Genomic DNA, 57,671 nt, shown 5'->3' with positions numbered 1-57,671 from the left:
GCCACCGTCACGGCGACCGTAGTCGAAGTATTCAAAGACCGATACCGCCACGTTGTCGCCTGATTTGTCGAAGATAATGCTTTCAGGAGCAATGCCTTCAATTTCATAATCGGCCACTTTGGTTGCTTTGCCATCTTTTGCCAAAGACAAAAGTGAGACACCCGCTTTGCCTACGCTACCTTCCCAAGGTTGGGCGGAATTGGCTTTGTTAGCCGTTACGATCAACGCACCGTCTGGGCTAATGGCAAAACTTTCAACGCCAGCCGCTACGGGGGTTTGAGCCACTACTTTATGTTCGGCTGTTTTAGGATCAGCGGCGGTGGTATTAAACTGGATAGCTACGAGTTCACCCGCTGCACCGTCTTTTAAGTCAGAAACGATAAACAAACTACCATCAGGGGTAAACGAACCAGGGCCAGGTTTGCCCGTCAATTTTGCGGGAGTTCCGAAAGCTTCAAACGTAGCGATTTTTCCTTGTGGGTTGCGTTTTGCTTTGTAGAGCCAAATTTCTTTGGTTTCTTCCACCGTAATGGCGATAAATTCGCCTTCTGGATGCCAAGTGACGTCAGTAGCACGGGCATTTTGAAGATTGAGGGCGATAGGTACGTTACGCGTTGGCAATCCGCCAGCACCAATCTCGAACATGCGCAACTCTTTGGCGGCTTCTTCCGAGGTAATGAGCATATTGCTTCCCAACATATCGACGGCCAAAGGATTTTTACCCACGGTAACTTTACGCGTCGAAGGCTTGGCCATGTTTGAAATGTCAACAATGTACATGGTACTTCCCGCAGGGAAATCAGTGGCTACATTTTTAACCGTTTTCACACTGTCGGTAGTTTGACCACGCGTTTCAATGACGTAAGCGTAACGTCCGTCAGACATCACAGCGGCACTGCGCGACCAGCCAATGGCAGAGTTCGGAAGGGGGGCACTTCCAATTTCTTGTCCCAATTTCAAAGGAAGCGGATAGACGCTCAAAGCATCCTTTACCCCAACTTCTTTCATCAATTTTCCGTCAACTACCGCCGAAGCCGCCATGTCGCCGTCTGAAAGGGCCAAGATTCCGCGGGCATTAAATTCAATGGTGGGTTTTTGGGCAATGGCTGCGCTCGCACTTAACAACGCCATTCCCAATGTCAAACGCATTCTTTTCATGAGTTTTTTGTAATGGTTAACAGGTTATACAATCTATTACTACTAAGTATGAAAGCGCATAATACGAAAAAAACCTTTAAAGCACGGAGCTTTAAAGGTTTTTCTTTGCAAAAAAGTAAAATTTATGCAGTCGCTACCGCAAGACGATTAACGTGTTTCGCCAATTTAGACTTGAGGTTACTAGCTTTGTTTTTGTGAATGACATTCTTTTTTGCCAATCTGTCAAGCATAGAAGATACAGTTTTGTACAATTCTGATGCAACAATTTGGTCTTTGGTGTCACGCAACTTACGTACCATTGTACGCGTAGTTTTGTGTTGGTAGCGATTTCTAAGGCGTTTTGTTTCGTTGGCCCGGATTCTTTTTAATGCTGACTTATGATTTGCCATTGGTTTTATAAAAAAATAATGTATTTCTGTTCTATAAAAGGAGTGCAAAAATAGTCCTTATTTACTAGAGATGCAATTTTTTTGAAGGAAAATTATAGCAAATATTTGACAACGTTAGAAACGACCCTAATTCGTGTTTTGTAAGAAGGAAGAACAATTTATGGGCAATGAACCAAGGAATTTATACGTTTTAAAGTTTGTTTTTCGTTCTTTCGCAAAAATAAATCTTGTACGGAAATTTTATCGTACTTTTCGATTTTTACATCCTTATTTACCACATGTTTCTCAAACGCAGCCTTCTATCCCTGTCCCTTTGTGCCCTTTCGTGGGAGGCGATTCACGCCCAAAACACCCTCGGTTATACTGAGGCCGATGTTCACTACCGAAATGGGGTCGAACTTTTTGAAAAATCGAACTATTCGGCGGCCAAACAGGAGTTTCGTTATTATTTGGAAAAACGCCCAGCGTTGCTCAATACCAACGATTACACCGCCGTAAATGCCGAGTACTACACCACCCTGTGTGCGTTGTATGCCGATGCGCCCGAAGCAGAGTTGGCCGTCGATCGGTTTGTTCGCAATCACCCCGAACACCCCAAAGCAGCGCTTATCTACAGCGATTTGGGAAAGTATTATTTTGATCGGGGAGATTATGCCAACGCCATTACGTACCTTACCAAAGCATTGGACCGCAGTTCAAACTACTACGCTGCCACCGAAACCCGCTACAAATTAGGGTTGTCGTATTACAGCACGAAGCAGTTTGCGCCCGCACTCCGTTATTTTGCGGAAGTACAACAAGACGCCACCAGCGATTATTTTGCGCCAGCGGCATATTATGCGGGGGTCATCAGTTATCAAAACGGCAAATACGACGATGCTTACCGTAATTTCAAAAACATCGAAGCGCATCCACAGTATAAAATGGACGCCCCCAACTGGATTGTGTCTTCTTTGTACCAAGCCGAGCGCTACGACGATTTGATTGCCTACGCCGAGCCGTTGTTGCGCCGTTCGCAAGGAGGAGGAGTTAAACTGAATGACGTTGCCTTGTACGCTGCCGAAGTATTTTATAATCGGGGTAACTACGCCGATGCGGCCAAATATTATGCCCAGTATGTTCAATTGAAGGGACGTGAAACCCCCATGCCAGCGCCCATTCAGTTTCGTTATGGACATTCCTTGTTCAAAACGGGCAATTATCCAGGAGCGGTCGATCAATTAAAAGGTGTGGCAACCCGCAAGGACACGACGGGGCAGTTTGGGTCGTATATTTTGGCCATCAGCCACCTTCAAACCAAGAACCCCCAAGCGGCCTTGACGGGCTTTGACAATGCGGCCAAGTTGAAATTTAACAAAGTGATTCAGGAAGAAGCGTCTTTTAATCACGCCAAAGTGCAGTTAGAGCTCAACAACCAATCGGCGGCTTTTACGGAATTTCAGGAGTTTATCAAAAACTTCCCGAACAGTGAATACGAAGAGGAAGCCACCAAGCTGTCAATCCTAGCGTTGACCAAATCCAACAACAGTGCAGCTGCCGTGGCCTACATCGAAAAATTGAAGAAAATTGACGAGGCAACCAAAGCGGCGTATCAGCGCCAAACGATGAATTTGGGAATTGCTGATTTTAACGCCGAACGCTACGCCCAAGCAATTGTAAATTTTGACAAGTCGCTCAAATATACCCCCGATTCTGAAATTGCGTTGGCGGCTACCTACCAAAAAGGAGAAGCGTTCTCGGCCTTAAACCGCTACGGAGAAGCCATCCCGATGTATCAGCAGTTGATTCGGAGCAACCCCACGTCACCTTACGGCATTCGTAGTTTGTATGCATTAGGCTACGCCTATTACAATACCAAAGACTACAAAGCGGCGGTGACGAATTTCCAACAGTATATCACAAAAGGAAAAGGGGTGGGAGAGCCGCAAACGATTGAGGATGCTACTATCCGCATCGCAGATTGTTATTTGACCGATAAAAACTACGCGCAGGCCACCGCCATGTACGACAAAGCCATCAATGATGGCCGTTTGGATCGTGACTATGCCTTGTATCAAAAAGGGTTGATTTTAACATACCAAGAAAAAGACACGGAGGCAAAAGCGCAGTTTGATAAGGTAATTGCACAATTCCCTACTTCACGCTATGCCGATGACGCCTTGTTCCAGTCGGCCAACATTGATTTAGAAAAAGGGAATTACCAAGCATCCATTCGTGCTTATACGCGTTTGGTCAAAGACAAACCACGCAGTTATTTGATTCCGCCTGCGTTGTTGAAGCGCGCCTTGGCTTATAACAACATTCAGGTATATGAAGAAGCCATTCGCGACTATAAACAGATTTTGTCGGAGTATTCGGATGCTCCAGCGGCCAAAGAAGCCCTGCTAGGGTTACAAGCGACGTTGGAAAACGCAGGCCGTACCGAAGAAATGTCGAACGTATTGGCTGATTATAAGAAGAAAAATCCACAAAGTACCGAAACCGAAAAATTGGAATTTGAAACGGCCAAAGGGTTGTACGGCGACGGCAAGTACCCACAAGCCATCAAGGCACTCCAAAGCTTTATCCGCGATTATCCCAACAGTAAGCTAGCGACGGAAGCACGTTATTTGGGGGGAGAAAGCTATTACCGCAACAACGATAACGCCAATGCGCTCAAACTCTTTAGCTTGGTTATTTCGGAAGGTGATCAGCGGTTTTCACCCAAAGCAGCCTTGCGGGCGGGAGACATTGAAGTGCAAAACCAAAACTACCCGCAAGCGGTTCGCAACTTTAACTTGCTCTATGCCCAATCAGATAGCAAAACCGACCGCGTGACGGGCTTGATGCGTTTGATGGATACGTATTTTTCGATGAAAAAATACGATTCAACCGCTTACTACGCGCGGGAAGTGATGAATGCAGGAGACGTTATCCCTGGTTCGACCAAAAAAGCACAGATGCAAATTGCCAAGGTGTATATCGAAAAAGCAGATTACAAAACGGCGGATGCAGAATTGAAAAAAATAGTGGCTGCCAACAAAGACGAATTTGGGGCTGAGGCAAAATACTGGGCGTCAGAGTCGTTGTTTCGTCAGGGCAAATTGAAAGAAGCACAGGCGTCGGTGATGGAACTCAACAAACAATACGCCGATTATGAGCGTTGGCGGGTTCGTGCCTTTATTTTATTGGCCGATGTGTATGTAGGGCTAAAAGACCCCGACCAAGCCAAAGCCACTTTACAATCGGTCATTGAAAACGCCGAGGACAAAGACGCCATTGAGTTGGCCAAATCAAAACTAGCCGCTTTACAATAACCTTAGCACTTAAAAAGAATGAAGAAAGTCCCATCGATAAAACCTCTCCGCTTGCTGGTGGTAGCAAGTTGTTTTTCGCTGCCTGCGTTGGCACAAAAACAATCGGGAGAAATTGACAGCCAAACCTTTGAGATTGAGAAAAAGAAAAAAATTGAGCTGCCCCCCGCCAACCGTCTTTACAACAAACTGCAACCTTTTACCAGTGAAGAAGACAACCGAAAGCTGAATTATGAGTTTCGTACGCCCAAATTAACGCTCGGAACGCCCAAAATCACGCCTACGGTATTGCCTGTCAACGGGGAAAATAAGGAAGACGAAGGCGGCAACCTCAATAATTACGTCAAAGTAGGGGGAGGTAATTACGGTAAAATTTACGGAGAAACATTTATTGGAAACAATACCGAAGATTTAGCCTACGACATTCATTTCAAACATTTGTCTAACCAAACAGGACCCGTTGACGGTCAAAACTCGGCCAACAGCGAAAACCGCCTAAAACTCAACGGACAGTACATTGGTAATTCGTTTAAATTGGGTGGAACGGCCTTTTACGACCGCGACAACTACTATTTTTACGCCAATCGCTCGGCACCCAACGCCGAAATTTTGAAAGGAAATATCCGCCAAACAATCAACACCTTTGGCCTTCAAGTGGGGCTGGATAACATTGATAACAACAAGTTTATCGATTATTCCATTAAGACCTCATTGTACCGACTCAGCGACCGTTACAGTGCATCAGAGACCGATTGGGGAACCAATTTCTCGGGTTCAGTTCCCATTACTGAAAACATTTTTGCGTTGTTGAATGCCGATGCTTACGTTTCCCAACGCACCGATGCCGAAACGTTCAAACGGAACTTGTTTAGTGTTAAACCTGCTTTTAAATTTTCGTACGATGCCTTTACGGTAACGGCAGCTTTCAAAGCCGTCAACGAAACCGACGATCGCCTCAAAATCAACCGTACGGTTGGCTTCCCACAAGTAGAAGTGGATGCCGTTCCATTGGCGGGAGTACACGTATTTGCAGGCTACGGTGGCGACCTCAACCGTAATACATTGCGCTCCTTATTGGGCGAAAATCGTTGGCTAGGCCCTAATGTTACCATCGCCAATACCGAGCGTAGCCGTGATATTTACGGAGGTTTTAAGGGCGAATTAGGGCCTAGTTTTCAGTTTGAAGGAAAAGTGTCGTACGCAACGTTCAAAAACTTCTACGGCTTCAACAACGATTGGTTGGATAGCACCAAATTTGCGGTTGTGTATGATGCCGACTACATCAAAGTCTTGACCGTGTCGGCCCAAGTGGGGTACCAATATCAAAACATTGTTCGCTCAACACTTCGGGGAGATTTTTATGATTACAACGTCAAACGCCTAGAAGCACCTTGGGGCCGTCCCCGTTCGACCGTGACTTGGAATAACTCTTTTGTCTTTAGTAAAAAAATGTTTGCAACCATCGATGCCTATTACATTGGTGGGTTAAAAAACAAAAACTTTCAAACAGGCACAACGCACAACCTCAAGTCCATCGTCGATTTAAACCTAAAAATAGATTATTTGTTGACGCGTAATTTTTCAGCATTCGCTTCCATCAATAACCTATTAGGTAAGAACTACGAACGTTACTTGTATTATCCGCAACAGGGCCTCAACTTCTTAGCGGGATTGTCGTTTCAGTTTTAGATTATTTTTTTGGACGCCATACCGTTCTAATCTAAGCAATTAAGGCACTTTATTCGACCTAATTCAAAGCAATAGCCCACGCGGCTATTGCTTTTTTTTTATCTTCTCTGTACCTTAGTACCCAAATCCCCATAAACAGGTTACATAACAAACATGATTTCTGTCCTAGATTACACCCGTAAACTATTGTATGAACATGACTGCGTCGTGCTCCCCGATTTGGGTGGTTTTTTGGCGTATTTTAGTCATGCGTTTTACAGCGAGCAAAACGCCCTTTACCATGCACCGCAGAAGCGAGTAGCGTTCAATGAGGCGTTGAAACTAGACGACGGATTGCTGACTCACTACATGACCATCAACGAACAAATTACGCGGGAGGAAGCCCAAACGCGCATTCGTCAGTTTGTGGAGGAGATCAAAAATACCATCAAAGAAAAAGGAAACTATACGTTGGAGGGTATCGGTATCCTTGATACCAACGACGAAGGTAAACTTCAATTTGAACCAACAGTTGATACTAATTTCTACGCCGAAGGCTTTGGCTTAAAGTCAGTATCACTGGCCCCTGCTGCTTCCATTGACGTCGCTGGAAAAGCCAATGAGGATTGGACTTCTGACGACCGTCCTGCGGAAGAACTAGAACTAGAAATCCCGCGCCGTCGCCGTACCCGAATTGTGATGTACATTGGTGGAGTGCTATTGATTGGTACGGTGCTTTTTGCCAGCATCACCCAGTTTCCATCCGAAAGTTTAAAGTCAAGCCTCAATCCTTTTGAATTGGTGACGACGGTAAAGGGCTGGTTAGCAACTGATAAAAAAACTAACACTGTTAAAAAAGAAGAGGTTGTAGCGACTGAAAATGTGGTTGCACCGAAGGAAGAGGTTGTTAGTGAGGTAGTTGCTCAAGATGAGCCCGTGGTAGCGGTTCAAAAAGAGGAGCAGCCAGCAGCCGTTACAAAAGAAACGGCGAAAGTGGAGGCAAAACAAGTTATCCCCGTTTCAAACGAAGCAACGGTGGTAGCCCCCGCGCCAAGTTCGGATGTAAATGGCGAGTTTTTGGTGATTGCAGGTGGATTTTCTAAAATTGAAAACGCCCGTAACCTGACCGCCAAACTCCAGAGCCATGGCTATAACGATGCCACGATTTTGAATCCAGAGCCAAACGATGGTAAGCTTATCATTGTATCGGCCATCGCCTGTGAATCATCGGCCAAAGCCAAATCACAAGTTGCGCAAATCAGTCGCTTGGCAGGCGCAAAAGCGTACGTGATTCATAAATAACTTAGGTAGTAAATAATTAAAAAAGGGGCAAAAGCCCCTTTTTTTTGTGCTCGTATATATTTTACCCTTATTTTGCGTTAATTCAAAAATTACACACATTCACCCATGTCGATACTTGTCAATACGAAAGAAGACAGAGAGCACCAAATGATAGGATTAGCGGGTGCGACTATCATTACCTCTGCGCTTATTACGATTACACTTTTTGTGAAAATTTATCATGCGCTTCCCAAAACAGAAGCTATTGAGTACGTGGAAGTGAATTTCGGAACGGATGATGCGGGTTACGGAAAAATCCAGACCTATAACAAAGCGAGTGATTCACCTCGGGCTGAAAACGTAAAAAAATCGGATGATACGCCCAAGGTTAAAGCTACGCCCACCCCCAAAGTAACGCCGCCACCCACGCCCAAAGTTGAAACGCCTAAACCAGTAAAAACGGCGCCCGTAAAACCGCCAATTACGAGTAAATTGGAAAGTCCCGTCGAGACAAAGGCAGAAACCAAACCTACCAAAACGGAGTCAAAAGCAACGACCCCCGCGCCACCTGCTCCTACAAAACCTGCCCCTGAGCCCAAAAAAGTGGATGAAGATGCTTTGTTTAAAAAATCATCGGGTAGCTCAAAAGGAAGCAATGGAACCAACGGAACAGCCTCGGGAACGGGCGGTAATAACAATGGAGACAAACCTGGAACGGTAGGAGACCAAGGAAACCCCAAAGGAAGTATCGACGCTGGAAGTCTCTATGGTAAGCCAGGAGGGGCTAAAACAGGCCTGGCCCTCAACGTATCTGGGTGGGGAATGGGAGCTCGTCCGCAAGTGAATGACGACTCTGACGAATCGGGGCGGATTGTTTTTGAAATTACGGTGGACGATACGGGTGACATCATCGGCGTACGGGTGAAAGAATCAACCGTTAGCCAGTCGGTGGTAGAAGTCTATAAACGTGCAGTTAGCCGAATGAAATTGGTGCCAAAGTCAGAAAATGTGCCGTCCACGTCCAAAGGAACCATTACTTTTAACATCAAGAGTAGATAATTCTTTCCATAAAAAAATCCCTGAAAAGGGAATAAGGGGGCTAAATTGCCCCTTTATTTTTGTTATCCCATGAACTACGAACAAACCATCTCCTATTTGTACAGCCGCTTGCCCGCTTTTCATCGCGTAGGAGCAGCGGCGATGAAAGCAGGATTGACCAACATTACGGCCTTGTGTGAAGCTTTGGGAAACCCACATACTCAGTTTAAAAGCATTCACGTGGCAGGCACAAATGGCAAGGGGAGTACTTCACATTTGCTTTCGGCGGTGTTACAATCTGCGGGCTATACTGTCGGATTACACACCTCACCGCATTTAAAGTCGTTTACCGAACGCTTCAAAATCAATGGACAGCCGTGCCCGACGCAAACGATTGTGGACTTTGTCGCCAACCACCAAGGCCTTATTGAGCGCATACAACCTTCATTTTTTGAAATAAGTGTGGCGTTGGCGTTTGATTACTTTGCCCACCAACGGGTGGACATTGCCATCATAGAAGTGGGTTTGGGCGGACGGCTGGACTCTACAAACATCATTACGCCCCTTTTGTCGGTCATCACCAACATCAGTTTCGACCATACTGATTTATTGGGAGATACCTTAGAAAAAATTGCGGGAGAGAAGGCGGGAATTATTAAACCCCATGTGCCCGTTGTGATTTCAGAAACTCAGCCTGAGACGGAACCCGTTTTTCGGGCCAAAGCTCAGGAATGTCATGCGTCCATTGTCTTTGCTGATCAACGCTTCCAAATCATGGATACTTCGCTATCTGCTGGGTATCGAGAAATTACTATTAAGTCTATTACTTCGGTAATTAAAACCTACAAACTAGACTTACTTGGTAGTTATCAGGCTAAAAATGTCTTGGGTGTTTTGCAGGCGGTAGAAGAATTAAGAATGCAAGGGTGGGAGATAAGCGAGGCACAGCTAGAAGCAGGTTTATCCCAGGCTACGCAACTCAGCCAATTGAAAGGTCGTTGGCAAGTTTTACAACAAATACCAATGGTGGTGGCTGATGTCGCTCACAATGAGGGAGGACTCAAAGAAACCCTGAACCAACTCCATTACTACGATTACACGGGATTACGTTTTGTACTTGGTTTTGTCAAAGACAAAGACGTAGCTGGCGTTCTGGGGTTATTTCCAAAAGAGGCCACTTACTATTTTTGCGCGGCTGATTTACCAAGGTCTTTGCCTGCAATCGAACTACAAACCGTTGCGGCCACTTTAGGTTTATTGGGGGAGACGTATCCCTCGGTAACGGAAGCTTTCAACGCAGCTCTTAGTGAAACCTTACCTACCGATATTATTTATATTGGTGGTAGTACATTCGTAGTTGCTGAGGTGTAATAGTAGTCTATAAAACCTATTCATATTACTATATATGTCATATAAATAGGTTTAAATGTTTTTATTCAAAATGTGGTTTTTTGTACTTTTACAATTCGTTGAGAATTGATTATACAGTACCAGATTACAGTTAACTTTTAAATATTAAAATCTTGAGCCGTCAGAAACTTATACGTTTTGCTGCAAATGCGCTGGCTACCAATGTATTAGAGGTAGGGAAGCCCTTGTTTGAAACCATTAAAGGAAAATGGAACGAAACCTACTTTTTGAACAATAATCCCATTGTGCTTGAATTGGCGTGTGGAAAAGGTGAATATACGGTCGGATTGGCCCAAGTTTTTCTAGATAAGAATTTTATTGGCATTGATGTCAAAGGAGACCGCTTGGCGATAGGCAGTCAGCAGGCTATGGAACTTGGTTTAAAAAACGTGGCCTTTTTAAGAACGAATGTTGAGTTTCTCCAAAACTTTTTTGAAGCAGGGGAGGTTGCCGAAATTTGGATAACTTTTCCTGACCCGTTCAATATTAAAAAGAGCCTGAGGCGTCGATTAACGCATCCTCACTTCCTGGAGAAATACGTGGCTGTTATTAAAAAAGATGGGCTTTTGCATTTAAAAACAGATAATAGAGAGCTTTTTGACTTTACATTAGAGGAGCTTGGGCAGTTTGGGTTTTATGATTTGGTCGCCACTTTTGACCTTTATCAGTCAGAATTACACGCCGAGCACTTCGGAATTAAGACCCGTTTTGAGAAAATTTTTACAGAAAAAGGCTTTCCTGTTCACTATTTGAGGGGACGTTTTTTGAGAAATTAAATGGATCTAAAGGTGCTTCTTCATTGAATGCACCTTTTTTCTTTCTCCATAAATGAATAAATATTCAAATATGAATAAATTTTCATTATAAAAATAAGTATCTTATTATCAACTAGTTAACTGAATGTGTTTTGAGGAAAGGAATAGGAGAGGGCCATAAAAAAAGGGCTTTCTCAATCATGAGAAAGCCCTTTTAAATGAGGGAACCCTTATTACAATAGAAATCAAAAGCTGATTTTTCTCAATGTAATGAGAGGATTTTTCGAATTATTGAGAAATCAATTGTGCAAAAAACTTAACTGTACGAACAAGCTGGCTTACGTAGCTCATTTCGTTATCGTACCAGCTTACTGTTTTCACCAATTGTTTGTCACCAACTGTAACAACTTTTGTTTGCGTTGCATCAAACAAGCTACCGAATGAAGTACCGATGATGTCGCTGCTTACGATTTCGTCCTCGTTGTATCCGAAACTTTCGTTGCTAGCGGCTTTCATTGCAGCATTTACTTCTTCAAGCGTTACTTTCTTATTCAAAATAACAGTCAATTCTGTTAAGCTACCAGTGATTGTTGGTACACGTTGCGCACCGCCGTCCAATTTTCCTTTTAGTTCAGGCAATACTAAGCCTATTGCTTTAGCGGCACCTGTGCTATTAGGAACAATGTTAGAGGCAGCAGCTCTAGCACGTCTCAAATCGCCTTTAGGGTGAGGAGCATCAAGGGTATTTTGGTCGTTTGTATAAGCGTGAACAGTGGTCATGCTACCAATTTCGATGCCAAAGTTGTCGTTTAATGCTTTTGCCATCGGAGCAAGGCAGTTGGTTGTACAGCTTGCGCAGCTAATAATTGTTTCAGAACCATCCAAGATAGAGTGGTTAACGTTGAAAACAATCGTTTTAAGGTCACCAGTAGCAGGGGCGCTGATAACAACGCGTTTTGCACCAGCAGTAATGTGTGCTTCTGCTTTGGCTTTATCAGTAAAGAAACCAGTACATTCTAATACTACATCCACGTCGTGTGCTCCCCAAGGAATTTCTGCGGGGTTTCTTTGAGCATAGATAGTAACTTCTTCACCATTAACGATAATACTATTATCTGTAGATGTAACAGTTTCGTTGAATTTACCTTGAGCTGTGTCGTATTTTAGCAAATGGGCTAGTACAGAAGGGCTAGTAAGGTCATTAATAGCTACTACGTCAATGCCTGGCATGTTGTAAATCTGACGGTATGCTAATCTTCCAATACGTCCAAAGCCGTTGATTGCTACTTTTACTTTTGTCATTTTGCTTTTTGGTGGTTTAATGGGACATCTTTATTTACTTTCATGGGCAAAGATACTTATTTCTTTTTTATTTGTTAAAGGATTATTTTTTAGCAATATGATGATAAAACAGCTTACCTCACTTTAGTAGATATTAGTATTTTTTACTAACAAATAGACGTATTTTTAGTATTTATGCAGTATTATTGCTAAATACTTAGCATAACGCTTAGTATACTGCTAATAATCCTACTAATTAGTCGATAATGGTGCTAAATTAAATACTAAACCTACAATTTGGCTAAAAAGGATTATAACAAGCATTAGTAAATATAAACCAAAACGAATGGATACAAATAGACAATAGAGTAGGAGAGTAAAACAGACGTAAAGTTGGAAAAGAGTGTATTTATTAGTAAATTACAGTATAAACCCAAAAGAAGGTAAAAGCATTGAAACATACGTATCACAGAAACTACAGTGCAAGAAACGCTGAACAAGGACATAAAAGCCACAAGACACATTTACAAGCAACGAAATAATATAATCCTATAGAAAAGTACATTTTTGCATATTAAAGAAATTAAGAGTGTTATAACCTTAAATAAACCTATATCAGAAGGTTAGATTAATTTAATTGAAGTACAACTTTAATCAAGAATGAAAGAAAAAGTACAAATTGAAGCTGCTTGGGAGAACAGAGAACTCACCAAAGACCCAGAAATCATCAAGGCAGTAGAAACAGTTATCACCGCCTTAAACGATGGAAACATCAGAGTTGCAGAACCAACAGCAGAAGGATGGCAAGTAAACGACTGGATTAAGAAAGCAATCCTCCTTTATTTCCCCATCCGTCAAATGGAGCTAAAGGAAGTTGGTATATTCGAATACCACGACAAGATGAAACTAAAAACTGGCTACGACGCTTTAGCCGTACGGGTCGTACCACCAGCTGTAGCACGCTTTGGAGCGTATTTAGCAAAGGGGGTTATTCTCATGCCTTCTTATGTTAATATCGGCGCCTACGTTGACGAAGGCACGATGGTCGATACTTGGGCAACTGTTGGTAGTTGTGCCCAAATTGGAAAGCACGTGCACCTTAGTGGAGGCGTAGGAATAGGTGGCGTATTGGAACCACCACAAGCAGCGCCTGTCATTATAGAAGATGGTGCTTTTATTGGATCACGCTGTATCGTAGTAGAAGGTGCTCACATTGGAAAGCGTGCAGTTCTAGGAGCGGGAGTAACCATTACTGGTAGCTCAAAAATTTTGGATGTGACTGGTGATACCGTCATCGAATACAAAGGATACGTTCCTGACGATTGCGTGGTTATTCCAGGAAGTTATCCAAAAACCTTTCCAGCGGGCACTTATCACGTGCCATGTGCTTTAATTATAGGCAAAAGAAAGGCCAGTACCGACTTAAAAACATCGCTTAATGATGCTCTCAGAGAAAATAACGTTGCTGTTTAAGCAGGCGAGGAGAGAGGGACTATTATGCATTATAAAAAAAGAGACACTATAAGTGTCTCTTTTTTTGTGCTATTACCCCATAAAAATTACTGTCGTGTCAGCAAACTCTTCCAATAGTGAGAATTACCTCTGCTATCTTCAGCAATTGTTGATGCAAACATAAATCCAAATTACAATGTTTACAAGTAAATTATGGTAAATTTTTTTCAATTGCTCGAAAAGGCCATTTTACGGCAATTACACAAGGTATTGCCGTAAACAAAAATCAACTGCCTATAAATGAGATAGTTGCATTCATTTACAAGTGTTTACAAAAATGCGCAAAATCAAATATGTAAACATCCTGTAACCACAAATCAATTAACTTTAGTAAACATTATATTACTCATGTAAACATATATTTGTTTATTGTTTACATATTATTACATTTGTGTAAATAATAACTATTTACAATTCTATGGCAATCTATTCCGATTTTACCGACACTCGCTTTCTAAAAAATAATAAAATACGGGTAATCCTTGATGAAAACCATTTGAACGCTTCCCAGTTTGCGGACGCTATCGATGTGCAACGTTCTACCATTTCTCACATCTTAGCCTACCGAAATCGCCCAAGTCAGGACATTTTGGAGAAAATAGTGGCTTGGAACCCAAAATACAGCTTCGATTGGTTTAAAACCCAGACCCCTGAAGAGGACAAAATAATAGCTAAACTCATTGAAAATCAGGGCTATGGAGGTGCAAAACTTCAAGCACAAACGGCGTCAGAATTGCGTGAAAAAGAGAAGTCGAACAAGATTACAGCTACAGTGGATTCTCGTTCTTCACAAATCAAGCAAGAACCTGTCGCAACTTCGTTTTCCAGTGAAGTTTCAAAACCTCGCAAGGCGGTGCTTATAACCATTGTTTATGACGATGGAAGTTCCCAAGTAATTCCCGTCGATCCTAACTCTAAGATAAATCAATTACTTGGTCAGTAGTTTCCGCTTCAATTTACCCTGTTTATCACGCAAGCGCTTTTGATTTTAACTTTAAAAGTATCTACCAAAAGCGCTTGCGAATCTTGATTTGGAATCAGTTTTATTTAACTTTTTAAGCCCATAAAACGGTTAAAAATATCAAGATATAAAAATGGATTCCTTTTATGATTAAATCGCTTAGGTGGCTCTTTATTGATTATTTGAAAGTTATCAAACCGCATTGCTTTGCTAAAAAATGTGTTTGCTTTTATCCTCAATGGGGGAGCATTCTATCATCAAATTATTAAAAAATATTAATATGCAGACTAAATAGACTTTATGTTCATGAAACAGTACAAATACTTCATAATACACTAGCTATCAGACTATTACAAATAATAGTTTCACACATGTTTCACAAATGTTCCACGTGAATACATAACTATCTCATTATCAATAGCTTATTTTTTTCACTTCAAAAGGGTAGAAGAGTGGGGTTTAGGGCCAGGTAACACGCCCTTGAGAACGCAACTGCCGCGCTTGTAAAATTTTTAAGAGATGCGGGTATTTAAAGTTCAATTTATAAAAACCTTGCGAATCAAGTTTGATGTGCTCGGGTAACAATCCAAAAGTATCGGCAGGCAGCAAAACCTCCATTCGAGCAATAGGAACATTATGCCCATCAATGGTCGAACAAATGGTATAAAGGCACTCAATGTCATCGTAGCTAAACCGACCTACGTAGGCCAGTAGCTGGGCGCAGAAAGATTCCGCGTCATTAATCGATACCAAATTGATGGAGAGCGTCGCATTCATAAAATACGTTCCCGTTCCTTTATAAATCCCGTTCAACGACCGTACAATCACTTTACCGTCGGAGCCTATACTTACCAAATCCTTGATAATTAATTTTCGCTCTTCATCTAAGTAATACCGTTCGTACTTTCCATGAAGATGTCGAATGCTCTGGTTTTGCTCAACGGGAAAATGTTCTTGGGCTTTTTCATAAGCGCTCGCTGAGTCGCTATTAAAAAAATAATCCTGAATATCCGTTGGCATCGGCATTTGCTGACGACGCTTCTTGACATTCTTGGTCGTTTTTTTCAAATAAGTTTTTACACCATTATCTCTATTCTATTGTACCTATATATTGTTATTTTATCCTATAGTTACCTGTAAAGAGAAAGAAATAAATGTATTATAATTTACATTATGTTAAATAAAACATTTACTATTCTAACCTCTGCCTTAAATGCACTGTATTTACAACCTTTTTATACAAAAACACGTCTTTCTCTTACTTTGTATAAACTAATTTTGAACCATTACATATTCCCATGAAAACCATCATAATCACCTTATTTTTAGGCATTTTGATAACGGCTTGTCAGTCTGATGTAAATCCTAACCATGTTTTGACAAAAGCAAAACTTGTCAATGCACTCGCAGTTGATGGCTGTGGCTGGCACTTTGAAGTAAATTTGACCGATGAAATTGGCTCCTATGTTGCCAACGATGCTTCTAATGAGAAAGTAAACGCCTTAATCTCGCAAGCAAAAGATCAATATGGTATTTACGTTCTGGAAGTCGAAATGAGCTTTGAACTCACTGGGAAGAAGAAAAAAGTCACGTGTGGCTGGGGTAAAACTCCCGAATTTGACGAGATTAATATCCAAGAAATCAAGGTTTTACATTAGCCCCCTCCCCTCCCACGCACAAAAAAAGCAGCATCGTTCAGATGCTGCTTTTTAATTTTAATGAAGTTAATTTTGGTTATTTTGCTTCTTCACAAACAACTTTTTTCTCTTCAAATTGCTTCAAAATAGTATCCAATTGCTTCATAATCTCTACCACTTGCTCTTCTTCTTTGATGGCTTTTGCCTTCACGAAGTAAGGTTGTGCTTGCTTAAATTTACCACACACTTTGGCTTCTACTTCTTTACCTTTCGTGTTGTAGTCTTTCATGTCCATCGCATCAACCACAGCTTTCATTTCAACTGCTTCGTTGAAATAAAATACGCCTAAATTGAAAAGTGCGTCATAATTGTTGCCATCAATGCTCAATGCTTTGTCGTAGGCTTCTTTAGCTGCCGCACGTGATACATTTTGCTTGGCTGTCAAATCCGCTAATTTTGCACTTACATCCCCCAAAGCAGCCGCTTCTTCTTTTGCTTTTGCTAACTCTGCTTTAGCGGCTTCCCACTCTACTTTGTTTTCCTTCTGCTTGGTTTCAGCTTCAGTTTTTTGGCGCTTTAAATCCGCATTTTTAGGTTGTTTTGCAATTAAACCAGCAATACGCTTAATTTCATCCGCAAAAACCTTATCAGTCTCTTCTGCATCTTTGATTTTACGTTCTACACTAGTCGTCTTTTTTGCGCCATCTTTCAATTTACGAATTTCAGCGGCAATGACTGCGCCTTCGTTGTCATTGATGATACCCAAGTTCAACGGATATTGGGCATTTTTAGGATCAAGCTCAATCAATTCTTTCAAACCAGCCTTAGCTTCTGTCATTTTATTCATATCCAAGTACACATTTACTTGCTCTGACTTAAAAGCAGCCTTACTTGCTGGAAGCGCTGTCATTCCTCTTTCAAGGATTTTGAGCGCCTTATCGTTTTGCTTTTCTACCCGGTATAACTGAGCCAATAACGAATAGTTGCTGGCATCTTTACCTCCTTTGTCGATATAGCTTTCCATCATTGTAGCCGCCACATCATTTTTTTGGCTTTGCATGGCGCTATAAGCTCCGTATAATGGTGCTAAGGTATCTTTTGGATTAACTTCTTGGGCTACCGTAAAAAATTTAATAGCACCTGCATAATTCTTCACTTGAAACTTCTCAGCTCCTTGTTTAACAAGCGCTTGCCCCAAGTTCACACCAGAGTCATCTGTACCACCTGTTAAAAACTTTTGGGCTTCTTTGGTTACTTTTCCTGGCTTTGTCGCATCCACCTCTACTGCTTTTTTGAAAGAATCATAGGCCACCATTGCAGCACTTGAGTCCATTTCTGTGTATAAGCGAGCGATTTCATCATAGAGCTTACCGCGATCTAACCAGGTTGAAGATTTTGCAGCCGCTTTTGGATCTGCAATTGCTTTATCACTTTTCTCTTTGTCTTTTTTCTTTTGCTCTAACAAAAGTTTGTCCACCTGAGCCGAGGCAGAAACGGTAAACAATCCGAAAGCAGACATTAAAAACAGCTTCTTCATTTTTGGATTCGTTGTGTTAAGTGTTAAGTTGAAAATTTGTGCAAAAAACGGATACTCGTTAGGTTTATTGTTATTCAGTCGTTTCGGTTGATTCAGGTGCTTCAGTGGTGTTGTCCGCTATCAACCCTTCTTCTTCCTCCAATTCATCTTTTTCAATCCGAGTAACCGACGAAATTTCGTCACTGTCGCTGAGTTTGATAAGGCGAACCCCTTGGGTATTGCGACCTGCCACCCGAATTTCTTGAACCGACATCCGAATGGCAATGCCAGAACGGTTGATAATCATCAAATCATCGGTTTCGCTCACTTCTTTGATGGCAACAAGGTTTCCAACTTTATCAGTGATGTTGAGGGTAGTTACCCCTTTTGCTCCACGGTTGGTAACCCGATAATCTTCGATTGGCGAACGTTTTCCGTACCCATTTTCTGAAACTACCAAAAGTTGCTTATCAGTACCACTCACGCAAAGCATACCAATCGCTTTGTTGTTTCCTTCTTCACCCAATTCTATCCCTTTTACTCCAGCTGCGGTACGACCCATCGGACGAACGCGGCTTTCGTGGAATCGAACGGCTTTACCTTCTTTTGAGGCAATGACAATTTCGTTATCACCATTGGTTAGGGCTACATCCAACAAGCGATCTCCCTCATTGATTGAGATGGCGATGATTCCATTAACCCGTGGACGTGAATAGGCCTCTAGGAGGGTTTTCTTGATGGTACCCGATTCGGTACACATAATCAAGTAATTGTTATTGATGTAATCTGCATCACTTAACGTACGCACGTTGATTACGGCACGTACTTTATCACCCGATTCAATGTTGATAAGATTTTGAATAGGTCGGCCTTTTGATACTTTTGAACCTTCGGGGATTTCATACACTTTTAGCCAATATAAACGACCAAACTCAGTAAAAATCAAAAGGTAGTTCAACATAGTTGCCGAAAACAAATGTTCGGTAAAGTCATCGTCTTTGGTAGTAACTCCACGAGACCCCACTCCTCCCCTGCCCTGGGTACGGTACTCACTCAAAGGGGTACGCTTAACGTAACCTTGGTGCGAAATGGTAATCAACATTTCTTCGTCCGCAATCATGTCCTCATCGGCAAACTCTTCGGCAGCGTACTCAATTTTTGAGCGTCTTTCGTCGCCGTATCGTGCCCGAAGCTCGGCAAGCTCGTCCTTGATAACTTGGAATTTACGAGGTTCATTTGCCAAAATATCCAGTAAATCAGCAATTAACTTCATCAACTCATCGTACTCAAGAATGATTTTATCACGCTCCATACCCGTCAAACGTTGAAGACGCATATCGAGAATGGCTCTAGCTTGGGCTTCGCTTAAACTGAATTGCTCAATCAAACCATTACGGGCGGTTTCTGGGTCACGGGCACTACGGATAAGGCTGATGACCGCATCTAAATTGTCTAAGGCAATCAACAAACCTTGTAAAATGTGTGCCCGTTTCTCTGCCTCTTTGAGTTCAAATTGCGTACGACGCGTCACAACCTCTAAACGGTGTTCAACGTAGTATTTGATTAGGTCTTTGAGATTGAGCAGTGCAGGACGTCCTTTTACAAGCGCAACGTTATTGATGCTAAACGAAGACTGCAATGGGGTGTATTTGTACAAGTGGTTTAAAACAATATTTGGGATACTGTCTTTTTTCAACTCAAATACGATACGAACACCTTCGCGGTCAGATTCATCGCGAATGGCTGAAATTCCCTCTAATTTTTTCTCATTGACCAAATCAGCGATACGTTTAATCATATCTGCTTTATTGACCATGTACGGAATTTCAGTCACTACGATTTGCTCGCGTCCCGTTTTGGTTTGTTCAAAAGTTGCCACTGCACGCATCACTACGCGCCCACGCCCTGTTTCGTAAGCAGAACGAACCCCCTGGTATCCGTAAATAATCGCACCTGTTGGGAAATCTGGCGCTTTGACGTACTGGATTAATTCAGAAACGGTAATATCGTTGTTATCAATGTAGGCGATGGTACCATCAAGAACCTCGGTGAGGTTGTGAGGTGCCATGTTAGTCGCCATACCTACCGCAATCCCTGATGAACCATTGAGGAGCAAGTTGGGAAGTTTGGCAGGAAGAACACTTGGCTCTTCGTCCGAATCGTCGTAGTTTGGTTGAAAATTGACGGTATCTTTGTTGATATCCACCAGCATTTCTTCTGCAATGCGCTTGAGACGTGACTCGGTATAACGCATCGCTGCGGGCGAATCTCCATCTAACGAACCAAAGTTTCCTTGACCATCAATCAATGGATAGCGTAACGACCAAGGTTGCGCCATACGAACCATGGTATCGTAAATGGACGAATCCCCGTGTGGGTGATACTTCGCCATTACGTCCCCGACCGTACGTGCCGATTTTTTGTAGGGGCGATTGTGCAGGAAGCCCGATTCAAACATAGCATAAAGCACCCGTCGGTGGACGGGCTTGAGTCCGTCGCGGGCATCGGGAAGGGCACGCGAGATAATTACCGACATTGAATAGTCAATGTAGGCCGTCCGCATCTCCTCCTCGATGTTAATTGGGATAATGTTGCTGGTGTTTTCTGACATAAATTAAATTTAAATGCTTATATGTACAAAAATACACCAAATACTTTAGATAGGCAAAATTAGCGACGTTTACCCCGTTTTTCGGAGGCTTGGCTGCGCTTTTCAGCTTTTGTTCTTGGCATTCCAAACAGGTAAGGTTTGGGTAATGTGCCTCTACCGCGCACCACCCGCTTTCCATGACTGTGATTGTATTTCACTTTGCATCCTTTGATAGGGCACTGACGGTACCAACACCCTTCAAATGTGAGTGCTACAGCAAACATTAAGATAACTAAAGCGACACGTTTCATGGAATCTTTTTCATCAAGAAGACCAAGATAGTGAGGAGATGTACAAAAAACAAAAAGTTCAGTTGCTCTAACAGTTGAGCTATAGAGGCGTTTATTTCATCAAATCAATTTTAAAACAAAAAAGGCTACGAATTTTGTAGCCTTTGCGAGCCCCCAGCCGGGATCAAATCGCAGGGGCGACCCCGCAGCGACCTACTGATTACAAGCGGCAGGCGTTCCTGACAGTTGCTCTATCAGTTGAGCTTGGAGGCATTTATTTCTTCAAATCAATTTTAAAACAAAAAAGGCTACGAAGTTCGTAGCCTTTGCGAGCCCCCAGCCAGGATCAAATCGCAGGGGCGACTCCGCAGCGACCTACTGATTACAAGCGGCAGGCGTTCCTGGCAGTTACTCTATCAGTTGAGCTTGGAGGCGTTTATTTCATCAAATCAATTTTAAAACAAAAAAGGCTACGAAGTTCGTAGCCTTTGCGAGCCCCCAGCCAGGATCAAATCGCAGGGGCGGCTCCGCAGCGACCTACTGATTACAAGCGGCAGGCGTTCCTGGCAGTTGCTCTATCAGCTGAGCTGTGGAGGCGTTTATTTCATCAAATCAATTTTAAAACAAAAAAGGCTACGAAATTCGTAGCCTTTACGAGCCCCCAGCCGGGATCAAATCGCAGGGGCGACCCCGCAGCGACCTACTGATTACAAGCGGCAGGCGTTCCTGGCAGTTGCTCTATCAGTTGAGCTATGAGGCGTTTATTTCATCGAATCAATTTTAAAAAGAAAAAGGCTACGAAATTCGTAGCCTTTGCGAGCCCCCAGCCGGGATCAAACCAGCGACCTACTGATTACAAGTCAGTTGCTCTATCAGCTGAGCTATGGAGGCATTACCTTAAAAATTGAAAAAAGATAGTCTCGTCGAAAATCTTTAAAGAGCCCCCAGCCGGGATCAAACCAGCGACCTACTGATTACAAGTCAGTTGCTCTATCAGCTGAGCTATGGAGGCATTGTATTAAAAATTTGGTATTACCCAAGAGAGATTATCTCGTTGATATTCTCTTTAGAGCCCCCAGCCGGGATCAAACCAGCGACCTACTGATTACAAGTCAGTTGCTCTATCAGCTGAGCTATGGAGGCGTTCCATTTTTTTCGTGGTGCAAAAGTAGCGTTTTTAATAATACAACGCTACTTTTTTCTAAAATATTTTAGAGTGCTTCACGAACAATTTTTAGTTGTTGCTTTAAATCAGCGAGTTGCTTTTGGGCAACAATGATTTTTTTCTCAAATTCTGCACGAACTTTTTCACCGTTTTTAGAGCGGCCGAAGAATTCGATGTTATTTTGCCAGATGGTCAAATCGTTTTCAATTTGGGTCATGCGGCGACGAATATCTGATTCTTTGCGCTGAAGGCTACGCGAGTCTCCTTCGTTCGAGTTTGAAGAATCATTATCAATCATCACTTGGTCGCGCTCTTTTGGTGAAAGTTTACCAATAGCGCTTACATACGAATTAACCGCGTCGATGTAACGTTTGTTAATGGCTTGCATGTCTTTCTTAGGCACAAATCCGATGCTTGACCATTCTGACTTGAATGCGTTCAATTCTTTCAAGTTAGCGCCTTCGATTTTGGCACCCGCCTCTATCTTTTCGCACAACGCCTGCTTCGAGCTCAAGTTTTCGGTAAACTCACGCTCAATCTCAGAGTTTTTGGCACGCTTACGGTCAAAATACGCATCACATGCTTTTTTGAAGCGTTCAAAGATTGAATCTTTGAATTTCTCAGGAACTTGCCCAATTTGCTTCCATTGTTTTTGTAACGCAATTACCTTATCCGTATTTGCCGACGAATCTTCTGAAGTTTCTAAGATAGCCTCAACTGCTTCGCACAACTCGGTTTTTAATTTTAAGTTTTGCTCCCGCTTAGCTTCTAACTGACGGAAAAACTCGCCTTTATTGTGGAAAAAAGTTTTGAGCGTTGCCCAGAATTTTTTACTCAACTCACGTCCTTCTTCACGAAGCATTTGCCCTTTAGTGTTCACCCACTGTTCTTGCAAAGCCACCACTTCTTTGGTCTTTTCATTCCATTCGTTGATGCTGCTTGATGTGAATGAAGTATAAGGAACGAGCGTTTCGTATATTTTCGATTTTACTTCATAATTCTGAGCCAATACGTGTTTCTGAGCATCCGCTTGGGCACGACGAGCATCATGAATAGCATCCAAGGCCAACTTTAAACGTTGCCATAACACCTCTTGCTCCGCCTTAGGGCCAGGGCCAATGTGCTTGTATTCGTCAAAGTGCGCATTTGCCTCTTCTAATACGGCTTTAGACAAGGTCGCATTTTCGAGCGACTTCGCCAAAGACTCTACTTTTTCTACCAGTTCGGTTTTTTGCTGTAAGTTTTTCTTACGGTCAAGCTCCTTCAACTCGTAGTAAATATTACGATTACTGTAGTATCGGTCAATTAACGCGTGGAAGGTTGCCCAAAGCGTGCTGTTGTGTGGCGACGCAATGTTTCCAGCAGCTTTCCATTCGTCCTGAATTTTTTTAAACTCTTGCCAGCTTGACCCAGGATTCGTAGTATTGCTCTCATCGTTTTCTACCAATTCGCGCAAGCGTTGGAGCAACTGAGTTTTTGAGGCAAAGTTTTTATCCTTTGATTTTTCGAGGTCCTGAAAGTAATGATTTTTTACGTCCTTAATTTGGCGATACAGCGCATCAAATTGCAACGTCAGTTCGTCAGGTTTGAATTCGAAGCCATCTTCAGACTCGTTTTCAGCCAAATATTTTTTTAAGGCTTCCTCACGCTCTGTTTTTTTACTTTGGTCAAAATGGACCTTCGCTTCTTTCAATACCTCATCGGTACGTTTAAAGTCAGCAGGTTTTGCATTTTCGCCTTTGGCCAATGCAAGCTGACTTTCCAACAAACTAACAAAGTCTTTTCTGCTTAGTTGACCATAGTCAACTACCTGTTCATCAGCCACTTCTAACGCTTCCATGGCCTCTACACTCGCTTGAGTGAGTTGTTCGCTTTCGCTAAGTTCTGCTCCGTCGTTAATCATCGTAAATTTGGTCGTAATCGCTTAGATTTGCAAAAATAATAATTATAGCCGTTTTTCGGTGTTTTAAAGCCTGTTTTTCATTTATAGTTATTTTTCTTCCAAATGGATAGTTCAACAATTGCTCATCTTCGCAAAGATTATACGCTAAACGGATTGCGTAAAGAAGATGTTTTAGAAAACCCAATTGATCAATTTAAGCGTTGGTTTGCCGAAGCTCTAGCTTCTCAAGTCCTTGAGCCAAACGGAATGGTGTTAAGTACCATTGGTCGGGATGGGTATCCCCACGGTCGTGTTGTCTTATTAAAAGATGTGGACGCACGCGGTTTTAGTTTTTATACCAATTATCTTAGCCACAAAGGCGATGATTTGGCCCAGCACCCTGTCGCTTCTCTTACTTTTTGGTGGCCCGAACTAGAACGACAAGTTCGGATTATTGGAAAGGTTGAAAAAGTAGAAACGGCGGAGTCTGATGCTTATTTTGCCGTTCGGCCACGTGGGAGTCAAATCGGTGCTTGGGTATCGGAACAAAGCCAAACAATCGCCGACCGTAAGGTGTTAGAAGAAAAATGGGCGGAGTTAGAAGCTCAATTTGCAAACCAAGCCGTTGTTCGTCCACCACATTGGGGTGGGTATCGTGTGCTTCCTCATCAAATTGAATTTTGGCAAGGACGCCCTAGTCGTCTTCACGACCGTTTATGCTATACTTATGAATCAAACGAATGGAAACTAGAAAGACTTTCTCCTTAGCAAAAAAATGTATCAATTATACCTATTTAATCACTAAAAAGTATGCCTTACAAAACTCCTAAAGACCTCACTAGAATCGGAGTCTTTTATGACGGAAATTATTTTTTACACGTAAGTAATTATTATAACTACACGCACGAACGCCGCAGTCGTATTAGTATTAATGGCTTACACGATTTTATTCGACAAAAAGTAGCGGATTTAGAAGGAAGTACTCCAAGACTCTGCCAGATTGTTGATGCTCACTATTTTAGAGGTCGTCTGACGGCAGGAGAAGCCAGCCAACGTGGTGATTTGCTGTACTATGAGCGGGTTTTTGACGATATTCTTATGTCTGAAGGGGTTACGACCCATTACTTGCCCGTCAGAAGTGTACTTGGCAAAAAATACGAAAAAGGCATTGATGTTTGGTTGGCTCTCGAAGCGTTCGAGATGGCTTTTTACAAACGTTTTGACATTTTGGTGCTTATTGCTGCTGATGGCGATTACGTTCCTTTGGTCCGTAAACTAAATACGCTTGGTACGCGCGTTTTGGTATTGGGTTGGGATTTTGAATATACCGATGAAGAAGGCAATCGCTTTTTTACGCGTACCTCCCAAGACCTCCTCTCGGAAGTTACCTACCCTATTGCGATGCACGACATCATCAATGGCCGCAACGAAGCCCTCACCAATCAGCTGTTTGTACCTCGAAACAAAATCAAGTTTTTCCCGAAACAAGAAGAAAACTCCACCGTAGATGGCGAGCAGGGGAATGAACACGATGGTGCTTCCGATGAAGGAATCAGAGAAACTTCCGAAGCACTAGAATTTGACCCTGAGCAACGCCAAGAAAGCACCATCTTATCATTAAAAGATGGTTTTGGGTTTATCAAATACCCTCCTAACAATGTATTTTTTCATTATACAAGTCTTCGTGAATTTGATTTTAATGACCTCACTGTCGGCGACCGCGTACAGTTTACCCTTGAAGAAAAAGAAGGTGGACGTGCGGTGGGTTATGACGTTTTTGTCTTAGAGGCATTCAAACATCTTCATCCATTGGGTAGCTAATTTTTTTACTTACCAAACGCCCGAGACTTTTCTAGTTTCGGGCGCTTATTTTAGGCTATTTTTCGCTCAACCTTCTTACCATTTCATAACAAGCCCGACTGTTATGATAGGGACATTTCCAGAAGTTTATTTTATCTCCTTTGATTGATGTCAATTCGGGCGTCACCGACCCATACCATTCTCCTCGCTGACTATCAATGAAGTACTTTTTAATAAACGTCCAGCTTTTTTCAGCTTTCTCTTTATAATGAGTTTCTTTTGTTAACTGATACGCATTATAAAAACCCACCATTTGTTCTGCCAATACCCACCAACTACGCTCTTGATTGAGGTGATTGGTTGCAGGGTCAAATTCGTAATGCAAAGCCCCATCCGCTCCCAGTCCTGTACAGGCTGCCGTGGCTACTTTGATACACTTTTGTTTTACCAATTCCGTGCGAGATGGGTCATGCAATACTTCAGCAGTTTCCCACAGCAACCATGACGCTTCAATGTTGTGGCCGTATGAAATCGTTTGCGCTTGGGGTGACCACCGTTGGTCAAAAAAAAGCCGTAGTCGGTGGGTGTCAGAATCAATGAGCTTTTCGAGAAACATATCGAGCAAGTGTCCGACACGTTGTTTTAATACTACATCGGGCCAAACCCGATACAAGTTGGTAAAGGCTTCGATGAGGTGCAAATGCGTGTTTTGAGATTTATTCCAAGGCATCTTACTGAGAATCAAGTCATCAACAGCTTCCCATTTTGTGCCAAATGATTCAAAATACCCGCCAAATTCTTCATCGTACCCGTGCTTGTCAACCACCTGAAAAAGCTCTTTGGCAAAATCTAGCGCAGGCTGAAATTTTGAAGCAGCGTAATACTCACTGATTCCATAAATGGCAAACGCTTGGGCATAAAGTTGTTTGCGGGTATCAAGGGGAGCGCCCGTTGCAGTAACTGACCAATAAACACCGCCGTTTTGCACATCCCGAAAATGATTGTACAGGTAATGGTATGCCCTGTCAGCCAATACCAAATACTTGCGACGGTGAAAATAACGGTACGCCGACGAGAAAGTCCACAAAATACGGCTAGTAAGAATGACTGAGCGAGCGGCATCCACCACAGGTTTGTTGTCATAATTGACCCTGCCATGAAACCCACCACGTTCGTAATCGGGAGCGTATTTTTCCCAATAGGCAAGAATTCGTTTCCATTCGGTCAATGCTTCACGGGCCAGTGGTTCCATTTGTATCAAGTAATAATAAATGAGCGTTTAGGTACAAAGAAGATTCCTAGCCAAATCTCATTTACCTTTGCCACCGTCATTCTAATCATTTGCTGTATGCAACAAGCCTTTGAACAATTTATTCAGGACAAAGCACTTTTTACCCACGAAAATCGGCTGTTGTTGACGGTGAGCGGTGGCATAGACTCCGTCGTACTTGCCCAGCTTTGTCACGATGTTGGTTATTCATTCGCCATTGCTCATTGCAATTTTCAGTTGCGCGGCGAAGAATCCGAACAAGACGAGCATTTTGTCAAAACCCTTGCCCAAACCTATCAAGTACCTTTTTATACTACACGCTTTCAAACCAAAAAATACGCCGATGACAACGGAATTTCGACCCAAATGGCCGCCCGTGATTTGCGGTATGATTGGTTTGAAAAAATAAGAGCTCAACACCAATATGACTTTATTCTGACCGCGCACCACCAAGACGATGTGCTAGAAACAATTTTACTCAACCTTACCCGTGGGACAGGTTTGGCGGGTCTTCATGGTATTCTTCCCAAAAATGGCGTCATCGTCCGACCTTTATTGTTTGCCACTAGAAAAGAAATCAACGCTTTTCTAACTAACAAACAACTTACGTGGCGGGAAGACAGCTCCAATACGTCGGTCGATTATGTGCGCAATCGGCTACGGCATGATGTGATACCAGTTCTTCGTGACCTTAATCCACAAGTAGCGGCGGCGGCTTTTCAAATGGCCGAAAGAATCCAAGATGTAGAAAAAATAGTGGCCCAAAGTATCGACGCTACCAGTCGCCTCTTTGTTTCAACAAAAAACGACGCCGTGTGGCTGAACAAAGCGGTTCTTGAAAATGTAAGTAGCCCGACGGAGCACTTGAATTATCATTTAACAGAATATGGCTTTTCTTACACCCAGGCTGTCCTCATTTGGCAACAAAGAAATCAGTCGGTTGGAAAACAATTTTTATCTGCTTCGCATCAATTGGTCAATGACCGCCTCCATTGGCTCCTTACCCCACGACCTTCTGCGGCCCCCTCTCCTATTTTGCTTCCCGCTGATTCGGGTGAAGTGGCGTTTCAGGAAGGAAAACTACAATGGCATAAATTGAACTCGCTTGCAACAATTTCTCTTGGTTCTGCACAAAGCGCCTACCTTGATTTTGACAAACTAACCTTCCCTTTGCGGCTCAGACCGTGGGGAAACGGCGATTGGTTTTGTCCGTCGGGGATGCAGGGAAAACGAAAGAAAGTGAGTGATTTTTTGATAGATTCTAAAATTCCCCGCAGCCTAAAATCAAAGGTATGGGTACTGGAATCGGCCAATGACATTGTGTGGCTGGTGGGTCATCGCGTTGATGAGCGGTACAAAGCAACGGAAAACAGTTTAACAATTTGCGCATTTCAGTTTGACACAACCACCTAACAAACAACTATTTACAAGTGCTATCTAAAAATATTTTTTTATTTTTTTGTAACTTAGCCCCTACGCTCACTTCTTTTGGCACAGTATTTGGAGTACCCTTTGCGAAATCCTGTTTTCCTGCTACTGTAACACTAATAACACACAATGAAAACCGTAGTTAAAATGGCGTTGGGATTTGCTCTAACCCTGCTAACGCTCAATTTATTCGCCCAAAGTGCCCGACTACGCTCGGCCAACAGAGCATTCGACGACTACAGTTATGCCGACGCGGTGCGTGGGTATGAAGAGTTTATTCGAAACGACAAAAAAGCTGACCCCGTCGAGCGAAAAGAAGCGCTCGAAAAATTAGCTTACAGCTATCGACGTCTTCAAGACACCCGAAATGCTGAACGTATTTATGCGGAATTGGTCGAAAAATTCCCTGACGCCGACAGCCGCAATTATCTCTACTACGCACAAGCCCTCGCCAGCAACAGCAAATACCGCGAGTCGCAGCGTATGTACAGCAAATACGCGGAGGCACAATCGGCCGACTTACGAGGACGCAAGTTTACGGTCACGTACATGGACATGAATCGTTTTTACAAAGATTCGGCCATGTATCGGGTAGAATACCTCCCCGTGAACTCACGTCAGGCTGATTTTAGCCCCATGTATTACAAAGGTGGTTTGGTGTTTGTTTCTGCCCGTGCCGAATCAGGCGTGATCAAACGCGTTTTCAACTGGAACCAAACACCTTTCTTGGATTTGTATTTTGCACCCGATACTTCAGCCCTCAAGGGCGTTCGCGAAGTATATCGCAATTCAACGGCCTCGTTGAGTGGTGCTGCCAAAGATGGCAATTCTGGTACGCTCTCGGAAGCGGCCTCGACAAGTGAGGATTTACCTTTGCCCACAACAAAAGCAGAGAAATTTAGCCGTACGCTCAACACGAAATACCACGAAGGCCCCGCCTCTTTTTTCAAAGATTATACAAAAGTGGTATTTACCCGCAACAACTATAACAGCGGTAAAGCAAAGAAAAGTAGCGATGGCGTAAATAAATTGAAACTTTACATCGCTGACCAAAAGAACAAAGATTGGGGAAATGTAAAAGAATTGCCTTTCAACAACAACGACTTCTCATGCGGCCACCCTGCGCTTTCTCCCGACGACACTAAGTTGTATTTTGTTTCTGACATGCCAGGTGGCTACGGCGGTACCGATATTTACGTGGTAGAATACAACGGAGGTCAGTGGAGTACGCCTGTCAACCTTGGAAAAGAAGTGAATACCGAAGGTAACGAAATGTTCCCGTTCATTGATAGTGGTGGTAATCTTTATTTTGCTTCTGATGGCCACGAAGGCTTGGGTGGACTTGATATTTTCTACGCCGAATTGAAGGACGGAATTGCCTACAAAGGTGTTCAAAACCTAGGTGCTCCCATCAATTCTGAGAAAGACGACTTTGGTCTTATTACCGACAAAGACCGTGGCACAGGCTACTTTAGTTCAAACCGTGCCAAAGGTGTTTCGGATGACAACCTTTACAGTTTCCGTCGTACTTGCCGCCCACTCGACATCCTAGTGTATGATGCCAAAACGGGTGCTCCCATTGAAGGTGCTGACGTACGAATTGTAAAAAATGGCTCGAACCAAGACATTCAACAAACGGGGATTGATGGCTCAACTAAAATCTGCTTAGAAGCCCAAACAGATTATGACTTCAAAGCCATTAAGGAAGGATACGCCACCAACAATGTGTTGTTTTCAACCATGACGCAGTCGTCAAAACCACAGATGAGCGTTTCGATTTATCTTAACAAAAGTGAGAATACAATCCTTCGTGGTACGGTAAAACGCGAGGTAAATCAGTCACCGCAAGAAGGGGTAAAAGTGACACTCCGTGATGAGAAAACAGGCAAAGAAAAAACAGTCGTAACGGGGCCAGATGGGGGTTACGAATTTGAGGTTGACCCTAACCGTAACTACGCCCTTCGCGCCGAAGGTGATGAGTTGGCAACCAACGAACAACCGATTAATAAAAACAAGAAAAACAAACGCAAAGTAGTAGAAAGCGATTTGAGTATGTATGGAACGGGCGACGTTTTTACGCTTGATAACATCTACTATGATCTCGACAAATTCTTCATCCGACCAGAAGCTGCCCGCGAACTTGACAAGGTAGTTGCGCTGATGAAAAAGTACCCAACAATGATGATTGAATTACGTTCGTTTACCGATAGCCGCGCAAGTGACACCTACAATTTGCGCTTGTCGGAACGCCGTGCCAGAGCTGCTTTTGATTACTTGGTTCGCAAAGGAATTACTCCTTCACGCTTGGAAGCACGCGGCTACGGAGAGTCAGAACTTGTCAATGATTGCAGCAACGGAGTTGATTGTGCTGAGTCTGACCACCGCCTCAACCGCCGTACCGAATTTAAGATTCTGTCAGTAAAAGGAACAGGCGAAGAAGCCATTGGTAAATAAGCGCTCAATAGCGACACAAAGATAAAAAAGTGTTAGTTAAGTACAGGAAGCAAGCGGCGGGGCAACATTTTGCCTCGCCGTTTTGTTTATATATAGGCGCTAAACATCATTTGTTTTATTATCAGCTTATTACCCTATTTTATTTTACAAGTATTCTATTTTCTAACACTGTTAGTTTTTGTATTTTACTGAGTTTTACCAAACGATTTTAAACTTACTTTCGATGCGAATTTCACTCATTGCTGCCATGTCCGAAAACCGTGCTATCGGATTAAAAGGCCGACTTCCTTGGCCTCATTTACCCAATGACTGGGCTAATTTTTTTAAGGTTACGGAAGGTTGTCGAATGATTATGGGCCGAAAAAGTTATGATACACCCGACCGACTTTGGTCCAAAGCAGGGAATTTTGTCATTACTCGCCAAGCAGATTTCCCCCTTGATGAAGGCTTTGAAAGGGCTAGTAGTTTGGAAGAAGCACTGGAACTTTGCAAGGAAGATAAGGAAGTTTTTGTCATTGGTGGTGAAGAAATATTCCGTCAAGCTCTCCCGCTCGCCGACTGCATCCACCTCACTTTGGTACACGGCGTTTTTGAAGGAGATGCGTTTTTCCCTGCGTTCAATGAAACCGATTTCCATATAAAAAGTCGGCAAGAATTTCCTGCCGACTCGTCACATTTATATTCGTATGAATTTTTAGTTTACGAACGAAAGCATTAAGATTTTATCCGAATCAAATACCTCGGGCGAGTCTCGGTAGAGCGCATCGCTGGATTTAAAAAAGGTAAAGTTAAGCCCGTCACGTGAAAATTTTGGTACTGGTTTACTACCTCAAAAACGCTACCAGAAGCCTTGATCGACGTGTATCCTTGCTCATCTGTATAGACCAGTTTCGGCTGTTTTGAGGTCTCCGTTTTAAGGGCAGATGCCGTACGAATCACGGGAGTAATTCGGCTCGTGTAGTAGTCCAGCGCGCTGTGAAAAATGTTATATTCTCCCTCGGGTGCTAAGTCATAAATGACAAAATTTGGGAGTTCGGCTTTGTGTATTTTTGCCACTTCTTGCCCAACGACTGAGCCTGTTTGATAACGTAAAAGAGATGGATAAAAATGTCCATTCATCACCAAGTTGGCGGCGATGGCAGTGAGTAGTGGCGCAAAAACGAGCTGCGAAAATGCGGGGCGTTTTTTATTATACAGCTGAACAATCAGTACTGCCAACAGCCCAAAAACGATTATCAAAAAAATATTTTCGAGCGGGAAAGCCCAGGTTGACAAAATCAAAATGGCCAATCCCATAACGCAAGTTGTTACAATCAACCCAATTTTCACCCAACGAAATGCGCCAATGGAAGGGTGTTCGATAAGCTTGCTCAAGTACCGCGCCGTGATGACGGCACCCAACGGAAATACTACAAATGTATAATGCGGCAGTTGATATTGGGCAGTAGAAAGCGCCATAAAAGGCAACACAAAACCACCCAAAGAAATGGCTTCTTGTGAGGCGTCTAGGCGGAATTTATTGCGGATTATTTCTCGAATAAAATCAACCAGCCCTGGAATAAAAGCCAACACCCAAGGCAAAAAGCTCCAAAGGAAATTGTGCGATTGGAAAAATAAACCTGGGCTATTGTTCCATTCGTTCTCGCCCGTAATCCGCCCAAAGCTTTGTTCCCAAAAGAAAAAGTACAAGCCGTGTGAGCCATATTGACGTTGCAATCCAATGCAATACGGCACCAAAACGATGCCGACAATGAAGATTCCGATGAGCCAGCGAGGGTCAAAAATATTTTTCCATTGACGTTTTAGCGCAAAATCAACAAAAAAACCAGCCCCAACAACAATGACGCTGATGGGCCCTTTGGCCAACATTCCCAGTCCGACAAATACAAACGCACCGATAAAATGAGACCATTTTCGGTGTTTCAGGTATTCTGCCAATTGCCAAATCGCAACTGTCACGCAGTTGGTCAACAAAGTATCGCAACGAACGTCGTGGTTCATCAAAAAAAACGCCTGACAACTCCCCATGACCAAGGCGGCAATGTAGGCCGTTTGTTCTGAGTAATATATTTTGGTAAAACGGTAAATGGCATAAATTCCCAACAAGGTGGACAGAATAGGAACCAAACGATACGCAAAATTGGTCGCCCCAAAGATTTTGAGAATCATCGCTGTCACCCAAAAAAGCAACGGGGGTTTATCGAGGTAATAGTCTTTTTCTCGAAATTGTACTTCTAAAAATTCGTTATTATCGGCCATTTCGCGACCAATGGAGGCATATTGGGCGGCATCAATATCCATAATATCAACACCAAATGCTCCTACTAAATACACCACCAGCAACGCCGCAAATGGCAATAAACGATTGTAATTCATAATTTAGATTTGTGGGTTATTTTTGAACCATATAAGACATATAAGAGCATAGAAGGTTTTCTTATAATCCCTTATATGTCTTATGTGGTTTTTAAAATCATCACTTAAACGCCTGTATTCCAGTTATTTCATTTCCTAGAATCAACAAATGAATGTCATGCGTACCTTCGTAGGTAATGACCGACTCTAAGTTCATCATGTGGCGCATCATCGGAAAATCGCCCGTAATACCCATTCCGCCAAGCATTTGCCGAGACTCCCGTGCAATGTTTAAAGCCATTTCTACATTGTTACGTTTGGCCATCGAAATTTGGGCCGTTGTTGCTTTGCCTTGATTTTTCAATGTTCCCAATCGCCACGCCAATAATTGCGCTTTGGTGATTTCGGTAAGCATTTCGGCCAATTTTTTCTGCTGTAATTGAAACCCGCCAATGGGCTTTCCAAACTGAACCCGCTCAAGCGCGTAGAGACGCGCCGTTTCGTAACAATCCATGGCTGCCCCAATCGCTCCCCACGCAATTCCATAACGGGCATTATCCAAACAACCCAACGGCCCGCGCAGCCCATCGACGTTTGGCAAAATATTTTCTTTCGGAACTTTTACGTTATCAAACACCAACTCTCCCGTTGCACTCGCTCTCAACGACCATTTATTATGAATTTCGGGCGTAGTAAAACCTTCCATACCGCGTTCTACAATCAACCCTTGAATACGTCCTTGTTCATTTTTGGCCCATACCACCGCAATATCCGCTACGGGAGAATTGGTAATCCACATTTTTGACCCGTTGAGAATCACGTGATCGCCCGCCTCCGTAATACGGGTCAGCATTCCGCCAGGATTAGAACCATGGTTGGGTTCGGTCAAACCAAAACAGCCAATCATTTCACCCGATGCTAATTTGGGCAAATATTTTGTTCGCTGTTCTTCTGAGCCATAGGCATAAATCGGCCACATCACCAACGAGCTTTGAACTGAAACCGTCGAACGCATACCCGAATCGCAACGTTCAATTTCTTGGGTAATCAATCCATACGAAATATAGTCTAACCCTCCACCACCGTATTCAACAGGAATGGTTGGACCAAACGCACCAATTTCCGCAAAATTCTTAATCAAATGGGCGGGAAAAGTCCCTTTCTGCGCATACTCTTCGATGATAGGTTGCACGTCGCGCGCCATCATTTGGCGAACCGCATCACGGACAAGAATATGTTCTTCGGTCAATAAATCATCAATTTGATAAAAATCTGTGTAGCTTGTCGTTGTTGAGGAAGTAGTACTCATGATTTTTGGACAGGTGTTTAGCGTGACAAAATTAAGTTGCTTTGTTAATGAAGAATTGGCATCAAAAATACCACAAAATCAACCCAAAACCACAATGCGTCAAGGATAATCAAGCAACAAACGTCATTTATAGGTAGTGGGTTTGTAAGTTTTGGCGGAATTTTTCTACATTCCTTAAACCCAAATTCTAAAATACGCGTTAATAAATTGTAAATTTGATACACACTTGACACCTTGATTGCGTATGGAAACCTTACTGCTTATCTTACTTTTTATCCCGTATTTGGTGTTGCGGTACCATCTCACCGATCACGACACCCCCAGCGAAAAAGACAAAAAGCGGTTTTCAGAAGGTATCGAACTCTTTCAACGTCAAGAGTATAGCAAGGCATTTGATTTTTTTAACGAAGCGTTAAAGACCCACCGAAAATCGGCAGTAGCTTATGCCTACCGTGGCAAGTGCAATTTGAAAGAAGACAATTTGTATTCGGCCTTGTATGATTTTTCGGAGGCCATTAGTTTTGACAATACCCTCCCTGATGTTCACCTTGATCGAGGAATAACGCAGTTTAGACTGGGAGAATTCGATAATGCGTTTTTGTCTTTTGACAAAGCCGTATGGTTTTCAAGGGGAGAAGAGCCAGAGTCTCTGCGGTGGAGAGCCTTAGCTCGACTCAAATTACACCAACATTCACAAGCGGAGAAAGACCTCCAAAAAGCCGTCAAGCTTGGCGACGAAGATGCTGCATTTGTGCTCAGTAAACCACCCTTTCGACGAAGTATTAAAATATAACAACTTTTTATAAATCGACCTATGCTCGAAATTACCTCCGATAACAAATTAAAACGCCTCATCGTCGTAGGCGACCGCGTATTGATTCGTCCTAAAAATCCAGTCGATCAGACCCCGACAGGTTTGTATTTACCCCCAACCGTTACCGAAAAAGAACAAGTTCAAAGTGGCTATGTAATCAAAGTAGGCCCTGGCTATCCTATCCCAACGCCAACCGATGATGAGCCTTGGAAAGAAACTGAAGAAAAAGTAAAGTATATGCCGCTTCAAGCCCAAGAGGGTGATGTTGCCATTTACCTTCAGAGAAATGCGATTGATGTCGTTTTTAACAATGAGAAATACGTCATTGTCCCACAGGCATCTATTTTGATGCTCGAACGCATCGAAGATTTATTCACATAAAACATTGCGAGCTGCCTGCTTTTCACTCATTTTGAGAAGTAGGCAGCTATCCTTCCCCTTCTCCCTGCATCCATTTCATTTTATCGTAGGGAATTTCTTGCTCAATTTCCTTTCGAATTCGCTCAACCATTTCCTCTACCGACATTGATTGATCAAACTCAATGGGTGCTTTGAAACGAACGGTCAAAGTCGTATTACGTTTTTTAAAACGCAATCCTTTTTTATCAAAGGCACGTCGAAAACCATTGATAACCACTGGAATAACAATCGGGTTGTTTTCTAAAATCAAATGCGCCGTTCCTTTTCGGATGGGTGCATACGGGCTGGTTGTACCCTGAGGAAAACTCACTACCCAACCGTGCCCCAATGCTTGATACACTTTATCACCCGCTTTTGAGTCACGTTCTCTTTTTACGTTTTTCCCCTCTGCCCTCCACGAGCGCTCCACTGTCAGCGCTCCACCTAAACCAAACAGTTTGGGAACTATGCCCGCTTTCATGGTTTCACTCGCAGCCACATAATAACTTCTAGCCCGAGGTGCCAACAAATACAAAGGGGGAACAATGGTACTTTTAAAACCCCACTTTACGCTCGAAAAAATATGGTAAAACGAAATAACATCCGCAAAATACGTCTGGTGGTTCGACAGAAAAAGGACATTATTATCGGGAAGGTTTTCAAGGTGCTCAATGCCTTCAATCACCGTTTTGTTGACTACCGTAAATCGCCAATAGGTAAACCAGCCAATTCCTGAAATCAGTAATCGTTTAATAAACAACGAATTGCCAAAAGGGTCTTTTTCGAGAAACCCCAAAAAATCGAGCCACGAAAGCCATTTAGGCAAAAAACTATACCGAGAAATAGGTCGTTCGGAAGCCATATCGAATAAAAGTAAAAGGTCGCCAACAGCTATTACCCCATTGACGACTTTGTATTGTGCTAAGTTAGAAAAAATTAGGCTAACTCAGCCACGGGATTTTCCACTAAGAATTGATCCAGCAATTCGTTAAAACGTTCTGGATGTTCCATCATAGGGGCATGGCAACATTTATCGATGAAGTATAATTCCGATTTTGAAATGAGTCGATTAAACTCGTGTGCTACGTGCGGCGGCGTGATGGTATCATTCAGTCCCCATACGAGCAAGGTCGGCACCTGAATTTTGTGTAAATCTTTGGCCACATTGTTACGCTGTGCTGATTTGGCAATTCCGACAATGCTCATGCACTTAGGAATGCTGGATGTCGTTTCAAACACTTCATCAATCAATTCTTTCGTCGCTACCTTGGGGTCATAGAAAGTATAAGCCACGCGCTCCGAAATGTATTCGTAACTTCCCCGCTTAGGATACGAACCTCCCATCCCATTCTCAAACAGCCCCGAACTACCTGTCAACACCAAACGCTTTACTTGGTCTTGGTGGGTAAGCGTATATAAAATAGCAATATGACCACCGAGTGAATTTCCAATCAGGGTCATGTCTGTCAATTTTTGAGAAGCCACAAATCCTTCCGTAAAAGTTACCAGTGCTTCCAAACCTGCTTCGCGCGGGCTCATTTCATAAATGGGGAGCATCGGGATAATAATACGGTAGTTTTTGCTAAAATGAGTGATTACCCCATCCCAGTTACTCAATGCACCAAAAAGACCGTGCAACAGCAATAGCACATCTCCTTGGCCTTCATCAATGTAGCGATAACCGTCGGATTCTTTAATCAAGTAGCTCATAATCAAAGGATAAGATTCGTTTTTATGGGATAAATCAAAGGAAAAATAAAAATAATTGGCTGACTTTTGGACGTCTATAACGCAAATATAGAATAATTCTTTTCAATGTTTTTATACTATTTTCAGAAACAAGGAATAGTACCACACTTTCTATCCGAAAGTCAAAATAGTCAACTGTTTGTAAATAAAGCCTTTACTACAATTTATCTTACGGTATGCAAACATAACAAAATTGCACTTTTTTGATTCACCTTTTGCATTTTAATTTTTCATTTTTTAAAACAAAAAAAGTGACTGAGGAAATTCAGTCACTTTTTTTGTTCGATGTCAACGACCTTTATTTCGTTTCTGTCAACAAATTCTTTTGTTTCAAAATACGCTCAAATAATTTTAAGTCGTGTTCAGAATTAAAGGCTGACGTTGGGAAATGCAAAAACTGCCCGCGAGACATGACCAAGATATAGGCTTCTTTGTCTTTGTACGCGCTCTGAATTTGGTCCCATTGCATCACACCACCTTCTTTGGTGTTAATTTTCACCAAAATTTGGCGACTATCAATTTCATAGAAATACTTTTCAAACAATTGTTTATATTGTTCTAACTGAGTAACCCCTGTAAATTGAACCCACCAAAAACCGACGTAAAGTGCTGCCCCAAGAACAATAACGATGTACGCCCAAATGTTGGGATACACACCCGTGATTCCCAAAATGGCATTCACTAACAAAAGACCCAATGGAAGGAGTACCCACATCTTTTGTTGTTCCCACGTTTGGCGCAATGCGATACGTACGTACTCTTTTTTGTCCAGTGCAAACTTTTTCGTCTTCACCGACAATGGTGAAGTAGGCATTTGATACATTGGCTGGTGCTTATTAACCGGAACTTTTGCCATATTTGAAGAATAATTCGATTGATATTTTAAAGACTCGCAAAATTAGAAAATAAAATGAAACGGCTAACTTTTTTGCTCTGCCTAAATGTACTGTTTGCGTCGGCGCAAACCACAAAAGATTCATTAGCACTTGCCAATGCTCCTTGGAAAACAGAAACCCTCGCCAAAGGTGTGATTTGGAAATACGCTCATTTTCAGCAAAAAGAGTTGTTTGAAGCCAACCAAAGTGTCAATATAGTCGAAGTTTCTCGAAAGGCTCGGAAGTTTGTTTGGGAGATTATTACTGCGGATTCGTTGAACAAACGAGATAAAAAAAGAGGACAATTGCGAAAAACAAGTCAACTTGCCCAAGAAAATGACGCTTTTCTGGCCATCAACGGAGGTTTTTTTGACGTTAAAAACGGTGGTTCGGTCGATTTTATCAAAATAAATGGCCAAACTCCCGATACAACCCGTGCTTTAAAAGGGTCAAAAGCTGCTTTTCATGGTCAGGCAGGAATTGCCGTTGACAAAAAAAATTTTCAAATTTTACGGGGGGAACCTTTGGTGGGTTGGGAATATCTTCTACCTTATAATAATATAATGCTGTCGGGGCCCTTATTGCGGTGGGAAAACAAAGACGAAGTTTTACCAAAAAATGCTTTCAACGACAACCGCCACCCTCGTTCGTGTGTGTGTACAACCAAATCGGGCAAAACACTCCTGATTACCGTCGATGGTCGATCAGCCGAATCCTATGGCATGAATTTATCAGAACTTACTTTTTTGACTCGCCAGCTTGGCTGCTCATCCGCCCTCAACCTCGACGGCGGTGGCTCAACCACTTTATGGCTCAAAGAAAAAGGGGTAGTAAACTACCCCAGCGATAACAAAAAATTTGACCATGAAGGTGAGCGTTCCGTAAGCAACGCCCTTATTTTGAAATTATTGACGCGCAAAAACAAATAAGTCAGCAAAAACCCATTTGCCACCTTCTTGTTTTCCCCGCTGAATGACCAGTTGATTAGGGGTTCTAAGTTCATAAATAATCCGAACGGCTCCATCCGACTTTTCAAACAAAGCTTGGTACTTTTTAGCCTCGATAAAACGGTAGCGATCCGAAATCTCTTTTTCTTCCATTGCGACTAAACCTGGTTTAAAATGTTTTACCAAAACGATAGGCCCTTGTTCCGTTTGCTCAAAAACCAACATTTCGTACATCGTTACTTTGTTGTCTTTCATCATCCGCATGAAGCCCGTTAGGTTGTCGCCCGCAGGTGCGGCCCAAAATGCTTCAATTGGGCCTCCGTTAAACGTACCCAACCAATGACCTTTCATAAAGGCAACATCCGACAAAGCGCCAGATTGGGCCTGGGTACCAAAACTTAAAAGTCCCAAAAATAAAACGTACAAAACGGCTCGCAAAGAAGTAAAAAATCGCATAAAATGTTATTTAGAATGTATGTGTATTGCCCTTATAAGGCAGCAGGTTTAAAAAAATACTTTCAGAACATCGGTTGAAAATGAAAACATACTTTTTTCTATTTCTTACCTTATTGGCACAGGGGCTTTGGGCACAAACGCAGAAAGCAACGGAAGTGACTCGTTTTCAGGTCAAAGAAGCCAAGCAAGGAGTCGCCGTTGATGCGACCTTTTTTTACGTCATCAACAATACCTCCATTTCAAAACACACTAAAACCGACGGGAAAACAGTAAAAACGTGGAGTGACTCCACGGGAATTCTCAAACACCTCAACAGTGGGTTGATTATTGGTAATCGGCTGTATTGTGCCCACTCCAATTACCCCAACAAACCCATGAGTAGTTCTATTGAGGTATTTGACAAAAATACGCTGGCGCATATCGACTCTCACAGTTTTGGCTTTTTTCCTGGCTCGGCTACTTGGATTGATTTTCACGAAGGGCATTGGTGGGTGGCTTTTGCCAACTATTCTGATAAAAATTCTGACGGGGGCCGCGACAATCGCTGGACGACTCTCGTTAAGTTTACTCCCCAGTGGCAGCAAGTTGCGTCGTGGGGTTTTCCCGAATTTCTCTTACAGTCATTTGCTCCCAAAAGTACATCGGGAGGAACGTGGGGGCCTGATGGGAAATTGTATTGCACTGGCCACGATAAACCAGAGCTTTATGTACTCCAACTTCCCGAAAGAGGTTCTACGCTTGTGTATCTTCAAACGATTTCGACACCCAGTGAAGGACAGGGCTTCGCCATTGACCGAACCTACAAAAAAGAAGTTGTCGTTTGGGGAATTACCCGAAACGACAACTTTGTCATTCAATCACGTATCAAGTAGCTTCTTACCTCTGGTTTTGAGAAACCAGAGGCACTTTCAGATTTTTTTAGAGTTGCGTTTGCTCAGGTTTTGAGAAACCTGAGTCACGGCAATAGCAATGAAGAATCGCCATAGCTTAAAAAGCGATAGTCGTTCGCAAGAGCTTCGTCGTAAATTGTTCGCCAGTTCGGCCCGACAAAAGCGGCAACAAGCAACATTAACGTTGACTTGGGCTGATGGTAGTTCGTAATCAACCCTTTGCATAGTTTGAAGGTATAACTTGGGAAAATCATAATTTCGGTTTCTCCAATTACCTCATTCAATTCATGGTGCTCCATGTACGCCAAAATTGTCTGCAAAGATTCTTCCGCCGAAGGCAATGAAGTATAGACCTGATAAGGCGTCAATTTTTCAATAAAAAATCCATTCTGAACTTTGGTCTTGTTTTGCCAAAGTTTTACCCCAAACCAATACAGACTTTCAAGGGAACGCATCGAGGTAGTCCCAACGGCAACGATTCCTTCTAAGTGGACGAGAAGATTTTCAATAAACGCTCGTCGATAAACCACTTGTTCGGCGTGCATAGTGTGCTCTATGGCATTGGCTACTTTTACGGGTTGAAAAGTTCCCGCCCCTACGTGTAGCGTCACAAAATCATGCGTTATTCCTGCATTGGCTAAATTTTCAAAAACCTGCTCGGTAAAATGCAGTCCAGCCGTGGGTGCTGCTACTGCTCCTTCAATTTTTGAATAAACCGTTTGATACGTTTCGAGGTCTTGCGCTTCCGTTTTTCGGTTCAAATACGGTGGCAAAGGAATTTCCCCCAAAGCACGAATTATTTCAACAAACGTAAGTTCGATTGGTTCGGGCTGTGAATCGGCAACTTGCCAGCGAAAATTCACCCAGTTTTTATCCATGTCTGCCCAATCGGCAAAAACGGTAACGGTAAGCTGATTAATCAACAAATTACACTGAAGCGTCTCATGGGCTTTCCATCTTTTTTTATTTCCCACCATGCAACTCCAAACCGCGTGGGTGGTTTGCTGCATGGCCTCATTGATGACCCTAGTGGGGGCTTCGGGGTGTAATAAGAATACTTCAATCAGCGCTCCTGTCGGTTTGGTAAAAAACACCCGTGCAGGAATGACCTTTGTATTGTTAAAGACCAAAAAGCTTTGCGATGGCAAATAGTTGACTACATCCGTAAATTGTCGGTGTAAGATTTCACCTTTTCGATACACCATTAGTTTGGACGAATCTCGTGGCTCAACGGGATACCGCGCAATTTTTTCATCGGGCAAATCGTACTCGTAGTCGGCTAGAAGAATTTCGGGCAACGTCATTAATCATTCGAGCTTGGTTTCATCATAAGGCGAATCGGCAACGCCACTACAATCGCCAGAAGGAATCCAACGATTAGGTATAACAATCCATTAAAATCGGCGATTTTAAATTTGAATTCATTGTTTACGGTCGCCAACGCAAAAATTGTCAGTGCAATCGACGTATTTATCATGGCCACCAAACTATATATCCAATTCTGAATATGCTCGTTCAACTCTTCGCGGTGTTCGGCCCAAAGTGGTTGATTTGGAATCGGCAGCACGTTTGAAGGCAATTTTAGCAATGCCCGACCAACCGACAGAAGCAAAACGTTGTTGGTTAAAATCAAACCTACCAAAATATAAAATATATCAGATTTGAGCATGAACTCGTCTGCTTGGCCAAGGGCATTAAAATGCACTCCCACTTCTTGCCCAAACAAACTATAACTATACATTGAAGCAACAAATACAGTTATCATTGAAAATACCCGCCAAACGCGAATAGCAAAAGTTGTAATTTTCATATTTCACTCAGTGAGACACCATTTAAACTATCAAGGGTCAAAAGTTATTAGTTTCGGTTAATTTCCTACACTAATAACTCTTAACCCTTTAAACATGTTTTTAAAAGAATCAAGTGGTGGCGATTTCAATTTCCTCGCCATCTTTATCATAAAACTTAAACTCAGTAATCGGCAGCGAGCTATCTTTTAAGAGTTTAACCCATGATTTATATTTAAAGAACCATTTGAGTCGGGGCGACGGGAATCCCGCCGTAAAGTACGCGTGCAAGTACGGGTGAAGGGCTACCGACACCTTTCTTTCGTTTTGTTTGGTCAACAAATATTCGAGGTTGTTTTCGATAATATCCGAAATCAAAATACTAGGTTGAATGGTTCCTGCGCCATTACAAGTTGGACAAACTTCCCGCGTGACGATGTTCAATTCTGGGCGAACCCGTTGACGCGTAATTTGCATTAATCCAAATTTCGTAAGTGGCAAGAGCGTGAACTTAGAACGGTCAGCCTTCATTTCGGCTTTCATCACGTCGTACAGTTCTTTTTTATGCTCTGGCTTACGCATATCAATAAAATCCACCACAATAATACCGCCCATATCGCGAAGGCGAAGCTGACGGGCTATTTCTTTGGCGGCTTCAGTATTGGTATGAAGCGCAGTATCTTCCTGACTTTCCTCGTTGTTGGACTTGTTACCGCTGTTGACATCAATTACATGGAGCGCTTCTGTGTGTTCTACAATGAGATAACCTCCACCAGGAAGGCTCACTGAGCGTCCAAACAATGACTTAATCTGCTTTTCAAGACCTACTTGTTCAAATAATTTGCTTTTGCCCGAATAAAGTTTTACAATTTTTTCTTTATCGGGAGCAATCGTATGAATAAAGTCCCTGATGTCGTCGTACATCTCTTTGGTATCAACCGTGATGCTATCAAACGTATCGTTGAGCATGTCACGCATGATAGAAGACGCACGGTTCATTTCGCCAATGATACGGTCGCGTGGTTTGGCCTCACTCAAGGCTTTCATTCCTTGCTCCCACTTTCTAATGGAGTTTTGAATGTCTTTATCCAACTCCTCAACGTCTTTATTGGCAGCCACAGTACGGACAATAATGCCGAAATTGGCTGGTTTGACCGAAGTCATTAACTTATGCAGACGTGTTCGTTCGGTCTTATCCGTAATTTTTTTGGAAATATTGACCGAATTAGAAAAGGGAACTAGCACTGCGTACCGTCCTGCGATAGAAATATCGCACGAAAGTCGGGGTCCTTTGGTAGAAATAGGCTCTTTGACAACCTGCACCAAAATGGGCTGGTTTTTTCCGAGTACTTTATCGATTTTGCCGAGCTTATCAATCTCTGGCTCCATCTTAAAGTTATTCAACTTTCCCGATGTGAGGCGTTTAGCAATCACATCTTTGGTCAGTTTATTTAATGATTGGACGTTAGGGCCTAAGTCGTGGTAATGCAGAAAGGCATCTTTTTCGTATCCAATGTCAACAAAAGCAGCGTTCAAGCCAGTCACGAGTTTTCGGACGGTACCTAAATAAATATCACCAACCGTAAAACTACTTTCCGACTCCTCTACTTGGTACTCAACGAGTCGCTTCTCCTGCAAGAGAGCGATGCGGGTACCTTTTTGTGAGGCACTAATGACTAATTCGCTACTCAATGTTATGTAAGGATAGAGGGTGAAAACCAATCCGCGTGAAATCGCGAATGGTTAAAAACTAACTACAAAGTCCGACACATAATCGAAGATGTATATAAAACCCCAAAACCAAGGTAAAAAAGTACCTTGGTTTTGGAGTCAGAAATTATTTCTTCTTGTGACGATTCTTTCTTAGGCGCTTTTTGCGTTTGTGCGTAGCGATCTTATGTCTTTTTCTTTTTTTTCCGCAAGGCATAATCGTAAATGTTTTAAATGTTATTGAAAAATTGAATGATTCTGTTGTAAGGCTTTTATCGTAAATAGCTAACAACCACTACTTTAGCTCTTTTTCTAGTTCAGCAATTGCTGCCTGAATGGTCGGGTCTTTTTCTTTTTCCTTTACGATTAAAAGTTCTTCTAACGCTTCTTTGTTTTTGCCTGTCTGTGCCAACGACACTCCCATGTAGAAACGTGCCTTCATATTTTCAGGACGCACTTTCAACAGTTGGCGAAAACGCTCTACTGCTTTTTCATACTGGTTTGAACGCATTGACAACAATCCCAAATTAAACAACGCAACTTCGTTGGTCGGGTCGGCAGCCAAAACTTCTCTGAGCATCATGATTCCTTGCATCGGTGTTTCGGTCGATACATAGGTCATAGCCAAGTTCGCTTTGACATTTAGCAAATTTGGATTTTTATCGAGGGCTTTTTGGTACCACTCGCGGGCTTTCGCCCCCAATTTTGCCAATTTTTGGTTGTCAACAGCAAACCCAAACGCATCGTAATAACGGTCACCTGCTCGCAACAAATTGGCTTCGGTGGGCACTAAAAGAGCCACATTTTCGGCGTATTTGGCTGCACTATCAAACTTTCTAATCTGAGAATAAAAGTCTGATAATTGAAGTGCCGCAGTCGATTTTGCTTTTGAATCTGCTGTTGAGGTATATTGTTGAAGTAACTTATTGACAGTGCTTTGTTGCTCAGATGTCAAAGGTGCACTATGTTCTGTCGGACTCGAAGCACGCTCTTTAGGCGCTTCAGTCTCGTTTGTTTTAGTGCTTTCTTTCCCCTCAACCAACTTACGCTCCTTGGTATTTACCACAACTTTTGGAAGACTATAGAGCCCGCCAGTGAGCACAGTAGCAAACACAATTACTAATAAGATGGAGCGATTCATTGCACGTTACCTTTAAATCTTTCAACAATACTTTACTTCTTAGATTACAAATCAGAGCCTTTTACTTGCTCTACAAATACTTTAGCTGGCTTGAAGCTTGGTACATAATGCTCATCAATAACAATAGCCGTATTTTTAGAAATGTTACGAGCTACTTTCTTTGCACGTTTTTTGTTTACAAAGCTACCAAACCCACGGACATAAATATTTTCGCCTTTTGCTAATGAATCTTTTACTACTGAGAAAAACGCTTCAACTGTTTCAGAAACGTTTGCTTTTTCGATGCCGGTTTGGTCGGCAACTGCTGCGATTAAATCTGCTTTCGTCACTTTTATTAAACTTTAAGGTTATAAAATTGTTATTCTTTGGAAATTAGTTTCAAAAATTCTACCATGCCGATGTGTTGATAAGCGTACGGCCTAATTTGAGCGCACAAAAGTAGTACATTTTCGACTAATTTTGAAAATGTTTTCTGTCTTAATTTGAAAAAAAAACTCCCGAATTCATTGAATAACAAGTTTTTTGCTGAAACCCTCATCCGTTGGTACACCCACCAACACCGTGATTTGCCCTGGCGACAAACACGAAATCCGTATTATATATGGTTATCCGAAATCATTCTACAGCAGACGCGCGTCGCTCAAGGATTACCCTATTATGAACGATTTGTTAGCACATACCCGACAATCACTGACCTTGCCAACGCCCCCGAACAAGAGGTAATACGGCTGTGGCAGGGCTTAGGGTATTACTCCCGGGCAAGGAACCTCCACCAAACGGCCAAACACATTGCATATCAACTCAATGGAGTATTTCCAAGCACCTACAATGAGCTGTTAAAACTCAAAGGAATTGGTCCATACACTGCCGCTGCCATTGCTTCCTTTGCCTTCGACGAAGCCGTCGCTGTCGTGGATGGAAATGTGTATCGGGTGCTTGCGCGGGTATTTGGCGTTGACCTTGACATTGCCAGTTCTCAAGGGCAAAAAAAGTTTGCCCAACTTGCCGCCGAACTCATCTCTATTGAACAACCAGCCTTGTACAATCAGGCCATTATGGAATTTGGGGCTGTGCACTGTACGCCTACCTCTCCCGATTGTCTGTTGTGTCCGTTTCAGGGCGTTTGCGCAGCTAATCTCACGGGTAGAGTTGCCCATTTGCCCGTTAAAATCAAGAAAACGAAGGTACGGGTGCGGCATTTTCATTATTTTATTTTGATGAAAGATGGACAATTGGCCATGAACTTGCGTACAGAACGTGACATTTGGCAGCAACTCTATGATTTTTATTTGGTTGAAACCGAGCATTCCGACGCAACTCTTGATTCGCTTCCTCTGCCTTCATTTTTACAACAAGCACTTTCTCAGTCTGTTGTCTCCCAACCCAGCGAAACAATTACCCATATACTCTCCCATCAGCGCATACAAGCGAGGTTTTGGCAAGTAGCACTTCCGCCAGGTTTTGATTTGGAACTTCCTTCCTCTCTTCGTTTTTTTACCCAAGAAGAAATTGACGAACTCCCCAAGCCCGTCTTGGTTTCGACGTATTGGAAAGCGCGGTTTTTTGAGTAAATTTGTCATCCGCATGGCTTCAAACCTTGCAGTTTTGACTCGTAACTTACAATTCTTTTTATAACAATGGCTGGAGTAAACAAAGTAATTTTATTGGGCAATTTGGGAAGTGACCCAGAGGTTCGTCACCTCGAAAATGGCTCAGCAGTAGCACGTTTTAACATCGCAACCTCAGAAAGTTACACCAATCGCAGCGGCGAACGTGTAGAACAAACAGAGTGGCATCGGATTGAACTTTGGGACAATTTGGCAAAAATTGCCGAACAGTATTTACGCAAAGGAAACACTGTTTATATTGAAGGAAAACTTCGTACAGAAACGTGGGTGGACAAAGAAGGAAAACAACGCGAAGGAAAAACGGTACGGGGAACTACGTTGACGCTCGTTGGAGGTCGTAATTCAAACAATAACGACGATAATTCGTCGGGTTACAATGGGCCACAACAATCAGCGCCTGCTCCTCGTCCTGCTCCTCAGCCTAAACCTGCGACGCCCATCGCCTCAGACTTAGGTGGCGGAGATGATGACTTGCCGTTCTAAGATTTCATCACCTTCCCGAAAGTTTTTCACCTTCCCGAAAGTTTTGAACTTTCGGGAAGGTAGGTACGAAGCTGAAGAAATGAATTACTTTTTCAGCACTTGCATTTGAAGCTGATATTGCTCATTTGGCACTTTTTCAGTCCTAGACTCTGGGCTGACCTGCTTTAAAATAAGCAAATATTTCTGCTGATTGACCGTCACCTCTAATGAATCCTGCGTCACAGACGTCTTGCGACCTACCACCTGACAGTCACCCAAGCACATCTTTACGTTTTGTTGGGCATTTAGTGCCAAATCAACAACCACTTCCCCCGCTCGAACACACTGTACATTTTTCGGGCAACGACTATCTTCAACGCCAGTCAGTGCCAATTGGACATCCCCTACCTGAACTGGTTGTTTTGTCGTCAGAGGAAAATCACTTCCTAGCGTCAACGAATCTACGCTTTCCGACTTACAACCTGCCATCAGGCCCAAGCACAAAATCAGTGCATTTTTCATAACTTTATTCGATTTTTGTCAACGCAAGCACCTTACTTGCTACTGTGATAAAGACGAGAAACGACCAAAAAACGTTGGAATAGACCTCCATGAATTTACGCATCAAAGAAATCAACCACGTAGCTTTGTACGTTGCAGACGTAGCGCAAAGCTGCTATTTTTATTCAATTACCCTACAAATGACCCAATTAGCCCGTCCCAACTTCGATTTCCCTGGGGCTTGGTTTCAAATTGGTTCTCACCAAGAATTACACCTAATCGGAATTCGCACGGAGCACGTTGTCTCGGGCTCTCGTAGCAATCACTTTGCGCTCGAAGTAGAAGACCTCTCCGCTTGGGAACAGCATTTAAAGGCGCAACAAGCGACCTACCGCCCCCCAAAACCTCGACCAGATGGACTTCTTCAACTTTTTGTCAAAGACCCCGATGGGTATTGGATTGAGTTATTTTCGAGGCCCTAACGTTATTTTTTTTCAAACGCCAGCGCTGCGCCGTTCATGCAGTAGCGTAAACCAGTTGGACGAGGGCCATCGTCGAAAACGTGTCCAAGGTGCGCATCACAGACGGCACAAATCACCTCATCACGTTCCATGCCGAAACTCTTGTCCTTTTCGTCTTTCAAAGCTTTTTTATTGATTGGCGCGTAGAAACTAGGCCAACCCGTACCCGAGTCAAATTTGGTATCGGAGGCAAACAACGGAGTTCCGCAACAAACGCATTTATAGACTCCTTTTTCTTTGTTGTTCCAATAAGGCCCCGTAAAGGCACGTTCCGTTCCTTTTTGACGGGTTACGTAAAACTGAATAGGCGTCAGGATTTTTTTCCACTCTGCATCAGTTTTGACCAACCGTTTGAGGTCTTGGGATTGTTGTTGCGAAAATGCTAGTGGACTCACTAACGACGTACCAATAAGTGTGTGAATGAATGAGCGACGGTTCATAGGTGATAGGCGATTTGGTTGTTTTTTTATATGTATATTAACGTACCAATTTAATCGAAAGTTTTACATAAATCAAAAATGCTTAACGACTGGCAATTAGGTGGAAAACGCGCCCTCGTAACGGGCGGAACCAAGGGTATCGGACGCGCCACGGTCCAACTTCTTCTAAAAATGGGTGCGGAGGTCTTGCTCGTGGCCCGAAACACAGAGGAAGTAGCCCAACAAGTGGGTGATTATCAAGAGCAAGGTTTTCCCGTGACGGGCTTGGCGCTGGATTTAGGAAACACGGAGGCCATCGAATCACTTGGCCAATTTGTTCAAACCCATTGGAAAAAACTTGATATTCTAATCAACAACGTAGGCACAAACATTCGTAAGCCCACCGACTCATACTCTTACGACGAATACGACCATATCCTCAACACCAATCTCCGTTCGGCCTTTCTGCTTACCCAAGCCTTGTATCCTGCTTTGCAATTGGCCAAAGGCTGTGTGGTTAACGTTACTTCCGTTGCGGGATTAACCTCCTTGCGTAGCGGTTCAATTTACGGAATGACCAAAGGTGCGTTGAACCAACTTACTAGAAATTTGGCTTGTGAATGGGCCAAAGACCATATTCGGGTCAACGCCGTTGCACCTTGGTACATTGCAACGCCACTGACGGAGTCGGTTCTATCTAATCCTGAGGCATTAAGCGACATTTTACGCCGAACGCCCATGCAGCGGGTGGGCCAGCCCGAAGAAGTAGCCAATGCCATCGTTTTTTTATGTCTTCCTGCCGCTAGTTATATTAGTGGACAGATAATAGCCGTTGACGGTGGTTTTACAGTATATGGTTTTTAGCAGCATTCTAGTTTTACCATTTTTTAAAATAATTTAAAAATAACTTAACATAAATTTTTAATCCCGCGTTTTTTTTCATTTTTTCGGGACTGAATTTACCTTCTAAACCTCCTATTTCTCATGTCAAAACAAAATCAAAGCTACGTAGGGCCGTTGATTATCATTGGTTTATTGTTTTTTGTGTTCGGGTTTGTTACTTGGGTAAACGGTACACTCATCACCTTCTTCAAGAAAGCCTTTAGCTTAGACAACACCAGCTCTTACCTTGTTACCTTCGCCTTTTTCATTTCTTATACGTTGATGGCGATTCCTTCGTCGGAAGTGTTGAAACGTACAGGTTTCAAAAATGGAATGTCGTTGGGATTGGCCATCATGGCCGTTGGTACCGCTATTTTTATTCCTGCGGCACAAATCGCCTCTTACCCTTTATTTTTGGTCGGTTTATTTACCATTGGTATCGGTTTGACGTTGCTCCAAACGGCTTCAAACCCTTATGCGACAATTCTCGGCCCGCGTGAAAGTGCCGCCCAGCGCATCAGTTTCTTGGGAATTGCCAACAAACTGGCAGGTATCATCAGCCAATGGACCTTTGGCGGGTTGCTTCTAGCAGGTGGCGCCGCAGCCGCACCAACCGATGAACTCCAAAAAGTAGAAGTACCGTACATGATTCTTACGGCCGTGCTTGTGGTATTGGCGGTTGTTATCAAAATGTCCAAAGGTCTTCCAGAAGTAAGTGAAGAACAAGAGGACGAAGGAGGAAATTCGGCGACCGCCAAGCACAACAGTGTTTTTGCGTTTCCTAACCTCGTTTTAGGGGTGATTGCCTTGTTTTGCTACGTAGGTGCCGAAGTAATTGCGGGTGATACCATCATTAGTTACGGCGTTTCGCTCGGTTTTCCCGAAAGCGAGGCAAGTACCTTTGGAACTTACACCCTCTGGCTCATGCTTGCGGCCTACGGTCTCGGCATTGTCTTGATTCCAAAATACGTTTCTCAAGGTATGTGTTTGAAAGTATCGGCTATTTTGGGACTCATTGTGACGGTTTTGGCCATCATGACCACAGGATTTACGTCTGTCATTTGCATCGCCATTTTAGGTTTTGCCAACGCCCTTGTTTGGCCTGCCATGTGGCCACTTGCGCTAGATGGCCTTGGCAAATTCACAAAAATCGGTTCAGCCTTGTTGATTATGGGTATCTCAGGAGGTGCAATCCTACCGCTCGTTTACGGAAAACTAGCCGATTCAATCCACAGCACACAGCAAGCTTACTGGCTGCTTTTACCGCTCTACGCTTTCCTTTTGTATTATTCATTGATTGGTTACAAAAAACGTAGCTGGTAATTCTCAATTAAACATTTACGATTTTGAAAATATCAACACCAGGCCGAATTTGCTTATTTGGGGAACACCAAGATTACCTTGGGTTGCCCGTTGTGGCAGCGGCGATTTCAAGGCGAATAAGCATTGAGGGAGGCAAAAGTAGCGACGATATGGTTCGCTTACACCTCCCCGATTTGAATGAAGAAGAGGCTTTTTTATTGAAAGAGCCTCTTCCTTACGTAAAAGAACGTGATTATTTTAGAAGTACCATCAACGTACTTCGTCGCCGTGGTTTTGTCTTTGGACAAGGTTTTGACGTGACTATTCACGGCAATATTCCCATCAATTCGGGTACGTCAAGTTCGTCGGCTTTGATTGTGACATGGGCCAACTTTTTGACCCGATTGGCCGATAATCCCAAAGAATTAAGCTCAAAAGAACTGGGAGAAATTGCCAACGAAGCCGAAGTACTCGAATTTGGCGAGCCTGGTGGCATGATGGATCATTATTCGACCGCAATCGGAAATGTGATTTATTTAGAATCTGTTCCAAAAATCCACGTTGAAGGTCTTCAGCCCAAATTAGGTGCTTTTGTTCTTGGCGATTCGTTGCAGCCCAAAGATACCCTCGGCATCCTTGCCCGCTGTCGGTATGGAATGGAAGCCATTATTGCCAAAGTAAAGCAAGTTGACCCGACGTTTTCCATCTTCACCACTCCCCTTGCCCAAGCCGATGACTATAAAGCACATTTGAGTTTGGATGAATTGGGGTTGTTGAAGGCAAACCTCGAAGACCGTGATATTTTGATTGAGGGAAAACAATTGATGTTGGCATCCCAAAACGGTACAGCCCCCCACTTCGACCAACAATTTGGACAATTATTGTACCGCCACTTTGCCAATTTGCGCGACCACAAGCGCACTTCCACCGATAAAATAAACCGCATGGTAGAAGCTTCCATGAAAGCGGGGGCATTGGGTGGCAAAATCAACGGTTCTGGCGGAGGAGGCTGCATGTTTATGTACGCCCCCGAAAATCCTGAAGCGGTTGCCGAAGCCATTAAAAGCGAGGGTGGTATCCCTTACATTATCTACATCGACGAAGGCACAAGAATAGAAAAGCAATAAATGAGTAATTTTTAGGGAACAGTTGTTTTTTATATTATTTTTAGAAAAGATAAAATAAAACCTAACTGTTTCCTTTCCTCATGTACGCCTCACGCCTCTTGATATTTATTTACTGCGCATTCTTTTGCCTCTCTCTCCCCAGTTTTTCTCAAGATTCCGAAAAAATCGACCGTGAATTTACCCTCGAAGCGACCATGCTTGGGTACTTTGCGCCCGATGGTGCTAAAAACCCAACGCTTCGTGCCAAAAAAGGCGAACGGATTCGCCTCAAAATTGTCAATGGGGAGTTAATGACCCACGACATTGCCCTTGAGAAATTGGCACTTAAAAGTAAAACCATTCTCGAAAAAGGAGCCAGTGCTACGCTGGTTTTCGTTGCCCAAGAAAACGATATTTACTACTGTTCCGTGCCTGGTCACCGCGCGGCTGGCATGGTGGGGCAATTGGAAGTATCGGAAAATGACGTTACTGCCAAGGTTATTACGGGACAAATCCCCCAGAAAAACGGCCAATCCCTTAACCTAAACTTCGAAACGGGCACCCTCCAAGACTGGACTGCCACGGGCGATGCTTTCGCAAACGGCCTCATCTCAGCCGACCCTTCTCCCCTGCACGAAAAAGAAATGCGCATTGGGTTCGATGGCATGTTTTTCGTTTCTAGTGGTGGGATTACCAATGCCAAGCAAATCGGCACCCTTACTTCCGTTCCATTTACAGTTACTCAGCCTTTTGCTTCCTTTAAAGTTTCGGGTGGTGCGTTGCAGGATACCCGCGTCGAGATTCGTCAAACGGGCAGCGATGTGGTTATTTTCTCCATCACAGGACAGGGGCGGGCTACGTTGCAACCCGTGGTAGTGGATTTGCAGGCGTACCTCAACAAAGAAATTTATATCAAACTCATTGATAACGAGACGGGTATTTCACAGATTCCGTACATACCCCACGACAAATGGGCTCACCTCAATTTTGACGATTTTTTATTCCACAGCACCCGCCCCGAGTTTCCCAATGAATTGAAACAAAGCGACATTGTGATTTTACCGCCACTCGACCCCGTTATCAACGCGGGTTTGTCGGGGGCAAAAGCCGCCGCTGCCATGACGCCACCCAAAGGTTTTAAAGTTTCGTTGGCCGCTGCCGAGCCCGACGTGGTTCGTCCGATTTGTTTTACAATTGATTACCGTGGCCGTTTGTGGGTCGTGGAAGGCCATACCTATCCCGTTCCTGCTCCCGAAGGACAAGGTCGCGACCGAATCCTTATTTTAGAAGACACCAACGGCGACGGCACACTCGATAGCCGCAAAGTGTTTATGGATGGGCTCAACCTCGTCAGCGGTATTGAGGTAGGCATGGGGGGAGTTTGGTTGGGTGCAGCCCCTTATTTGCTATTTGTTCCCGCCGATTTTAAAAACGACAAACCTGCAGGCCCTATTCAAAAATTATTAGACGGCTGGGGTACTCAAGATACCCACGAAACCCTCAACAGCCTCCGCTGGGGGCCTGATGGCTGGCTCTACGGAACGCACGGTGTTTTTACGCATTCAAACGTAGGAAAACCAGGCGCTCCCGACTCAGAACGTACCAAAATCAACGCGGGCGTGTGGCGGTATCACCCCACAGCGCACACGTTTGAGGTGTTTGCCGAAGGCACAAGCAACCCGTGGGGTATCGACTTCAACGATTATGGCCACGCCTTTATCACAGCTTGCGTGATTCCGCACATGTACCACATCATTCACAATGCCCGCTATCAGCGCCAAGCGGGAAAACATTTTAACCCATATACCTACGACGACATTAAAACGGCGGGCGACCACGTACACTGGATTGGCGAACGCGGCCCGCACGCGGGTAACTTTCGGTCGGGACCAAAGGGAGGCGGACACGCCCACGCGGGAGCCATGGTGTATTTGGGACACACCTGGCCTAGCGAGTACCGCAACGATATTTTTATGAACAACATCAACGGTGCGCGCTTCAACCGTGACCATCCCGAACGCGCTGGCTCAGGCTACGTAGTGCGCCACCGCGACGATTTTATGGCCATGAACGATACCTGGTCGCAGTGGTTGAACTTCAAATACGACGCCAGCGGTTCAGTCTTTGCCATTGACTGGTACGACAAAAACCAATGCCACAGTTCTAACCCCGACGTGCACGATAAAACAATGGGGCGAATTTTCAAAATCACCCACGAAAACGACAAATGGGTGCAAGTTGACTTATCGAAAGCCTCGGATAAAGAACTGGTCAATTACCAATTACACCCCAACGAATGGTACGTACGTCAGGCAAGAACATTGTTACAAGAGCGCGGGCCAAACAAAAAAGTCCACAAAGCATTGAAAGAAATTCTTACTAACAACCCTGACGTCACCCGCAAACTTCGGGCGTTGTGGGCATTGCACGTAACCAAGGGATTGACCCAAGCAGAAATGAATGCCTTACTCAACCACGAAAGTGAGTACGTACGCAGCTGGGCTTTACAATTGATGACGGAAGGCAAAACCATTTCGGACGAAACCCTCAAACAGTTTGTAAGCATAGCCCAAAACGATAATTCTCCACTGGTTCGGTTGTACTTGACCTCTGCTTTGTTACGAATTTCTCCCGCTCAGCGCTGGGAAGCAGTGGATGCCCTTGTTCAAAAAACCAGCGACAAAGGCGACCATAATATGCCCCTTATGTTGTGGTATGCGGTCGAGCCGTTGGCCGCTCTTGACGCCAAACGCGCCCTAGCACTTGCCGAAAAATCGGTGATGGACAAGCACTTAGAGTTTATGGTACGGAGAGTTTCGGCCTTAAATACCGATGAAAGTCGCTCGCTACTAACCAACTTGAAGAGCCGCCTCGAAAAAGAGCACAACCACCAATCCCACGAAGTCATTATGGCGATTGATGAAAGTATGAAGAGCATGAAAAAATAGGTTCTCTTTTTCCTGATTTTCCTTTAGAGGAAGTAAAACGTAGTTGTTAAAATTGATTTTAACAACTACGTTTTTTTTGTTTCCCACAATTTATTCGGCTGAATTTCGTGATTTGAATGATGACAGAGAAACCGAATAATAAAATTTTTCCGATAGATTATCTATTTTTATTTCACATAAACCTATTTTTTCGTTAATTGCATCTCCTAAAAAATCAGGTTTTCTATGAATTTTCTAAACGAGGACCAGGTAAACCAGCTTGCGCCCGATGCTTCATCGCTTAAAGCGGGAAAAGACTTAGCCAATGAACGCAAATGGTTGAATTACCAATCCAACGAGCGGGTACTGTGGGGAGAAGTGCAAGGAAGCGGAAAAGACCCCTACCGAACCCAAATCGACCTCCAAAATACCGCCTTTAAATGCTCTTGCCCTAGCCGAAAATTTCCGTGCAAACACGGTTTAGGACTGTTGTTTTTGGTTGCACGCCGCAACGGTGAAATTCCTCAACTCACGACCGAGCCTAGTTGGGTCAGCGAATGGATCAACAAACGTTCCGAAAAAGCCGAAGCCAAAATACAGCCGCCAATAAGTGAGGAACAGGATTCCGAAAAAACAGACAAACAAGCCAAAGACAAGGAAAAGCGCCAAAACGACCGTTTGCTGAAAGTTGAAGCAGGCATTGCCGAGCTTGACCTTTGGCTTCGAGACATGGTGAGGGGTGGGTTGTTGGCACTTCCCGAAAAAGGTAGCGCTTACTTTGAAAAAATGGCCGCCCGCATGGTGGATGCCCAAGCGACGGGTTTTGCCTCGTTGGTCAAAGAATTTACCAAAATCAACTATTACAAAGGCGATTCGTGGCAACCCCAAGCCCTCGAAATTGCGGCAAAAATACACTTACAAATTGAGGCATTTAGAAACCTCGACCAGCTCCCACCGCTTGTACAAGAGGAAGTGAAAAGTCGGGTGGGATGGAATGTGCAGCAAAAAGAACTAATCGAAAACAAAGAAGCCGAAACCATTGACGATGAATGGGTTGTGATTGGCAGACGTAGCACCCAAGAAGAGGACATTGTCCTCCAACGAAATTGGCTGTACGGGTGTAACTCCAAGCGTTTCGCGTTGGTGCTCAATTTTGCTTACAAAACCGCTGCCATTGAAACCCCGCTTGTGCCTGGCAATACCTCCAAAGCTCGTTTGGTGTTTTATCCAAGCCACAGTCCCTTTCGTGCATTGGTAAAGCATCACTTAGAAAGTAAATCATTTCTTCCTACCTCGCTGGAAGGACTTGAAAGCTGGCACCATTCGCAACTAGAATACACCCGTGCCATTGCCCAAAACCCCTGGGCTGATGACATCCCTCAATTGGTCGAACATCTTCAAATCACCAAATACCAAACTCATTGGTACCTTCAAGACACCACAGGAGCAGTGATGCGTATCCATGACTCGTTTGAAGAAGCCATCATTTGGAAATTATTGGCTTTTACCGCTGGACAACCTACTCCTCTTTTTCTGTTGCGGCAATCCACGTCGGTTTGGCCTTTGGGCATCGTTCAAAATTTTTCGTATCAGCTATTATAAACATTAACAGCCTTTTCCATTCATTATCAGATGTTTCATTGGGAATTATTAAAAAAAACCGCCCTGTTGGGTACCGAAAGGCACCCCTTACCGACCGAAGCACTCCCCGCCTCCATTCAAGAAATCTTAGCAAAAAGCAATAAAAATGATACTGAAGGTTATTTCCTAAAAGCGGCGGCAGTTCTATATAATTACAGTCGTGCTGGGCAAAATCCGACCAAAATTACCCTCCCCAATTTGGCTTTGGAGGACACTGAGACCTCGAATTTCTGTCCGCCAAAAACGGTTGCCCTTTGGAAAAAAGTGTTGGATTTATCGCCAGCGAACCCCTATTTACTGGAATTGCTACTTCAAAAATGCCACCAAAAACAGTGGGTTTTGACCGATGACTTGCTTGTGAACGCATTGAGCAATACCCCCAAGCAACTCCTTCCTCAGCTCCACCTTCTCCTTGGTGTGCGTGGAAAATGGCTGGCAAAGTTCAATGAATCTTGGCAAATCGCGGACGCTTCGCTGAGCATTACGCAGTGGGAAGAAGGAAAATCTACCGAACGAAAGGCATTTTTGAGCGAACTTCGACGCCAAAATCCAGCCGAGGCGTTGTCACTTTTGGCTCAGGCTTGGCCCAACGAATCGGCCAAAGACCGAAAAAATCTATTGTCCACGTTAAAAATTGGTTTGTCGGCCGACGATGAGCCCTTTTTAGAACAAATTCATGAGGAACTGACCAAAAATCTGACTTCGCCCAAACCCGTTACCCTTGAGACTATTCACCACATCAACGAATTACGGCTTTCCATTCAAGGGAGTCGATTCGGCAAAGTGGTAGCCGAGCAAATTACCAAGTGTATCACAAAAAAGAAGGGTTTATTTTCCGCAATTGGCTTTTCATCAGCCAATTATCAGCTTCAACTTCCTGAGTCAGAGGTGGATTTTTGGAACGGGGACGAAATGAACCAATGCTTTGGATTCGACAAATTAAGCTCTCAAAAAGGCGTTTCGGACGCCGAATACTGGCTACAATCGTTGCTTCGATGGCTACATCCAAGTCATTTAATCACTTTTTTTGAAGGAAACCTGTCACGATTGGTCGAGTTTTTTATCAACACTC

The 57,671-nt window shown here is 43.4% G+C and carries 48 protein-coding genes and 3 tRNA genes (2 of these 51 running past the window's edge); 27 read left to right on the top strand and 24 right to left on the bottom strand.

The window, feature by feature from the left end; genetic code table 11:
- Window positions 1–1,158, bottom strand: partial view of a lactonase family protein gene (locus tag FHS57_RS09535; RefSeq protein ID WP_183972882.1) — the 5' portion only. Its footprint begins 105 nt before the window's first position; 1,158 of the gene's 1,263 nt are visible here — the first part of the coding sequence; it begins with the start codon at window positions 1,156–1,158; its stop codon lies beyond the left edge, outside the window.
- A 122-nt stretch (window positions 1,159–1,280) separates the two neighbouring features.
- On the bottom strand, window positions 1,281–1,547 hold the full coding sequence (gene rpsT, locus FHS57_RS09530) for a 30S ribosomal protein S20 (protein ID WP_122930544.1): 267 nt from the start codon (window positions 1,545–1,547) through the stop codon (window positions 1,281–1,283).
- Between the two features lie 278 nt (window positions 1,548–1,825).
- Between rpsT and FHS57_RS09525 the strand changes: the two genes are divergently transcribed.
- The 6 genes from FHS57_RS09525 to trmB all read left to right on the top strand — a co-directional run bounded on the left by FHS57_RS09525 (window position 1,826) and on the right by trmB (window position 11,013).
- Window positions 1,826–4,843: a tetratricopeptide repeat protein gene (locus FHS57_RS09525; protein ID WP_183972880.1), complete on the top strand. Its 3,018-nt coding sequence runs from the start codon at window positions 1,826–1,828 to the stop codon at window positions 4,841–4,843.
- Window positions 4,844–4,861: 18 nt separating this feature from the next.
- The gene (locus tag FHS57_RS09520) at window positions 4,862–6,529 is read left to right on the top strand and encodes a TonB-dependent receptor (protein WP_229601295.1); all 1,668 of its coding nucleotides are present in this window, start codon (window positions 4,862–4,864) and stop codon (window positions 6,527–6,529) included.
- A 153-nt stretch (window positions 6,530–6,682) separates the two neighbouring features.
- Window positions 6,683–7,810 carry an HU domain-containing protein gene (locus tag FHS57_RS09515; RefSeq protein WP_183972878.1) on the top strand — a complete coding sequence of 376 codons (1,128 nt, stop codon included), beginning with the start codon at window positions 6,683–6,685 and terminating at the stop codon, window positions 7,808–7,810.
- 105 nt (window positions 7,811–7,915) lie between these two features.
- Window positions 7,916–8,848: an energy transducer TonB gene (locus tag FHS57_RS09510; RefSeq protein ID WP_183972876.1), complete on the top strand. Its 933-nt coding sequence runs from the start codon at window positions 7,916–7,918 to the stop codon at window positions 8,846–8,848.
- A gap of 69 nt (window positions 8,849–8,917) precedes the next feature.
- Window positions 8,918–10,198 (top strand): bifunctional folylpolyglutamate synthase/dihydrofolate synthase, encoded by a 1,281-nt coding sequence (locus FHS57_RS09505; protein ID WP_183972874.1) that lies wholly within the window; start codon window positions 8,918–8,920, stop codon window positions 10,196–10,198.
- A 152-nt stretch (window positions 10,199–10,350) separates the two neighbouring features.
- Window positions 10,351–11,013 (top strand): tRNA (guanosine(46)-N7)-methyltransferase TrmB, encoded by a 663-nt coding sequence (gene trmB / locus FHS57_RS09500; RefSeq protein WP_183972872.1) that lies wholly within the window; start codon window positions 10,351–10,353, stop codon window positions 11,011–11,013.
- Window positions 11,014–11,280: 267 nt separating this feature from the next.
- On the opposite strand, the gene gap is transcribed toward trmB, so the two are convergent.
- Complete coding sequence (gene gap, locus FHS57_RS09495; RefSeq protein WP_122930549.1) at window positions 11,281–12,294, bottom strand: type I glyceraldehyde-3-phosphate dehydrogenase; 1,014 nt, start codon at window positions 12,292–12,294, stop codon at window positions 11,281–11,283.
- 639 nt (window positions 12,295–12,933) lie between these two features.
- Here gap and FHS57_RS09490 point away from each other — a divergent pair.
- Together FHS57_RS09490 and FHS57_RS09485 are read left to right on the top strand one after the other, a co-directional pair.
- Window positions 12,934–13,746, top strand: a complete 813-nt coding sequence (locus FHS57_RS09490; protein WP_183972871.1) for a 2,3,4,5-tetrahydropyridine-2,6-dicarboxylate N-succinyltransferase — start codon at window positions 12,934–12,936, stop codon at window positions 13,744–13,746.
- Window positions 13,747–14,203: 457 nt separating this feature from the next.
- A complete protein-coding gene (locus FHS57_RS09485; RefSeq protein WP_183972869.1) occupies window positions 14,204–14,728 on the top strand; it encodes a helix-turn-helix transcriptional regulator in 525 nt (174 codons plus the stop codon).
- Between the two features lie 477 nt (window positions 14,729–15,205).
- Here the strand turns inward: FHS57_RS09485 and FHS57_RS09480 are convergent, their stop codons facing one another.
- Window positions 15,206–15,814: a hypothetical protein gene (locus tag FHS57_RS09480; protein ID WP_183972867.1), complete on the bottom strand. Its 609-nt coding sequence runs from the start codon at window positions 15,812–15,814 to the stop codon at window positions 15,206–15,208.
- A 230-nt stretch (window positions 15,815–16,044) separates the two neighbouring features.
- On the opposite strand from FHS57_RS09480, the gene FHS57_RS09475 reads away from it, so the two are divergent.
- A complete protein-coding gene (locus FHS57_RS09475) occupies window positions 16,045–16,404 on the top strand; it encodes a hypothetical protein (RefSeq protein ID WP_183972865.1) in 360 nt (119 codons plus the stop codon).
- Between the two features lie 76 nt (window positions 16,405–16,480).
- Here FHS57_RS09475 and FHS57_RS09470 read toward each other — a convergent pair whose 3' ends face one another.
- From FHS57_RS09470 to FHS57_RS09440, 6 genes are all read right to left on the bottom strand, one after another.
- Window positions 16,481–17,920, bottom strand: coding sequence for a tetratricopeptide repeat protein (locus tag FHS57_RS09470; RefSeq protein ID WP_183972863.1), 1,440 nt, complete (start codon window positions 17,918–17,920; stop codon window positions 16,481–16,483).
- Between the two features lie 70 nt (window positions 17,921–17,990).
- The gene (gene gyrA, locus FHS57_RS09465; protein ID WP_183972861.1) at window positions 17,991–20,510 is read right to left on the bottom strand and encodes a DNA gyrase subunit A; all 2,520 of its coding nucleotides are present in this window, start codon (window positions 20,508–20,510) and stop codon (window positions 17,991–17,993) included.
- Between the two features lie 1,087 nt (window positions 20,511–21,597).
- Window positions 21,598–21,670, bottom strand: a tRNA-Thr gene (locus FHS57_RS09455).
- A 48-nt stretch (window positions 21,671–21,718) separates the two neighbouring features.
- Window positions 21,719–21,791, bottom strand: a tRNA-Thr gene (locus FHS57_RS09450).
- A gap of 58 nt (window positions 21,792–21,849) precedes the next feature.
- A tRNA-Thr gene (locus tag FHS57_RS09445) sits at window positions 21,850–21,922 on the bottom strand.
- Between the two features lie 68 nt (window positions 21,923–21,990).
- On the bottom strand, window positions 21,991–23,847 hold the full coding sequence (locus FHS57_RS09440) for a DUF349 domain-containing protein (protein ID WP_221225583.1): 1,857 nt from the start codon (window positions 23,845–23,847) through the stop codon (window positions 21,991–21,993).
- Between the two features lie 102 nt (window positions 23,848–23,949).
- On the opposite strand from FHS57_RS09440, the gene pdxH reads away from it, so the two are divergent.
- Both pdxH and FHS57_RS09430 read left to right on the top strand, forming a co-directional pair.
- Complete coding sequence (pdxH, locus tag FHS57_RS09435) at window positions 23,950–24,594, top strand: pyridoxamine 5'-phosphate oxidase (protein ID WP_183972857.1); 645 nt, start codon at window positions 23,950–23,952, stop codon at window positions 24,592–24,594.
- A gap of 42 nt (window positions 24,595–24,636) precedes the next feature.
- The gene (locus FHS57_RS09430) at window positions 24,637–25,647 is read left to right on the top strand and encodes an NYN domain-containing protein (protein ID WP_183972855.1); all 1,011 of its coding nucleotides are present in this window, start codon (window positions 24,637–24,639) and stop codon (window positions 25,645–25,647) included.
- Window positions 25,648–25,702: 55 nt separating this feature from the next.
- Here FHS57_RS09430 and FHS57_RS09425 read toward each other — a convergent pair whose 3' ends face one another.
- Window positions 25,703–26,878 carry an AGE family epimerase/isomerase gene (locus FHS57_RS09425; RefSeq protein ID WP_183972846.1) on the bottom strand — a complete coding sequence of 392 codons (1,176 nt, stop codon included), beginning with the start codon at window positions 26,876–26,878 and terminating at the stop codon, window positions 25,703–25,705.
- A 96-nt stretch (window positions 26,879–26,974) separates the two neighbouring features.
- On the opposite strand from FHS57_RS09425, the gene tilS reads away from it, so the two are divergent.
- From tilS to FHS57_RS09410, 3 genes are all read left to right on the top strand, one after another.
- Window positions 26,975–28,309 carry a tRNA lysidine(34) synthetase TilS gene (tilS, locus tag FHS57_RS09420; protein WP_183972844.1) on the top strand — a complete coding sequence of 445 codons (1,335 nt, stop codon included), beginning with the start codon at window positions 26,975–26,977 and terminating at the stop codon, window positions 28,307–28,309.
- 144 nt (window positions 28,310–28,453) lie between these two features.
- Window positions 28,454–30,778 (top strand): OmpA family protein, encoded by a 2,325-nt coding sequence (locus FHS57_RS09415; protein WP_122930562.1) that lies wholly within the window; start codon window positions 28,454–28,456, stop codon window positions 30,776–30,778.
- A gap of 223 nt (window positions 30,779–31,001) precedes the next feature.
- The gene (locus tag FHS57_RS09410; RefSeq protein ID WP_183972842.1) at window positions 31,002–31,496 is read left to right on the top strand and encodes a dihydrofolate reductase; all 495 of its coding nucleotides are present in this window, start codon (window positions 31,002–31,004) and stop codon (window positions 31,494–31,496) included.
- On the opposite strand, the gene FHS57_RS09405 is transcribed toward FHS57_RS09410, so the two are convergent.
- Together FHS57_RS09405 and FHS57_RS09400 are read right to left on the bottom strand one after the other, a co-directional pair.
- Window positions 31,493–33,154 (bottom strand): ArnT family glycosyltransferase, encoded by a 1,662-nt coding sequence (locus FHS57_RS09405; protein ID WP_183972840.1) that lies wholly within the window; start codon window positions 33,152–33,154, stop codon window positions 31,493–31,495. The two genes, FHS57_RS09410 and FHS57_RS09405, sit on opposite strands and share 4 nt — an antisense overlap.
- 100 nt (window positions 33,155–33,254) lie before the next feature.
- Window positions 33,255–34,442 carry an acyl-CoA dehydrogenase family protein gene (locus FHS57_RS09400; RefSeq protein ID WP_183972838.1) on the bottom strand — a complete coding sequence of 396 codons (1,188 nt, stop codon included), beginning with the start codon at window positions 34,440–34,442 and terminating at the stop codon, window positions 33,255–33,257.
- A 244-nt stretch (window positions 34,443–34,686) separates the two neighbouring features.
- Here FHS57_RS09400 and FHS57_RS09395 point away from each other — a divergent pair, with 244 nt between their 5' ends.
- Both FHS57_RS09395 and FHS57_RS09390 read left to right on the top strand, forming a co-directional pair.
- Entirely contained in the window at window positions 34,687–35,235 is a 549-nt protein-coding gene (locus FHS57_RS09395; RefSeq protein ID WP_183972836.1) for a tetratricopeptide repeat protein, read from the top strand.
- 21 nt (window positions 35,236–35,256) lie between these two features.
- Window positions 35,257–35,637 carry a co-chaperone GroES gene (locus FHS57_RS09390; protein WP_122930567.1) on the top strand — a complete coding sequence of 127 codons (381 nt, stop codon included), beginning with the start codon at window positions 35,257–35,259 and terminating at the stop codon, window positions 35,635–35,637.
- Between the two features lie 46 nt (window positions 35,638–35,683).
- Here FHS57_RS09390 and FHS57_RS09385 read toward each other — a convergent pair whose 3' ends face one another.
- From FHS57_RS09385 to FHS57_RS09375, 3 genes are all read right to left on the bottom strand, one after another.
- On the bottom strand, window positions 35,684–36,517 hold the full coding sequence (locus FHS57_RS09385) for a lysophospholipid acyltransferase family protein (protein ID WP_183972834.1): 834 nt from the start codon (window positions 36,515–36,517) through the stop codon (window positions 35,684–35,686).
- Between the two features lie 74 nt (window positions 36,518–36,591).
- On the bottom strand, window positions 36,592–37,365 hold the full coding sequence (locus FHS57_RS09380; protein WP_028525539.1) for an alpha/beta fold hydrolase: 774 nt from the start codon (window positions 37,363–37,365) through the stop codon (window positions 36,592–36,594).
- A 337-nt stretch (window positions 37,366–37,702) separates the two neighbouring features.
- Window positions 37,703–38,260: a YcxB family protein gene (locus FHS57_RS09375; RefSeq protein ID WP_183972832.1), complete on the bottom strand. Its 558-nt coding sequence runs from the start codon at window positions 38,258–38,260 to the stop codon at window positions 37,703–37,705.
- A 54-nt stretch (window positions 38,261–38,314) separates the two neighbouring features.
- On the opposite strand from FHS57_RS09375, the gene FHS57_RS09370 reads away from it, so the two are divergent.
- Complete coding sequence (locus FHS57_RS09370) at window positions 38,315–39,208, top strand: phosphodiester glycosidase family protein (RefSeq protein ID WP_183972830.1); 894 nt, start codon at window positions 38,315–38,317, stop codon at window positions 39,206–39,208.
- On the opposite strand, the gene FHS57_RS09365 is transcribed toward FHS57_RS09370, so the two are convergent.
- Window positions 39,185–39,682, bottom strand: a complete 498-nt coding sequence (locus FHS57_RS09365; RefSeq protein ID WP_221225582.1) for a DUF6265 family protein — start codon at window positions 39,680–39,682, stop codon at window positions 39,185–39,187. The genes FHS57_RS09370 and FHS57_RS09365 overlap by 24 nt on opposite strands.
- Window positions 39,683–39,762: 80 nt before the next feature.
- Between FHS57_RS09365 and FHS57_RS09360 the strand changes: the two genes are divergently transcribed.
- Entirely contained in the window at window positions 39,763–40,554 is a 792-nt protein-coding gene (locus tag FHS57_RS09360; RefSeq protein WP_183972828.1) for a hypothetical protein, read from the top strand.
- Between the two features lie 83 nt (window positions 40,555–40,637).
- Here the strand turns inward: FHS57_RS09360 and FHS57_RS09355 are convergent, their stop codons facing one another.
- The 5 genes from FHS57_RS09355 to FHS57_RS09335 all read right to left on the bottom strand — a co-directional run bounded on the left by FHS57_RS09355 (window position 40,638) and on the right by FHS57_RS09335 (window position 45,539).
- A complete protein-coding gene (locus tag FHS57_RS09355) occupies window positions 40,638–41,876 on the bottom strand; it encodes an S-adenosylmethionine:tRNA ribosyltransferase-isomerase (protein ID WP_183972826.1) in 1,239 nt (412 codons plus the stop codon).
- Window positions 41,876–42,382 carry a hypothetical protein gene (locus FHS57_RS09350; protein WP_221225581.1) on the bottom strand — a complete coding sequence of 169 codons (507 nt, stop codon included), beginning with the start codon at window positions 42,380–42,382 and terminating at the stop codon, window positions 41,876–41,878. Before FHS57_RS09350 ends, FHS57_RS09355 begins: the two co-directional genes overlap by 1 nt.
- Window positions 42,383–42,491: 109 nt before the next feature.
- Window positions 42,492–44,051: an Rne/Rng family ribonuclease gene (locus tag FHS57_RS09345; protein ID WP_028525546.1), complete on the bottom strand. Its 1,560-nt coding sequence runs from the start codon at window positions 44,049–44,051 to the stop codon at window positions 42,492–42,494.
- 313 nt (window positions 44,052–44,364) lie between these two features.
- A complete protein-coding gene (locus FHS57_RS09340) occupies window positions 44,365–45,210 on the bottom strand; it encodes a tetratricopeptide repeat protein (RefSeq protein WP_183972822.1) in 846 nt (281 codons plus the stop codon).
- A gap of 44 nt (window positions 45,211–45,254) precedes the next feature.
- On the bottom strand, window positions 45,255–45,539 hold the full coding sequence (locus FHS57_RS09335; protein WP_028525548.1) for an HU family DNA-binding protein: 285 nt from the start codon (window positions 45,537–45,539) through the stop codon (window positions 45,255–45,257).
- Between the two features lie 177 nt (window positions 45,540–45,716).
- On the opposite strand from FHS57_RS09335, the gene mutY reads away from it, so the two are divergent.
- Window positions 45,717–46,781, top strand: a complete 1,065-nt coding sequence (gene mutY, locus FHS57_RS09330) for an A/G-specific adenine glycosylase (protein ID WP_183972820.1) — start codon at window positions 45,717–45,719, stop codon at window positions 46,779–46,781.
- Window positions 46,782–46,847: 66 nt separating this feature from the next.
- Window positions 46,848–47,321 (top strand): single-stranded DNA-binding protein, encoded by a 474-nt coding sequence (gene ssb, locus FHS57_RS09325; RefSeq protein ID WP_183972818.1) that lies wholly within the window; start codon window positions 46,848–46,850, stop codon window positions 47,319–47,321.
- Between the two features lie 84 nt (window positions 47,322–47,405).
- Here the strand turns inward: ssb and FHS57_RS09320 are convergent, their stop codons facing one another.
- Window positions 47,406–47,822 (bottom strand): hypothetical protein, encoded by a 417-nt coding sequence (locus FHS57_RS09320; protein ID WP_183972816.1) that lies wholly within the window; start codon window positions 47,820–47,822, stop codon window positions 47,406–47,408.
- Between the two features lie 89 nt (window positions 47,823–47,911).
- Between FHS57_RS09320 and FHS57_RS09315 the strand changes: the two genes are divergently transcribed.
- Entirely contained in the window at window positions 47,912–48,283 is a 372-nt protein-coding gene (locus tag FHS57_RS09315; RefSeq protein ID WP_183972814.1) for a VOC family protein, read from the top strand.
- A gap of 2 nt (window positions 48,284–48,285) precedes the next feature.
- On the opposite strand, the gene msrB is transcribed toward FHS57_RS09315, so the two are convergent.
- Entirely contained in the window at window positions 48,286–48,762 is a 477-nt protein-coding gene (gene msrB / locus FHS57_RS09310; protein WP_183972812.1) for a peptide-methionine (R)-S-oxide reductase MsrB, read from the bottom strand.
- Window positions 48,763–48,840: 78 nt separating this feature from the next.
- Here msrB and FHS57_RS09305 point away from each other — a divergent pair, with 78 nt between their 5' ends.
- The 6 genes from FHS57_RS09305 to FHS57_RS09280 form a co-directional block, all read left to right on the top strand.
- A complete protein-coding gene (locus FHS57_RS09305; RefSeq protein ID WP_183972810.1) occupies window positions 48,841–49,605 on the top strand; it encodes an SDR family oxidoreductase in 765 nt (254 codons plus the stop codon).
- 120 nt (window positions 49,606–49,725) lie between these two features.
- Window positions 49,726–50,946, top strand: coding sequence for a sugar MFS transporter (locus FHS57_RS09300; protein ID WP_183972808.1), 1,221 nt, complete (start codon window positions 49,726–49,728; stop codon window positions 50,944–50,946).
- Between the two features lie 23 nt (window positions 50,947–50,969).
- Window positions 50,970–52,052, top strand: coding sequence for a GHMP family kinase ATP-binding protein (locus FHS57_RS09295; protein ID WP_183972806.1), 1,083 nt, complete (start codon window positions 50,970–50,972; stop codon window positions 52,050–52,052).
- Between the two features lie 80 nt (window positions 52,053–52,132).
- Window positions 52,133–54,979 carry a PVC-type heme-binding CxxCH protein gene (locus FHS57_RS09290; RefSeq protein ID WP_183972804.1) on the top strand — a complete coding sequence of 949 codons (2,847 nt, stop codon included), beginning with the start codon at window positions 52,133–52,135 and terminating at the stop codon, window positions 54,977–54,979.
- A 225-nt stretch (window positions 54,980–55,204) separates the two neighbouring features.
- The gene (locus FHS57_RS09285; protein WP_183972802.1) at window positions 55,205–56,560 is read left to right on the top strand and encodes an SWIM zinc finger family protein; all 1,356 of its coding nucleotides are present in this window, start codon (window positions 55,205–55,207) and stop codon (window positions 56,558–56,560) included.
- A gap of 30 nt (window positions 56,561–56,590) precedes the next feature.
- A protein-coding gene (locus tag FHS57_RS09280; protein WP_183972800.1) for a DUF5691 domain-containing protein crosses the window boundary here: on the top strand, window positions 56,591–57,671 show its 5' portion. Its footprint extends 491 nt past the window's final position; the window shows 1,081 of its 1,572 coding nt (coding positions 1–1,081); the start codon lies at window positions 56,591–56,593; its stop codon lies off the right edge, out of view.

This window comes from Runella defluvii (assembly GCF_014195535.1).
GTDB lineage: Bacteria > Bacteroidota > Bacteroidia > Cytophagales > Spirosomataceae > Runella > Runella defluvii.
This window is presented reverse-complemented; position numbering and strand designations above follow the sequence as displayed.

Bases quoted from the DNA above. Each gene is read 5' to 3' on its own strand.
- rpsT (WP_122930544.1), bottom strand. From the start codon at position 1,547: ATGGCAAATCATAAGTCAGCATTAAAAAGAATCCGGGCCAACGAAACA.
- FHS57_RS09525 (WP_183972880.1), top strand. From the start codon at position 1,826: ATGTTTCTCAAACGCAGCCTTCTATCCCTGTCCCTTTGTGCCCTTTCG.
- FHS57_RS09520 (WP_229601295.1), top strand. From the start codon at position 4,862: ATGAAGAAAGTCCCATCGATAAAACCTCTCCGCTTGCTGGTGGTAGCA.
- FHS57_RS09515 (WP_183972878.1), top strand. From the start codon at position 6,683: ATGATTTCTGTCCTAGATTACACCCGTAAACTATTGTATGAACATGAC.
- FHS57_RS09510 (WP_183972876.1), top strand. From the start codon at position 7,916: ATGTCGATACTTGTCAATACGAAAGAAGACAGAGAGCACCAAATGATA.
- FHS57_RS09505 (WP_183972874.1), top strand. From the start codon at position 8,918: ATGAACTACGAACAAACCATCTCCTATTTGTACAGCCGCTTGCCCGCT.
- gap (WP_122930549.1), bottom strand. From the start codon at position 12,294: ATGACAAAAGTAAAAGTAGCAATCAACGGCTTTGGACGTATTGGAAGA.
- FHS57_RS09490 (WP_183972871.1), top strand. From the start codon at position 12,934: ATGAAAGAAAAAGTACAAATTGAAGCTGCTTGGGAGAACAGAGAACTC.
- FHS57_RS09485 (WP_183972869.1), top strand. From the start codon at position 14,204: ATGGCAATCTATTCCGATTTTACCGACACTCGCTTTCTAAAAAATAAT.
- FHS57_RS09475 (WP_183972865.1), top strand. From the start codon at position 16,045: ATGAAAACCATCATAATCACCTTATTTTTAGGCATTTTGATAACGGCT.
- FHS57_RS09470 (WP_183972863.1), bottom strand. From the start codon at position 17,920: ATGAAGAAGCTGTTTTTAATGTCTGCTTTCGGATTGTTTACCGTTTCT.
- gyrA (WP_183972861.1), bottom strand. From the start codon at position 20,510: ATGTCAGAAAACACCAGCAACATTATCCCAATTAACATCGAGGAGGAG.
- FHS57_RS09440 (WP_221225583.1), bottom strand. From the start codon at position 23,847: ATGATTAACGACGGAGCAGAACTTAGCGAAAGCGAACAACTCACTCAA.
- pdxH (WP_183972857.1), top strand. From the start codon at position 23,950: ATGGATAGTTCAACAATTGCTCATCTTCGCAAAGATTATACGCTAAAC.
- FHS57_RS09430 (WP_183972855.1), top strand. From the start codon at position 24,637: ATGCCTTACAAAACTCCTAAAGACCTCACTAGAATCGGAGTCTTTTAT.
- FHS57_RS09425 (WP_183972846.1), bottom strand. From the start codon at position 26,878: ATGGAACCACTGGCCCGTGAAGCATTGACCGAATGGAAACGAATTCTT.
- tilS (WP_183972844.1), top strand. From the start codon at position 26,975: ATGCAACAAGCCTTTGAACAATTTATTCAGGACAAAGCACTTTTTACC.
- FHS57_RS09415 (WP_122930562.1), top strand. From the start codon at position 28,454: ATGAAAACCGTAGTTAAAATGGCGTTGGGATTTGCTCTAACCCTGCTA.
- FHS57_RS09410 (WP_183972842.1), top strand. From the start codon at position 31,002: ATGCGAATTTCACTCATTGCTGCCATGTCCGAAAACCGTGCTATCGGA.
- FHS57_RS09405 (WP_183972840.1), bottom strand. From the start codon at position 33,154: ATGAATTACAATCGTTTATTGCCATTTGCGGCGTTGCTGGTGGTGTAT.
- FHS57_RS09400 (WP_183972838.1), bottom strand. From the start codon at position 34,442: ATGAGTACTACTTCCTCAACAACGACAAGCTACACAGATTTTTATCAA.
- FHS57_RS09395 (WP_183972836.1), top strand. From the start codon at position 34,687: ATGGAAACCTTACTGCTTATCTTACTTTTTATCCCGTATTTGGTGTTG.
- FHS57_RS09390 (WP_122930567.1), top strand. From the start codon at position 35,257: ATGCTCGAAATTACCTCCGATAACAAATTAAAACGCCTCATCGTCGTA.
- FHS57_RS09385 (WP_183972834.1), bottom strand. From the start codon at position 36,517: ATGGCTTCCGAACGACCTATTTCTCGGTATAGTTTTTTGCCTAAATGG.
- FHS57_RS09380 (WP_028525539.1), bottom strand. From the start codon at position 37,365: ATGAGCTACTTGATTAAAGAATCCGACGGTTATCGCTACATTGATGAA.
- FHS57_RS09375 (WP_183972832.1), bottom strand. From the start codon at position 38,260: ATGGCAAAAGTTCCGGTTAATAAGCACCAGCCAATGTATCAAATGCCT.
- FHS57_RS09370 (WP_183972830.1), top strand. From the start codon at position 38,315: ATGAAACGGCTAACTTTTTTGCTCTGCCTAAATGTACTGTTTGCGTCG.
- FHS57_RS09365 (WP_221225582.1), bottom strand. From the start codon at position 39,682: ATGCGATTTTTTACTTCTTTGCGAGCCGTTTTGTACGTTTTATTTTTG.
- FHS57_RS09360 (WP_183972828.1), top strand. From the start codon at position 39,763: ATGAAAACATACTTTTTTCTATTTCTTACCTTATTGGCACAGGGGCTT.
- FHS57_RS09355 (WP_183972826.1), bottom strand. From the start codon at position 41,876: ATGACGTTGCCCGAAATTCTTCTAGCCGACTACGAGTACGATTTGCCC.
- FHS57_RS09350 (WP_221225581.1), bottom strand. From the start codon at position 42,382: ATGAAAATTACAACTTTTGCTATTCGCGTTTGGCGGGTATTTTCAATG.
- FHS57_RS09340 (WP_183972822.1), bottom strand. From the start codon at position 45,210: ATGAATCGCTCCATCTTATTAGTAATTGTGTTTGCTACTGTGCTCACT.
- ssb (WP_183972818.1), top strand. From the start codon at position 46,848: ATGGCTGGAGTAAACAAAGTAATTTTATTGGGCAATTTGGGAAGTGAC.
- FHS57_RS09320 (WP_183972816.1), bottom strand. From the start codon at position 47,822: ATGAAAAATGCACTGATTTTGTGCTTGGGCCTGATGGCAGGTTGTAAG.
- FHS57_RS09315 (WP_183972814.1), top strand. From the start codon at position 47,912: ATGAATTTACGCATCAAAGAAATCAACCACGTAGCTTTGTACGTTGCA.
- msrB (WP_183972812.1), bottom strand. From the start codon at position 48,762: ATGAACCGTCGCTCATTCATTCACACACTTATTGGTACGTCGTTAGTG.
- FHS57_RS09305 (WP_183972810.1), top strand. From the start codon at position 48,841: ATGCTTAACGACTGGCAATTAGGTGGAAAACGCGCCCTCGTAACGGGC.
- FHS57_RS09300 (WP_183972808.1), top strand. From the start codon at position 49,726: ATGTCAAAACAAAATCAAAGCTACGTAGGGCCGTTGATTATCATTGGT.
- FHS57_RS09290 (WP_183972804.1), top strand. From the start codon at position 52,133: ATGTACGCCTCACGCCTCTTGATATTTATTTACTGCGCATTCTTTTGC.
- FHS57_RS09285 (WP_183972802.1), top strand. From the start codon at position 55,205: ATGAATTTTCTAAACGAGGACCAGGTAAACCAGCTTGCGCCCGATGCT.